This is a genomic window from Butyrivibrio hungatei DSM 14810, assembly GCF_900143205.1.
Lineage (GTDB): Bacteria > Bacillota > Clostridia > Lachnospirales > Lachnospiraceae > Butyrivibrio > Butyrivibrio hungatei.
The window spans coordinates 115,344-173,014 of sequence record NZ_FRDH01000003.1; the positions used below are offsets into that span (position 1 = coordinate 115,344).

General features: G+C 39.5%; 56 protein-coding genes (2 of these 56 cut by a window edge). 1 reads left to right on the top strand and 55 read right to left on the bottom strand.

The features are described from left to right. The 22 genes from BUA02_RS00565 to BUA02_RS00675 all read right to left on the bottom strand — a co-directional run. Nucleotides 1–115, bottom strand: the start of a protein-coding gene (locus BUA02_RS00565) for an ATP-binding protein (protein ID WP_072700129.1). The gene continues 1,082 nt to the left of window position 1, outside the view; the window shows 115 of its 1,197 coding nt (coding positions 1–115); the start codon lies at nucleotides 113–115; its stop codon lies beyond the left edge, outside the window. 133 nt (nucleotides 116–248) lie between these two features. Next, nucleotides 249–818, bottom strand: coding sequence for an HD domain-containing protein (locus tag BUA02_RS00570; protein WP_072700131.1), 570 nt, complete (start codon nucleotides 816–818; stop codon nucleotides 249–251). Nucleotides 819–865: 47 nt separating this feature from the next. Further along, the gene (locus tag BUA02_RS15525; protein WP_083572581.1) at nucleotides 866–1,645 is read right to left on the bottom strand and encodes a GNAT family N-acetyltransferase; all 780 of its coding nucleotides are present in this window, start codon (nucleotides 1,643–1,645) and stop codon (nucleotides 866–868) included. Between the two features lie 46 nt (nucleotides 1,646–1,691). Next, nucleotides 1,692–2,489, bottom strand: a complete 798-nt coding sequence (locus tag BUA02_RS00580) for a class I SAM-dependent methyltransferase (RefSeq protein WP_072700133.1) — start codon at nucleotides 2,487–2,489, stop codon at nucleotides 1,692–1,694. Between the two features lie 120 nt (nucleotides 2,490–2,609). Continuing rightward, nucleotides 2,610–3,329 carry an SAM-dependent methyltransferase gene (locus tag BUA02_RS00585; RefSeq protein ID WP_072700135.1) on the bottom strand — a complete coding sequence of 240 codons (720 nt, stop codon included), beginning with the start codon at nucleotides 3,327–3,329 and terminating at the stop codon, nucleotides 2,610–2,612. 51 nt (nucleotides 3,330–3,380) lie between these two features. Beyond that, entirely contained in the window at nucleotides 3,381–4,253 is an 873-nt protein-coding gene (locus BUA02_RS15530) for a GNAT family N-acetyltransferase (protein WP_083572583.1), read from the bottom strand. A gap of 63 nt (nucleotides 4,254–4,316) precedes the next feature. Continuing rightward, nucleotides 4,317–4,769 carry a tRNA (N6-threonylcarbamoyladenosine(37)-N6)-methyltransferase TrmO gene (tsaA, locus tag BUA02_RS00600; RefSeq protein ID WP_071176465.1) on the bottom strand — a complete coding sequence of 151 codons (453 nt, stop codon included), beginning with the start codon at nucleotides 4,767–4,769 and terminating at the stop codon, nucleotides 4,317–4,319. A gap of 55 nt (nucleotides 4,770–4,824) precedes the next feature. Further along, nucleotides 4,825–5,145: a putative quinol monooxygenase gene (locus BUA02_RS00605; RefSeq protein ID WP_072700137.1), complete on the bottom strand. Its 321-nt coding sequence runs from the start codon at nucleotides 5,143–5,145 to the stop codon at nucleotides 4,825–4,827. 82 nt (nucleotides 5,146–5,227) lie between these two features. Then, nucleotides 5,228–6,808 carry a GDSL-type esterase/lipase family protein gene (locus tag BUA02_RS00610; RefSeq protein ID WP_207647698.1) on the bottom strand — a complete coding sequence of 527 codons (1,581 nt, stop codon included), beginning with the start codon at nucleotides 6,806–6,808 and terminating at the stop codon, nucleotides 5,228–5,230. Between the two features lie 22 nt (nucleotides 6,809–6,830). After that, entirely contained in the window at nucleotides 6,831–7,367 is a 537-nt protein-coding gene (locus BUA02_RS00615; protein ID WP_072700142.1) for a GNAT family N-acetyltransferase, read from the bottom strand. A 227-nt stretch (nucleotides 7,368–7,594) separates the two neighbouring features. Continuing rightward, a complete protein-coding gene (locus tag BUA02_RS00620) occupies nucleotides 7,595–8,038 on the bottom strand; it encodes a GNAT family N-acetyltransferase (protein ID WP_071176468.1) in 444 nt (147 codons plus the stop codon). Continuing rightward, nucleotides 8,035–8,448, bottom strand: coding sequence for a GNAT family N-acetyltransferase (locus tag BUA02_RS00625; protein WP_072700144.1), 414 nt, complete (start codon nucleotides 8,446–8,448; stop codon nucleotides 8,035–8,037). Before BUA02_RS00625 ends, BUA02_RS00620 begins: the two co-directional genes overlap by 4 nt. A 274-nt stretch (nucleotides 8,449–8,722) precedes the next feature. After that, nucleotides 8,723–9,913: an ATP-binding protein gene (locus tag BUA02_RS00630; RefSeq protein ID WP_072700146.1), complete on the bottom strand. Its 1,191-nt coding sequence runs from the start codon at nucleotides 9,911–9,913 to the stop codon at nucleotides 8,723–8,725. A gap of 452 nt (nucleotides 9,914–10,365) precedes the next feature. Beyond that, a complete protein-coding gene (locus tag BUA02_RS00635; protein ID WP_072700148.1) occupies nucleotides 10,366–10,581 on the bottom strand; it encodes a hypothetical protein in 216 nt (71 codons plus the stop codon). 42 nt (nucleotides 10,582–10,623) lie between these two features. Next, nucleotides 10,624–11,220: a histidine phosphatase family protein gene (locus tag BUA02_RS00640; RefSeq protein WP_072700150.1), complete on the bottom strand. Its 597-nt coding sequence runs from the start codon at nucleotides 11,218–11,220 to the stop codon at nucleotides 10,624–10,626. Between the two features lie 98 nt (nucleotides 11,221–11,318). Continuing rightward, nucleotides 11,319–11,915 (bottom strand): DUF1349 domain-containing protein, encoded by a 597-nt coding sequence (locus tag BUA02_RS00645; protein ID WP_072700152.1) that lies wholly within the window; start codon nucleotides 11,913–11,915, stop codon nucleotides 11,319–11,321. Nucleotides 11,916–11,963: 48 nt separating this feature from the next. Then, entirely contained in the window at nucleotides 11,964–12,851 is an 888-nt protein-coding gene (locus BUA02_RS00650; RefSeq protein ID WP_072700154.1) for an alpha/beta fold hydrolase, read from the bottom strand. A 44-nt stretch (nucleotides 12,852–12,895) separates the two neighbouring features. Continuing rightward, on the bottom strand, nucleotides 12,896–13,279 hold the full coding sequence (locus tag BUA02_RS00655) for a VOC family protein (protein ID WP_072700156.1): 384 nt from the start codon (nucleotides 13,277–13,279) through the stop codon (nucleotides 12,896–12,898). Between the two features lie 11 nt (nucleotides 13,280–13,290). Further along, nucleotides 13,291–13,827 (bottom strand): histidine phosphatase family protein, encoded by a 537-nt coding sequence (locus tag BUA02_RS00660; RefSeq protein WP_072700158.1) that lies wholly within the window; start codon nucleotides 13,825–13,827, stop codon nucleotides 13,291–13,293. A 95-nt stretch (nucleotides 13,828–13,922) separates the two neighbouring features. Further along, nucleotides 13,923–14,084: a hypothetical protein gene (locus tag BUA02_RS15750; protein ID WP_178297584.1), complete on the bottom strand. Its 162-nt coding sequence runs from the start codon at nucleotides 14,082–14,084 to the stop codon at nucleotides 13,923–13,925. 12 nt (nucleotides 14,085–14,096) lie between these two features. Then, a complete protein-coding gene (locus tag BUA02_RS00670) occupies nucleotides 14,097–14,954 on the bottom strand; it encodes an NAD-dependent epimerase/dehydratase family protein (RefSeq protein ID WP_072700160.1) in 858 nt (285 codons plus the stop codon). 138 nt (nucleotides 14,955–15,092) lie between these two features. After that, on the bottom strand, nucleotides 15,093–15,713 hold the full coding sequence (locus BUA02_RS00675) for a DUF4309 domain-containing protein (RefSeq protein WP_072700162.1): 621 nt from the start codon (nucleotides 15,711–15,713) through the stop codon (nucleotides 15,093–15,095). Between the two features lie 206 nt (nucleotides 15,714–15,919). On the opposite strand from BUA02_RS00675, the gene BUA02_RS00680 reads away from it, so the two are divergent. Continuing rightward, on the top strand, nucleotides 15,920–17,257 hold the full coding sequence (locus tag BUA02_RS00680; protein ID WP_072700164.1) for an IS30 family transposase: 1,338 nt from the start codon (nucleotides 15,920–15,922) through the stop codon (nucleotides 17,255–17,257). A gap of 935 nt (nucleotides 17,258–18,192) precedes the next feature. Here BUA02_RS00680 and BUA02_RS00685 read toward each other — a convergent pair. From BUA02_RS00685 to BUA02_RS00845, 33 genes are all read right to left on the bottom strand, one after another. Beyond that, nucleotides 18,193–18,369, bottom strand: coding sequence for a hypothetical protein (locus tag BUA02_RS00685; RefSeq protein ID WP_330393294.1), 177 nt, complete (start codon nucleotides 18,367–18,369; stop codon nucleotides 18,193–18,195). Nucleotides 18,370–18,426: 57 nt separating this feature from the next. Next, nucleotides 18,427–19,026, bottom strand: coding sequence for a 5' nucleotidase, NT5C type (locus tag BUA02_RS00690; protein WP_072700166.1), 600 nt, complete (start codon nucleotides 19,024–19,026; stop codon nucleotides 18,427–18,429). A gap of 56 nt (nucleotides 19,027–19,082) precedes the next feature. Continuing rightward, the gene (locus BUA02_RS00695; protein WP_072700168.1) at nucleotides 19,083–19,736 is read right to left on the bottom strand and encodes an HAD-IA family hydrolase; all 654 of its coding nucleotides are present in this window, start codon (nucleotides 19,734–19,736) and stop codon (nucleotides 19,083–19,085) included. Between the two features lie 130 nt (nucleotides 19,737–19,866). Continuing rightward, complete coding sequence (locus BUA02_RS00700; RefSeq protein ID WP_072700170.1) at nucleotides 19,867–20,448, bottom strand: histidine phosphatase family protein; 582 nt, start codon at nucleotides 20,446–20,448, stop codon at nucleotides 19,867–19,869. A 22-nt stretch (nucleotides 20,449–20,470) separates the two neighbouring features. Beyond that, nucleotides 20,471–21,388 carry a ribosome small subunit-dependent GTPase A gene (gene rsgA, locus BUA02_RS00705; protein ID WP_072700172.1) on the bottom strand — a complete coding sequence of 306 codons (918 nt, stop codon included), beginning with the start codon at nucleotides 21,386–21,388 and terminating at the stop codon, nucleotides 20,471–20,473. Between the two features lie 7 nt (nucleotides 21,389–21,395). Next, entirely contained in the window at nucleotides 21,396–23,435 is a 2,040-nt protein-coding gene (gene pknB, locus BUA02_RS00710) for a Stk1 family PASTA domain-containing Ser/Thr kinase (protein WP_072700174.1), read from the bottom strand. Continuing rightward, on the bottom strand, nucleotides 23,428–24,189 hold the full coding sequence (locus BUA02_RS00715; RefSeq protein ID WP_071176490.1) for a Stp1/IreP family PP2C-type Ser/Thr phosphatase: 762 nt from the start codon (nucleotides 24,187–24,189) through the stop codon (nucleotides 23,428–23,430). Before BUA02_RS00715 ends, pknB begins: the two co-directional genes overlap by 8 nt. A gap of 46 nt (nucleotides 24,190–24,235) precedes the next feature. Next, nucleotides 24,236–25,276 carry a dual-specificity RNA methyltransferase RlmN gene (gene rlmN, locus BUA02_RS00720; RefSeq protein ID WP_072700176.1) on the bottom strand — a complete coding sequence of 347 codons (1,041 nt, stop codon included), beginning with the start codon at nucleotides 25,274–25,276 and terminating at the stop codon, nucleotides 24,236–24,238. Then, nucleotides 25,273–26,661 carry a 16S rRNA (cytosine(967)-C(5))-methyltransferase RsmB gene (gene rsmB / locus BUA02_RS00725; RefSeq protein ID WP_072700178.1) on the bottom strand — a complete coding sequence of 463 codons (1,389 nt, stop codon included), beginning with the start codon at nucleotides 26,659–26,661 and terminating at the stop codon, nucleotides 25,273–25,275. Before rsmB ends, rlmN begins: the two co-directional genes overlap by 4 nt. Nucleotides 26,662–26,678: 17 nt before the next feature. After that, complete coding sequence (locus BUA02_RS00730) at nucleotides 26,679–28,049, bottom strand: sodium-dependent transporter (protein ID WP_072700180.1); 1,371 nt, start codon at nucleotides 28,047–28,049, stop codon at nucleotides 26,679–26,681. Between the two features lie 7 nt (nucleotides 28,050–28,056). After that, complete coding sequence (locus tag BUA02_RS00735; RefSeq protein ID WP_071176494.1) at nucleotides 28,057–28,764, bottom strand: zinc metallopeptidase; 708 nt, start codon at nucleotides 28,762–28,764, stop codon at nucleotides 28,057–28,059. Nucleotides 28,765–28,796: 32 nt separating this feature from the next. Next, nucleotides 28,797–29,729, bottom strand: coding sequence for a methionyl-tRNA formyltransferase (gene fmt / locus BUA02_RS00740; protein ID WP_072700182.1), 933 nt, complete (start codon nucleotides 29,727–29,729; stop codon nucleotides 28,797–28,799). 107 nt (nucleotides 29,730–29,836) lie between these two features. After that, nucleotides 29,837–30,712, bottom strand: coding sequence for a transporter substrate-binding domain-containing protein (locus tag BUA02_RS00745; RefSeq protein WP_072700184.1), 876 nt, complete (start codon nucleotides 30,710–30,712; stop codon nucleotides 29,837–29,839). Between the two features lie 45 nt (nucleotides 30,713–30,757). Beyond that, complete coding sequence (locus tag BUA02_RS00750) at nucleotides 30,758–31,498, bottom strand: amino acid ABC transporter ATP-binding protein (RefSeq protein WP_072700186.1); 741 nt, start codon at nucleotides 31,496–31,498, stop codon at nucleotides 30,758–30,760. Between the two features lie 12 nt (nucleotides 31,499–31,510). Continuing rightward, complete coding sequence (locus tag BUA02_RS00755) at nucleotides 31,511–32,185, bottom strand: amino acid ABC transporter permease (RefSeq protein ID WP_072700188.1); 675 nt, start codon at nucleotides 32,183–32,185, stop codon at nucleotides 31,511–31,513. A 40-nt stretch (nucleotides 32,186–32,225) separates the two neighbouring features. After that, entirely contained in the window at nucleotides 32,226–32,732 is a 507-nt protein-coding gene (gene def / locus BUA02_RS00760) for a peptide deformylase (protein ID WP_178297585.1), read from the bottom strand. Nucleotides 32,733–32,872: 140 nt separating this feature from the next. Beyond that, nucleotides 32,873–35,119, bottom strand: a complete 2,247-nt coding sequence (gene priA, locus BUA02_RS00765) for a replication restart helicase PriA (protein WP_072700192.1) — start codon at nucleotides 35,117–35,119, stop codon at nucleotides 32,873–32,875. Between the two features lie 19 nt (nucleotides 35,120–35,138). Beyond that, entirely contained in the window at nucleotides 35,139–36,626 is a 1,488-nt protein-coding gene (locus tag BUA02_RS00770; RefSeq protein WP_072700194.1) for a UDP-N-acetylmuramoyl-L-alanyl-D-glutamate--2,6-diaminopimelate ligase, read from the bottom strand. Between the two features lie 157 nt (nucleotides 36,627–36,783). Beyond that, on the bottom strand, nucleotides 36,784–38,580 hold the full coding sequence (gene recJ, locus BUA02_RS00775) for a single-stranded-DNA-specific exonuclease RecJ (protein ID WP_072700196.1): 1,797 nt from the start codon (nucleotides 38,578–38,580) through the stop codon (nucleotides 36,784–36,786). A 1,010-nt stretch (nucleotides 38,581–39,590) separates the two neighbouring features. Then, nucleotides 39,591–41,876, bottom strand: coding sequence for a protein translocase subunit SecDF (locus tag BUA02_RS00780; RefSeq protein ID WP_072700198.1), 2,286 nt, complete (start codon nucleotides 41,874–41,876; stop codon nucleotides 39,591–39,593). A gap of 20 nt (nucleotides 41,877–41,896) precedes the next feature. Further along, nucleotides 41,897–43,333 carry a thioether cross-link-forming SCIFF peptide maturase gene (gene scfB, locus BUA02_RS00785; protein ID WP_072700200.1) on the bottom strand — a complete coding sequence of 479 codons (1,437 nt, stop codon included), beginning with the start codon at nucleotides 43,331–43,333 and terminating at the stop codon, nucleotides 41,897–41,899. 85 nt (nucleotides 43,334–43,418) lie between these two features. Next, nucleotides 43,419–43,565, bottom strand: a complete 147-nt coding sequence (gene scfA, locus BUA02_RS00790; protein WP_013281386.1) for a six-cysteine ranthipeptide SCIFF — start codon at nucleotides 43,563–43,565, stop codon at nucleotides 43,419–43,421. A gap of 85 nt (nucleotides 43,566–43,650) precedes the next feature. Continuing rightward, entirely contained in the window at nucleotides 43,651–44,931 is a 1,281-nt protein-coding gene (locus BUA02_RS00795; protein ID WP_072700202.1) for an HlyC/CorC family transporter, read from the bottom strand. Between the two features lie 23 nt (nucleotides 44,932–44,954). Then, entirely contained in the window at nucleotides 44,955–45,269 is a 315-nt protein-coding gene (rhaM, locus tag BUA02_RS00800; protein WP_071176506.1) for an L-rhamnose mutarotase, read from the bottom strand. 23 nt (nucleotides 45,270–45,292) lie between these two features. Then, complete coding sequence (hisS, locus tag BUA02_RS00805; RefSeq protein WP_071176507.1) at nucleotides 45,293–46,558, bottom strand: histidine--tRNA ligase; 1,266 nt, start codon at nucleotides 46,556–46,558, stop codon at nucleotides 45,293–45,295. A 73-nt stretch (nucleotides 46,559–46,631) separates the two neighbouring features. Further along, entirely contained in the window at nucleotides 46,632–48,584 is a 1,953-nt protein-coding gene (locus BUA02_RS00810) for an EAL domain-containing protein (RefSeq protein WP_072700204.1), read from the bottom strand. A 2-nt stretch (nucleotides 48,585–48,586) separates the two neighbouring features. Continuing rightward, nucleotides 48,587–50,539 (bottom strand): EAL domain-containing protein, encoded by a 1,953-nt coding sequence (locus tag BUA02_RS00815; RefSeq protein WP_083572585.1) that lies wholly within the window; start codon nucleotides 50,537–50,539, stop codon nucleotides 48,587–48,589. 23 nt (nucleotides 50,540–50,562) lie between these two features. Further along, on the bottom strand, nucleotides 50,563–50,808 hold the full coding sequence (locus tag BUA02_RS00820) for a hypothetical protein (RefSeq protein ID WP_242946451.1): 246 nt from the start codon (nucleotides 50,806–50,808) through the stop codon (nucleotides 50,563–50,565). A 106-nt stretch (nucleotides 50,809–50,914) separates the two neighbouring features. Then, a complete protein-coding gene (locus tag BUA02_RS00825) occupies nucleotides 50,915–53,122 on the bottom strand; it encodes a beta-galactosidase (RefSeq protein ID WP_072700210.1) in 2,208 nt (735 codons plus the stop codon). A gap of 24 nt (nucleotides 53,123–53,146) precedes the next feature. After that, complete coding sequence (locus BUA02_RS00830; protein ID WP_083572587.1) at nucleotides 53,147–54,145, bottom strand: LacI family DNA-binding transcriptional regulator; 999 nt, start codon at nucleotides 54,143–54,145, stop codon at nucleotides 53,147–53,149. Between the two features lie 29 nt (nucleotides 54,146–54,174). Next, nucleotides 54,175–55,059 carry a sugar ABC transporter permease gene (locus tag BUA02_RS00835; protein ID WP_083572588.1) on the bottom strand — a complete coding sequence of 295 codons (885 nt, stop codon included), beginning with the start codon at nucleotides 55,057–55,059 and terminating at the stop codon, nucleotides 54,175–54,177. Continuing rightward, nucleotides 55,059–56,459 (bottom strand): carbohydrate ABC transporter permease, encoded by a 1,401-nt coding sequence (locus BUA02_RS00840; RefSeq protein WP_072700213.1) that lies wholly within the window; start codon nucleotides 56,457–56,459, stop codon nucleotides 55,059–55,061. The genes BUA02_RS00835 and BUA02_RS00840 overlap by 1 nt, the downstream gene beginning before the upstream one ends. A gap of 95 nt (nucleotides 56,460–56,554) precedes the next feature. Then, nucleotides 56,555–57,671: the 3' portion of an extracellular solute-binding protein gene (locus tag BUA02_RS00845; RefSeq protein ID WP_072700215.1), read on the bottom strand. Its footprint extends 215 nt past the window's final position; only the last 1,117 of its 1,332 coding nucleotides appear in the window; its start codon lies off the right edge, out of view; its stop codon occupies nucleotides 56,555–56,557.

Below are 57,671 nucleotides of genomic sequence, written 5' to 3' on the forward strand. Positions count from 1 at the left end.
CATCCATCAATTTAGATTTACCGCTTCTTCTTACCCCGGTTATTACTTTTATGTCCGGAACATCCTTTACCGATAAAAGTTTATTTAGATAATAATCTCTTTTTATAAGTTTCATCGTAATTTCACCGCCTTTATTTAATTGTATTTCATTTCGCAATTATAATCAATTTTAAAATTTGCGAAATAAAAAGCTTCCGAATCACAAACTATTAGTTTGAATTCGGAAGCTTCTAAATTCAGTAATATACTCACTCGTGACCTTCTTTTTCAATCTTGTCTAAGGTGTCTTCAAGAATCGCCTTTCTAAGGTCAGTAAGCCATTCTGAAAAGGATACTGTATCAAATGCATAGGTTTTATTGAGTTCATACTCATTTTCAGACCATGTATCAATTGGAGACTCGTTATGTTGAATCAAGGCCTCCAGCTTATCCAATGATTTGTATAACTTAGCCTCCTTAGTTTCTTGGGCATCCATCTCTTTATAAAGATTAGCTATTTCCCCGGATAGTTCCTCTGGAAGAGTTTTAACCCACCGGATCAAAAGAGAATCCTCGACCTCTCTATCGGAATCGGTCTTTATAAACGTCGGAATATCGCCGGTAAAGCATTCACCAAGATCATGAATGAGACACATATCTACAACTTTATTTATATCCACATCTTCAAACTCATGCTTAAGAAGAAATGCCATGAGCGAAATCCGCCAGCTGTGCTCTGCCACGCTCTCCGTTCTTCTTTTCGTTGTAGTGCAATGACGAGGCGTATCTTTAAGCCTCTCAGCAACATGTAAAATCTCTAAGTACTCCCTTGCGTTCATATCTACTCCTCCTCTGTTTTGATAAACAGTAAAACTGAAATATAATCCTATATCTCTATCATCTTTCTTATACCATTAGATATTAATTCAAATCCAAGCTTCTGATAAAACCCTTCTTTTCCCTTAGCAGAAACACCACCTATGGTCGTAAACCTTCCTGTAAAAGAATTATTCACAGCATAGTTTACAAGATGATTAACAATCATAGTTCCTATGCCCATACCTTGATATTCCGGCAAAACCACTATTTCCTGCAGATACCAATACATCGCACCATCACCAACAAGCCTTCCCATTCCTATAAGTTTTCCGTCTTTCAAAGCAGAAACATTTATAAGACCATTCCTAAGAGCCTTTCTTGCATGCTCTATCGGAATATCTGCAAAACCTGTAGTGGCTCTAAGCCTCACAAAATCTTCCGGTTTCAAAACATTCTCAACAAGTTCAATCTTATTGCCCAGATATTCCTTGATCAATGCAATATCTTTTTTGTCCTTATCTCGCCCTATTTCCTGCTTCATCTCGATGAGGCCTTTGATAGAGATTACCGGAACGTTATCAATCGTATCAATTGTATCTTTGATCCAGTTCTCAAACACCTCTATATTTTCTCCAATATCAAACTTCCTATTACCGCTTTCCGTTAGAGAAAATACGTATCCATCTGCCTCAAGCTGATCTGCCATCTTAGACGTACATCCCATATCTATATCATGAGTTTGCTCTCGGATTCCGTATAGAACCATGGCACTTCCAGTTATTATCCAATATTCATCGCGGTCATATGGAAAATCATCTAGTATACTAATGATTTCTTGTTTGTTCATATTCTCCCCATCCTTGTAGTTATTATCTAGAGCTTTATACTGGAATTTATTGTTTATTTCCCTGTAGGATCATTGACAGTGGATACCCCCTATGATCTATTGAGGAAAACCCACCGCTGATATCATGATCAAACTCCTTTAGCCCGGTGATGACAATTCCGTTATTACACATTCCGGATATTATTTCTGACAATGAATGAGTAAAATCGGTAAAAGTCTTAGAATGATAGTTCTTCAGCGTCATATAATACATGCCGCCATTCCCGGTCCATTCATGTTCAAAGTAAGAAAAATGACATTCCATCTTATGCTCAGGATCAAACTCAGCATCGCCTTCCGTAGCTAGCATATTCGTGCAGGGATGCTGTTCATTAAGCACGATCACTGCTCCGGGTTTCATGCATTTTGCCACGATTTCAAAAAAGCGATTCAGATTTTCAAACCAGCATAGTGCTCCGATAGTGATGATTACAATATCAAACTGTTCTCTGAAACGATCATCAATATCATAAACATTCACAGCTTCAAATATACAAGGCAGGTTCAATTCTTTTGCTTTTTCATTTGCAAAAGCCACTTGGTTTTCAGCAATGTCAAATCCAACACCCTTTGAGGCATTTCCGCTTTTTACCAAAGAAAGCAGCTCTCGACCGTTGTTACAACAAAACTGACCGATCGTCTTTCCTTTCGTATCCATGTTTTTCAAAGTATCCGCCATTTCCTTTTCAAAAAACGGATAGTCTTCTTTCTGTATACGTTCCGTTATATCGGCGCCCCATGAAGCATCCCTTTTATCAAAAGCTTCTTCCCAAGCCGCTTTATTTCCTTCAATATACTTTTCCATAAAAATCTCTCTTTCTTCTTTCGGCATTAAAACTGAAAGTTAATCGCTCTACAAATTTGAATTTGTGCGATTAACTTCCGATATAACTCACTATCACATTATCCCGACAAACGGGATTTATCATTTCCCTTTCCTGACATAAATAAGCAAAAAATTCAGAATGTCGTACAAACCTCTATCCAAAAACTCCTTATCTCTTACACCGTATTCATGCCCCGATTCAAACCATTCCTGCCATGCTATGTCATAACACTCTGCTTCTTTGACATCGATCCTGCAACAATCACCGCATTCTTTTATTAACAGGCTCTCCCACCATGTAGCGGTTTTAAAGAGCTCGGAATCGTCACCTTCAGCCCATGTTTCAAATAGCTGCTTTAGCTCACCCTGCGGTTTCTCTTTCAATCCAGGGATGGCAATCATCACATAACCGTTCTCCTTGACAAATGGCAGGATTTTCTCTGCAAATACGCCTTCCTTACATCCAAAATAATGGTAAGAGTCCACGCTGACAATGCTATCAAAATAGTCTTCGGCAAAAGGCATATCCATTGCATCACCATGAATCGGTATAATCTTATCCACCAGCCCATTGGCCGTTATTCTTTTATAGTTTTCAGTTGCAGAAACCCAAAGATCAAACGCATAAACGTGCTTAGCATCTGTTTCATTGGCAATAAATAGCGATGTTAATGCAAATCCGCATCCCAAATCCAAAGTGCGATCAAATTTCACATCTTCAGGGCATCTTCTGATCAATTCCTCAAGTAGCCTGAAAGAATTCGGTCCCATCAAGTATTCCTTTGTAAAGTATTTCTTATACTTTTCTATACTCCCCATACACTTCACCCTCCATAGCGAGTTTTACTGAAATATACTCCTACCGGTCACTCATACTGTCCATTCCGTCCATTCTATGTGGTTGTATTTCATTACTTCATCAGCCTTTTTCATTCCAATCTTCTTATAAAAGCCTACAGCATCTTCATTGGCAATCAGATATACGGCTATGTTCTTTTCTCCACCGGCAATTTCATGTGCAGTCTTCATGAGCCTGCTCGCGATGCCTTGCCTCTCATAATTCCTGTCCACCCCAAGGTCTGTCACGTACAACCAATAGCAGAAATCTGTAAGTCCAAACAAAGTCCCAACAATCAGTCCTTCACAATTACGCGCGATCAGACTGATGGAAACATTCTTAACAAGCTTCCTGACCCGTTCTTCAAAACGCTCTTTTGGATATTGTGACCCCAAATCGGTTCTCTTTAAAAAATCAACATATTCCTCAGCAGTAATGCGCTCTTCCACAATATGAATCTCATCTTTTTTCATCATATACCTGTTGCCGTCATCACGAAAAATCTTATAGCCAAGCCTTTTATATAATCGAAATGCTTCAGTATTAGATTTTTCAACATGAAAAAGAATGTGCTGTATACCTATTTCTTGTGCATAGGCCTCTGCTTCGTGGATCAAAGCACTTCCTATTCCAATATCGCGATATTTTTCTGTGACAGACAAATCATCAAGGTAAACATAATCCGTTTCATCCTCCCGATGAACTTCCACAGCTAAATATGCAACAACATCATTATCTTCAGCTACCAAAAGCTCATCCTCTCCATTTGTCCAGTATCTGTCCAAATATCCGGACTCGTAGCCCTCCACTTCTTCTGTATGATAAATTGTCTGTAGCATCTCTATAAACAGTTCACGAATTCTCTGTTCATCATCCGAAATTGCTTTCCTGATCCTATACCCCATTTCCCCTCCTGCGATAGTAAGCTTTACTGAAATTTAATCGCTCTACAAATTTGAAGTTGTTTATCAAAAATAATGTTCCATCAAACGATCAACCCATTCTGGAACGGATGCTTCTTTCTTATCATATACTGGATAATATGGTTTTATATCTAAAACTGGGGTTCCATCTACAGCATCAAGACCTTCAACAACAATTCTGTCTTCAGAAACGGAAACTATTTTTACAGAGGTTATTCCGATACGGTTAGGTCTATCTTTTCCACGCTGTGAAAAAATCCCAACTAATGGCATGTCATCTCGATTCTGAGGCCTTCTTTGAAGGTGCTTGTCCTTTTCATATTTCGCTTTATCAAGATGATAAATGATATTCACATGAGAAAAATCTTCAAGTCCTTTCAAACCGGAGATATACTCTTCATCCAATATTATAGAAGAAGTATCTTCTCCCCAAGAAACATCTTTTCTGTCCTTTACTTTATTTCTAACATAACCAATTGGTTCCATTTCGATTTTCATAGTTGTATCCTCCCCCCGATTTGCTTATTTCATTATCCTGAAAGTTATTATTTCCTTATTTCCTTAAATACTTCTCATCAGATTCATATTCATCACTCACAAACCGTTCCACTGTCATATGAAGATCATACTTATTGCGAAGTTCGGCAAGCTGCTTCATCATTGGTGATGCATGATGCGCATCTATAGCCTCCTGATCCGACCACGAATCAATGAGCAATACAGTCTCGGGGTCATTGAAAGGTTGAAAGTATTCATACCTCAGATTTCCTTCTTCTGCACGAATAGCATCAGCAATACCTGATGATTCCATTTCATCCGCAAACGCACGTGCATTTCCGTTTATTCCCTTATAGTACAGATTTACAGTTATCATAAAACCTCCTTAGCAGTTATGCTGATATGTTATCTTGCCCAACAACATTCTCCGCCTGACATTCCTCGAAGCTGATAACTACTTAATCCCCATTATTTTCTGTAGTCTGACCGCTGGATCCTTCAGACTGGCTGGTGGGCGCTTCATTTCCGTCCCCTGAACCGTTATCGCCATTTCCTTCAGTATTTTCGGTGGAACCACTATTTGAGGACTCTTCTTGCTTTTTTCTTTCTTCCTCTTCAGCTTTCTGCCTTGCCGCTTCCTCTTCTTCGGCTTTCTGCCTTGCCGCTTCCTCTTCTTCAGCTTTCTGCCTTGCCGCTTCCTCTTCTTCGGCTTTCTGCCTTGCCGCTTCCTCTTCTTCAGCTTTCTTCCTTGCTGCTTCCTCTTCTTCGGCTTTCTCCTTTGCTGCTTTTTCTTCTTCGGCTTTCTTTTTGGCCGCTTCCTCTTCTTCAGCTTTCTTCTTTGCCGCTTCCTCTTCTTCAGCTTTCTGCCTTGCCGCTTCCTCTTCTTCCTCTTCCTGTTTCTTCTTCTCTTCTTCCGCTTTCTTCTTTGCTTCCTCGTCTTCTGTCACAATACTACTCTGAGAAGAAGCATCTGAAGCATTCTGATCTTCTGTGATTCCCATTATGTCCATAAGGTCACCAAAGTTACCTTCGTTAATTCCTGATTCATCACCAGTTGTAACCTTGACCTTGTTTGGATCAGGCTTAACATACTTAACTATATATTCACCCTCATCAGATATTCCAGGCACTGGGTGCTCTACTATGTAATTGAATATGGCTTCGCATCCTTTTCCAGAATAATGAAGTCCGTCACCACCGTTATACTCAGACTTTACCTGCCCATCAGATCCTTTGAGGACTTCCGCGATATCAAGATAGAAAATGTGTTTCTCCTTTGCTATCTCCAAAAGGAAATCATTGTATTTGTCTATCAATGCGTTCTGCACATAGTCTTTGTACCTTCCGTTATCATCTACGGGACCTATAGACACAAGTACAATATTGGAATTAGGCGCCAGCTCGGCTACTCTGTCTATAAGAGAAATAAATGTATTCTTGTAATGATCCTCGCTGGAATCATTGATTCCATTTACACCAAGAAGAATATATATAACTTGAGCCTGATGAGACTCCAGGTAAGATTTCATAGTATATTCTTTTCCAGCATTGTTCATGAATTTATTGGATGCAAATGCTGGATGTGATATTCCAATCTGCGCAAGTGCAGAATCATCGTTAAAAAAGCCGTAGTTAACCATGGCTACGGTTCTAGAATCGCCCAGGAATACGCATCTGTTAAGATATCCCTCCTTAGCACCTTCTTTTTTAACAAGTACAGTTGTATCCGGAGTAGATTCAGTCTTGGTTTCTTTGCTTGCCATCTCGACTACAGGCATGTCTCCGTCACCAGATGTTCCCTCGTTTGCAATCTGATTTTCTCCATCTTTCTCACTCAAAGAATTGTTCTTAACACCACTTATGTGCGCCATAATCAAGATGATAGCAAAGGCAATCACCACTATTCCCAATGAGATGGCAATCAGCTCCTTTGTACCAATGTGCTGCATTATATTATCAAGTTTTCTCGCTGTATTTCTCTTTATTTTCCTAAGTTTCTTAAATATATCATTCCACATGTGGATTCTATTTTCCTTCAATGTAATCTTCGGTAATGGATCCTTAAATCTGTTCATTTGCTTCTGTGAGAAAAACAGAATCTGCGATCCTATCTAATTTCTTTTCCATCAAAAGAAATCTACCCTTGCGCCAATCCGCATATCCGCGTTTAATATATCCATTTTTATCATAAAGCCTTAGTGCATACGGATTCTTAGTAAACACATCAAGTCTTACCGAATCATATCCAGATTCGATAAGCTGCTTTTCAATATGATTTAGTACAGTAGCTCCTATCCCTTTATTCTGAAAGAAAGGAGAAACACAGAACCTGTGAATGATACAGGGCTTTTTATTTTCCCACTCACACTTAAGATACTCATCATCGCATTCTTCGCTGATGACGTATATAGCAGCAAGCTGAGCATCATCCATAACCACAAACATGGTTTTCTTATTTATATCTTCTTCAAAATCTTCACAGACGGGATATATATCGTCCCACTGTTCTATACCCTGTTCTGACATAAGCTGTTTTGCAGCTTCTATCATATTACATATTTCTGTCAAATCATCCATTGTAGCTAATCTATAGTGCATCTATCTTAACCTCCTCAGACACTCCTTCGTACGTAAAATTGGAAGTTGTGCGATTAACTTCCGATTTAAAGAAATTTTTCCTACTTCACTATAAAAACTCGACATTATTTATCTGAAAACACTTCGAAAAAGTAATGGTTGAACAGTAAGCATCATTATCGCCGTTCCAATCCAATAACCTATCAATTCAGCGTCCCCATTCTTCCCCGATATTCTAAATACTCCAATTATCTGCTTTGGTATTCGTACCATTCTTCATCTATCTTTTTGAATCCAACAGCCTCAAACATTCGCCTACTCTGCCCATTAAAGGAATAGATATTTGCCTTAACAGTATCCATACCCTTTTCTTTAGCAAGTTTAAGCATATCTTCAACGCATCGTCTTCCAATGTGCTGATTTTGGTATTCTTTGCACACTACAATAGCGACTTCTGCATTGTCTCTTAACGAAACATCCCCTACCAATGTCCCCTTATATTCTATGTAGTAGCAATCCCCATGAGAGCTTAGATAATCATACATAGCATGTAAAAGATCTAAATCATATGGTTCATCTCTGTTATCTACCTGCTTACATACATCCAAATCCTGATACCAAGGAAGTGAAGCCTCGTCATTCCTGTAATATGGAATCAGTTTTAATTCTTCATCAATGATTCGCTCTGTCATTCTCTCCACATATCCATTCCTGGGCCATCATTGCCATTTGGGCGGGCCTTGAAGCCAAGCTTCTCGTAAAACGCCTCTTTTCCCTTTGATGCCACAATAACTATCTTTATACGCCAGCCTTCCTTGAGCTGGTTATCAATATACTTGATACATTCCTGCACCATTTTCTTGCCGATACCCTGCCCCTGATATTCCGGATTTACAATTACATCCGCAAGGTAAGCTATATAACCCTTATCCCAAAATATCCTTGCGCAGCCAACAATTTTCCCTTCATCCACACAGGAAATAATAAAATCTGAGTTGTCCAATCCAGACTGCGCCTGATCATCGCTGATGAACGGCCAGCCAACAGATGTCCGAAGATCACAGTAATCCTTTACCGATAGATTATTACAATATGTTAGCATTCCAATTCTCCCAACTGATCATTTAATGTTTTGTATTTATTTTGTCACAATTAAAAAGGCTGGTACTTACCTTAAGTAAGCATCATGCCTTCATGATATCATAGCCACAATGGCTATTCTACTGCTTTTTAACTCTATTTATTATCCAGTACATGGATTTCTACAAACTTATCCCACAGATTTTTCATCTGCGAAAAGTGGCTGATCAAAAATCCCCGATAAATTTGAAGTTATCGAGTTCTTTCTCTAGCAAAAGAGCCCTGCAAACTCCGATTTATCTCATTAACCAATTAGTTAAATCTAGTACTTTTATTCCTTCTATGTCATAGTCATCATGCTTTGTATTCGCTATCAAAATCTTAGGATATGCATCTTTTATCGCTCTTAGTGGAGACAGCTCTCTTTCCAATGTATTTGAATCAGAAATATTATCTGATACTTGGATATACAGCTTCTCATTTTGTTTCATAGCTACAAAATCTATCTCCTTCTGATACAACTTACCAACATAAATCTCGTAGCCCCTCCTGAGTAATTCTAAGGCAACTATATTTTCATATGCTCGTCCATAATCCATATTTCTTGTTCCAAGCATTGCATATCTAAATCCTAAATCGCTAAGATAGTATTTATCTGATGTTTCTAAATACTTTTTTCCACGAATGTCGTATCGTTTTACTTTGTAGAACATAAATGCACTGCAGAGATACTTCATATAATTTCCTATTGTTATATGATTCGTCTCAACCTTATTTTGCTTAAAAACATTACTAATCTTACTAGCAGATGTCAGATTGGAAATATTATCCATCATATAATCTGTTAAAGAATCCAAAAGTGCCTCTTCCTTAATACCATACTTATCTACAAGATCACGTTTTATAATTGTAGTGTAAATATCCTTTATATATGATGCCTGATCCTCTTTTTCGCTGTATACGTATGCCCCAGATAAACCACCACTCATAACATATAAATCCAATACATTTGCTGTATTAGAATCATATCCATAGTACTCACAATATTCAGCAAAACTAAATGGATAAACAGGAATTTCTATAAATCTCCCAGTAAATAACGTCGATAAATCTGAGCTTAGCAAAAATGCATTGGAACCTGTAATATAGATATCATATTTTCGGCTGTTATATAAACTATTGATAGCAAGCTCAAATTTTTCACACATTTGAACTTCATCTACAACAATGACATTTGTTTTACCATCAATGTATTGTCCTTCGCAAAAATTATAGAGTTCCTTATATGTTTTTAAATCATCGAATTTTAAATCTGCAAAATCAACGTATATTATATTTGTATCTTCGTTTGTGCGTATTAGTTCCATATATGCTCGCACCAACTCAGACTTTCCAGAACGTCTCAATCCTGTTATTATCTTTATATCAGGAGTATCCTTTAATCGAATGAGTCTATTCAAATAATTTTTTCTTTCAATAATCTTCATATAAATCCTGCTTTCAAAACTTCAATTTCTTTTCACTTTTGAAAACATTGTATCATCCACTTTCAAAACTTACAATATTTTTCTTTTTCGAAAATACAAAAAGAGCAGCTACCTCGATTTTGAGATAACTGCTATATAATGTTCAATATTCAATTAGATCGACAAACCTGAATTTATGCGATTAACTTCCGATTTAACTGACTACTGCCTTGTCACGATAAGCCGGGATTTACCTGATATATGCCTAATATCATTTGTTATTATTGTTTTAGGCATACTTTTTCTCATTATCAGCGCTTCAGCTTGCGATTTGTATGCCTAATGAAGTCAATTTTGCGCCTTTTAGGTATACATCGGCATTCAAAAATCCGAAATGTTCTAAAAATGTATGCCTAAATCGTATAAAACTTATGGATATAGGTATACTTTGTCTTAAACAATAAAACTGGAATTTAAATATCTTTAGCTAAATAAAGTAAAAGATCATCATCATTGATGCAGGGGGCATACTGTTCTAATTGTTTCCCTTTATACCAAACTCCGCTGCCATCAAAATTGTAACCTCTTTTTACATACATCCTCTGGGCTGGTCCATATCCAGAATAAACCCCAACTGCCAAGTAAACTTTATCGGAAACTTTTGACACCTCTTTTTCAACAGCATCCAAAAGCCTATTTCCAATACCTTTATCATAATCCTAGTCATACCATTAAAGCCGTGTTCTTATATCTTTCAGTTCCTCGATACTGAATTCTATAGGCGATGCATTATCAACCTCTATCGTATGCGACTCCTCAAATGGTATATTTCTTTTCATAGCAAGAAGCGTCATAATGACGGCACCGTGCGATATTATAAGCAGGTTTTTGTCTGAAGAAGCATCATGTTGCCCAAGAATATAATCCAGCGCATTGAATAATCTCTCCATTACCATTTGGTATGATTCACCACCAGGACTACGATTGTACCTTTTATTTGATAGCCACAGCTTATGCTCTTCATCATATAAAGAAAGAATCTCATCCCAGGTATGCCCTTCAAACAATCCCAGATTCATTTCTTCCAAGCCTCTAACTATTTCATATCCTGTATGGAAATGCTCATCTACTATCTGCGCAGTTTTTACAGCTCTAGCCTGATAGCTGGTGTATATCTTTTCAAAAGAAATATCTCTATCTTCAAGATTCTTGCAAAGAAGTTGCGCCTGCGCTATTCCATTCTCATTCAAAGGAATATCAGTCGTACCTTGAACTTTTCCTAATATATTCCAATCTGTTTGTCCATGTCTCGCAAAATATATCTTCACAATACTTCCTCACCCTTAGTACACTTATTGTCTATCACACAGAATGGCGTTTGATGTCCAATTTTCTTCAGTTCCATTCAGGTTTATCATCCTTCCCGTCAGTCCGGTTGCTGACCGTCATGCGCCTTCCAGGCACACTCCGTAATCTTCAAATCAGTAAACACCGCCTTAAAAGATGAATTCTCCGGGCTACAGGCATAAATACCAAAGCGGATTTTTCCTGCACCCTTCCACACATGGCAAACACGCATTTGTGAGAAAAACACGCCATCCTCGGAGCACTCGATGCAATAATCATCTTCCCTGCGACTAAACCGATACCACATGTTCTTCACATCAGCTGGAATCGCAGTTGTTGCCCAATCTGAATATCCGTGATTGGTCACAACAGATCCCAGATGCTGAAACTTATCATTTTCATATTCCACGGATGCTTTCAGCCAATTCTCGGAGTCAAGATACATAACTATCCCGCACTGGTCGAAGCGATGATGGCTCTCTGAAAAATCAGTCTTCACAACGAATGAAAAAAACTTCTCTTCCGTCTCCATCTGTAACACAGGTGCATTATCATTTTGGAAATGATAGTATGTCCTTTGCCAGAGATCCGTATGCGGTTCTGTTGTAATTTCTATTCTGTCCTCGTTAAGAACAAACACTCTCGGAGCTCTTGTCCATTTCATCTTTTCAATCATCGCGTACTCCTCCTTCTTCTTAGTATGTTATGCTGTAAGTTATTTCCGTTACGCATTCTTAAAGAATTCCTTCGTCCGTTTACATACATCGATCATCGTTTCTTCTGATGGTAAGTGTTTACTGTCTATCTCAACTGTAGTAACGGGTCCTGCAAAGATTTCTCTTGCTTTACAGAATACTCTGCTAGCCGGAAAGAATATGTCATTTTCCGATGCGATTATCAGAAGCGGAGATGTAAACGATATCATTTCTTTCTTTTTATATTCCCTAGGTGGCCTCATCTCCATCTTATAAGATGACATCATAATATCAAAGAATTCTCTCCATACCGGATCACCTTTTCCGCCCATAGATTCAATCACCGCATCAAGTGTTTTCCCAGAAGGGTAAAAAAAGTATTTCATAAACGGAACGGCCATCTTGCCCATCATAGGCAGTATCGGGCCATGGGCTATTCCTGACGGGACCAGAAGTAAGGCACTTTGAACCATCTCCGGATACCTCTTAGCAAAAGAAAGGAACATGGCAGAACTATAGGAAGACACGACAAATGATATTCGTTCTTCCTTATAGTGATCCAGCACTTCCTTGATCCACAGTCCGTACTCATCCTTCTTGCTGCTTATATTCCTGTATGGATCACTTTTCCCGGGCATCCCGATCACATCCGGAGCAATGATACTGTATTCTTGAAGCAACGGAAGAAACAGTTTCAGATTCAGTGTTGTGATTCCATTTCCCCCATGTATTGTGCATATCCTTGGCTTTTCAGTATCTCCAACGAGAAGACAATGTGTTTGACCGAAAGATGTATCAAAACGCTCCTCCGAATATGGTACATCAAGGGATACAAGAGTCTTATCGTAAAACTCATGCATCTTCTTCATGCTTTCTTCATTTTTATAAACAAACTTTCCGTTTTTCACATTGCTCATGATGAATTATCCTGAAATTAAATATCCTTGCTAAACTCAATTTTTCAGACAGTAATCTCTATCTGATTGCCTTCGATCACAACTACGCAGCTCTCGTAGTACCCATCTCCTGTGGTACGAGGTCCACTAACAACCTGATATCCAGCAGATTCCAAGGTTTTAGTCAGCTCATCAACACGCTCTTTGCTCCCCACAGAGAAGGCAATATGGATAAGTCCAGTACGATTCAGCTCTTTTTCTGGATCTGCCAGCTCAGGCTTATTCATTATCTCAAGTCTTGCTCCGTCATCAAAAGAGATAAAGTAGGACCTGAAGCCTGTTTTTACATTGTGATAACCATCGTTTGATCTGCCTCCAAGAAAGCTCACAAAGAAGTCTCTGGCTTTTTCTAAATCCTTAACGTACATTGCAATGTGTTCAATTCGCATATGACCCCCAATTAGTCGAAACTATATCTTTTGATCTCGCAGTTCTTTATACCACATGAAGAAAACTCTTCATTAGTCATTTCCCTAAAGTAGGACTCCACCATTCTAGTGATACCGTTATGTGCCACTAGGATTACTTCTCTATCTCCAACCTTTATATCATCTAGAAGATTGTATATCCTCTGAGCCAGATGCAGCATAGATTCACCTGTTCCAAATCTGCTTGCCATATCTTTTTTGGCTTCATGGAACTCTGCGCCATCTCTTGGAGTAGACTCATATATGCCAAAATTCTGCTCAGTAAGTCTTGGCTCTACTTCCATTGGGATTCCTGTTATCTCAGAGATATGTCTTGCTGTTTCTTTTGCCCTTACAAGTGGTGACGTCAAGATAACATCAGCAGTAATTCCCTGCTCCAATATCTTTTTTCCTGTCTCTATTGCCTGTTCGTGGCCTTTCTGAGTAAGCTCTATATCTGTTGCACCACAGATCTTATTTTCAACATTCCAGACAGTTTCGCCATGTCTGATAAAATAAAAATGATCCATATAATCTCCTTTTAAACTACATACTTTCAATCTCAAATACTACTGCTTCGTTGCAATCCACACATTGATATGGACCTTTCTTTAAGTCTCCACCTCTACGAAAAGCATAGATAAATGGATAGATTGCATTCATAGCTACCATACATACGTTGTCTATCAAGCATACTTCCTTCAAAACAGATAACGTCACCCTCTTTGTATTTGGGGCACTTGCTCTCTATTACTGTAACTTTAACTTTCTTGTCTGTGTAACTCATTTTCATCTCCATTTATAAGTATGATTTGATCAGGTCAAATATCCACTCATTACTATCAGAAAATCTAAAGCCCGTCTGTCTAGCCTTGGTTGTATCATAGGATAGATTTGAAGTCGTTCCATTATATGGCGCTTCATCGCCATTCGCATCTAGTACAGCTTTTTTACCAGTAATCTTTTCTATGTATTCGATAATATCTCTTGAACTGATCATTCCCTTAGCGCAGCCATTCACTGCCCCGTGAACATCCTGGTCTACTAAATGAGCTATGAAAAGACCTGCCTCTTTCTCGTGAATAAACTCCATACCACAGTCAAGGTCATCTACATACATTGGCTTTTTTTCCTTGATGTGGTCAGCATAGAATCTCAACCTGTTAGTATAATCATTAGGTCCCATAACTACAGGATATCTAACAAAAATGCAGTTAGACTCATCTATGTATTCATATACAGCTCTTTCAGCCTGACGTTTACCTTCAGCGTAGTCCTTTATTCTGTCTATCCATGCTAATGGATACTTACGTGAGTCAAAGTCCTCTTCTCTAATATTTTCTTTATCCTCTAAGTAAACAGAACATGAAGACATCTGAATATACTTTTTGCAACTGACATTTTCCAAAAGATTTTTTACATCATTTGAGCTATAAGCAATCTTATCGATAATGACATCATAAGATTTCCCAGCCAATGCCTCTTTTACACTATCATAGTTAGTTCGTTCCATGACTAGCTGCTTTGTAGATTCTCCAAAGGAATTTTGTGATTTTCCACGAGTAGCAATTGTCACATCATGACCATCCGCTATGAGCTTTTCTACCATCGGAATTCCAAAAAATCTTGTTCCACCAACAACTAGTATATTCATCATGTCTTCCCCCATATACCTTGGTTATCTACATATTCAAGATGATAACACATCAAGATATAGTAAAAAAAGAGACTTTCCAAAGAATTACCTTGATAAAGTCTCTTTCTATGCGATTATTTTTTATTGTTTAGCGTTTTATCAGCCGCGTCCAAGAACCATAACGAAGTAAGTCACTTCGTTGTTATCGTTAAGTGTGAAGGAAATGCTAAAGCCATCCTCATAGAAATAGTTCAGGCAATGCTCTCCCTCTTTGGATTCAGTTGATGGCTCGCCATAAGCATTTACGATCTCATCATATGTAGATCCTATTGTAATACCTTTGCTTGTCTTCCATGCGTCGCTGTAGCTCTTGAACTCAATGATTTCTACCTTATCGCCGTCTTTGCTGTAAGTTACTTCTGCAGAGCTGTAATAAGTGTTTGTAAAGAAGTCACCGCTTTCTGTCTTGCTTGCAGGATCTCCAAGCTTTTCAAGAACAGTCTTGCCATCATCTAAGATTGAAAAGCTGATTCCTTCATTTGGATACTCAACAGTAGTCTCTAACATGTTGTCGTCTGCATCGATAACTCTAGCGCCACCTTCTTCATTGCCTTCTGTTTCATTAGATCCGTTATCCTCTGAAATAGTCTCAAAAGACTCAGCCTCTGAAAATACCTCAGAATCATTGTTATTGCTACCAGTACTTTCTGTCTTAGCACAAGCTACAACAGATAAGCCCATTGTCATTGTTAAAATAAGTGTTAAAAGTTTCTTTTTCATTTCTGTCTTTCCTTGCTGTATCAATTAGTGTACTACACGTAGTAATACAGTTGTAACACTATATTTATATAATGTCAACACACTTTCGTAATGTGAAAATTTAAATTCCGTTTTATATCATCAAAAAACAGAAAAAGTGGAATTTACTCATGCACATAGTTTCTGATACTATTTCATAGGTTATCTGTCTGTTAGAAAGGATAACGATGAACACTCAAAAACATTTAACCTTATCTAACAGAACTTTTATTGAACAAGAATTATTGCAAGGTTCATCATTCAAAAGCATAGGAACTGCTCTTGGAAAGGATCCAACAACAATATCAAAAGAAGTAAAAAAACACAGAAAGTTTATAAGCAAACGTCATAACGCGTTTTACCACTGTTTGAGTTGCACCAATTGGAGTATTTGTTCCATTAAGGGTGGCGACAGAGCTACCTCAAGATGCATAAGGACACGCACTTGTAATCGATTATGTAAACATTGTTATAGGTCTTATTCCTCTTGGGCATGCGACCTATATAAACCTCATAACTGTGATCGCCCTCATCGCGCTCCTTATGTATGCAATGATTGTGAAAAAGCAACAAAATGCAACATTGACCATTTTCTCTATGATGCTAAGCACGCTCAAGCAGAATATGAAAAAGTTCTAGTAAGTTCTCGTCAAGGCATTAACATGACACCTGAGGAGTTAAGGCAGCTTAACGACCTTATCTCTCCATTAGTGTTGCAGGGTCAGCCATTAAGTCATATCTTTGCCGTACATGCAAATGAGATTCCTGTATGTAGACGAACACTATATAACTACTTTGATCAATGCGTATTCAAAGCTCGTAACATAGACCTCCCTAGACGTGTCCGCTATAAGAAACGAAAAAAGCGTTCTGAACCTAGAGTCAAAAACATAAAACAAGTCTACAGAAATAAACGTACTTACGTAGACTTCGAACGTTTTATGGCTGCGCATCCTGACTATGATGTAGTGGAAATGGATACCGTTAAAGGAAGTCGTACTGCAGGCAAATGTTTATTAACACTTCTTTTTAGAAGTTGCAGTTTTATGATTATAATTCTCCTTCCTGACTGCACTCAGATGAGCGTCGTTAATGCAATCAATTCGTTATGTGACACCATCGGAATAAGGACGTTTAAAAAATACTTTCCTGTCATCCTTACTGACAACGGCTCTGAATTCAAAAATCCATGGGATATAGAAAAAGCTGAAACCGGAACACAACGGACATATGTATTTTACTGCGATCCATATGTTTCTAATCAAAAGGGACGCATAGAAAAGAATCACGAATACATAAGATATGTGATACCGAAAGGTCGTAGCATGTTCAAATACACACAAGAAGACATAAATCTTATGGCAAGTCATATAAACTCAACAGCCAGGGATAGTCTGAATGGCGCCACGCCTTTTAATCTAGCAGAACTGTTATTAGACAAAAAGATACCGATCTTAACAGGACAGCATAAAGTCTCCCCAGACGAAGTCTTGTTAAAACCGGCACTCATTGAACATCGCGACTGATTAGTCACTAAACAAATTTAGAGCAGACAGATAACCATCCATATCATTTTTATACTATTGATGGGTGGAATTTATTTTTTCTCAAGCTGCTCCAGCCATCTGTTTGCTATGCAAACAAACAGAATTGGTACACCGATTTTAGCACGTTTTTAGAGGGTATCAAAGTACCTTTTCACCCAAAAAAGTCCTAAAATCGAAAAATATGAAGAATTATAAAACAAAAGTGGAATTTACTTTTTCATTTGACCCAACACACTTTTCAAGAATGAGCCATAGGAACGGAGATTATGGCTCATAAGTCCTAAGAATGAGAGGGATGGCTCATTTTTTCACTTGCGCTATGATGCAGTCCCTTTGCATATATTACCTGCTTCATTGCCTTATGTTTGACAATCCTTATTCTGTGTTTTTTATGGGGATATTACTGCGAGCTATGTGGTAATACCATTTTCATGTTTTTTATTTGTTTTGTATCACCATGGTCTATTCGGATAATACCATTTTCAATTTTTTCCGATCTGTGGTATCATCACAACCTATTCCACTAATACCATTTTCAAGCTTTTTATTTGCTTGGTATTACTGCGCTCTATTCGGATAATACCATTTCCAAATTTTAAATATCTTTGGTATCACCGCAATCTACTCCAGTAATACCATTTTCATGTTTTTCCGTTCTTTAGTATCATCACAGTCTATCCCACTAATACCATTTTCAAATTATATACTTGTTTGGTATCATCGCGGTCCACTCCAGTAATACCATCTTCAAATTATAAATTTCTTTGGTATCACCACGCTCCTATCCCTACAATCCAATAAAATAAAGGGTGGCATCTTCATGCCACCCTCATCAATCCTCTTGTTCCCTGCTAATCCCTGCAGTCCAAGAAAGGCTTTCATCATATTTCTCTGCCATGAAAGCAAACCAAGAATTACTTCTCTTTCTTAGCAACAATAAGGTATCTGTGAATAGTTCCCTCTACAACTCCGTTCTTATCTATTTCTTCCTGCATCTTAAGAAGGTTATCAAAGCACTTATCTACTGAAAAACCTGGGAATTCCCATTCAATGATATGTGCAAACCATACGTTTATTCTATCAGCGTTCATGTCTAATCTCTTAGTAGTCTTGTATCGAAAATGAGCCCTAATCTCCGTCCCTAGGGCTCATTTTCGGACCTGTTCTTGTATGTATTTCCAGTCTACGCAGCGAGTGAAGTTATCCCCTGGAAGTTCTGCATCCCTATTCCAAGGCCTGTCAAAGACCATGACCTTCAGGTCAGGAAGATGATCAAAGAACTTGAAAGCCATTGGAGAATCCTCTACTGCATAGTCAAATTTCATCTTGTAGTAATCATCTAACGTCAGGTTAAACTTACTATTCTTGATAAAAGAGTCTCTTCCGTATTTATCAAGAGAATACAGAGTCACTCTCTTTAGATTGTGCTCATCAAGCCACTGTCTAGAAGCATCATAGGCACTAAATGGACGCCCGGTTATGATATAAACTTCATGTCCAGCATCTATCCACTCATTTATTGTTTCAGAAGCCCCTGGCGTCTCTTTATAGGATAAAAGAACTTCTGGCTTATGACCTTCAAGCATTAACTTTTCATATTCTTCGTCATTAAGGTCAAAAGACTTCTGAAGGTTAAAGAACCTAACCTTTTCATATGGAACATCCCTATTAAACAGTTCTTTTGCTATTACTGTAAATGATTTAGCTGTCTCGCAAAGACAGTCATCAAAATCAACGTAAAATTTCATTTCTATCCCCTTTTTCTTATGCTATAAGTACCTTGACACCTTCTGTCCACTTTTCCCTATACTATAAGTGCCTTAACATCTTCTGGCTTCTTAGCAAGATATACAGCTCCCGCATTAGTCAGCTCTTTTTCATCGCCATAACCATAGAGAACACCTATAGAATCAATTCCCAGCTCCTTTGCCGCCAAAATATCATTTTCTCTATCACCGACCATTACTACGGTTGAAAGATCAGTAACGCTGCACTCTTTGAGGGCGTATCTGATGACATCGATCTTTTCAGGTATAAGTTCATCGTCAGAAGTTGCCACAAAGTCAAAGTACTTCTTAAGTCCAAAGTGCTCTAACACCTTATTCGTTCCAAAGGCATTCTTGGAAGTTGCAACAACGAGCTTCTTGCCTTCTTTCTTTAGATCTGCAAGAAGCTTTTCAATACCGGGATAAACCGTGTTTTCAAGTAAGCCGCCCTTGTTGTGGTAATAGTCTCTATATATTTTTATTGCTTTATCTGTATCTTCAGGGGAATATCCAAGGATCGCGCCAAAAGAGTGCTTAAGTGGTGGTCCTACAAATCTTTTAAGTAACTCTCTATCAGGGGCCTCACCGCCCATCTCCTTTATGGCATAGGCAAAGCCGTTTAATATACCAGGTCCTGAATCTGTAAGTGTTCCATCCAGATCAAAAAAGACATAGTCATAGATTTTTTTCATACACTCCCTCCGAGTTAGCCAATTTATAACAGTATAACACACTAAAGTTAAAAAGCAGGTCCTAAATTCAATTAGGACCTGCTTCTACATTCATTAGCTTACAATGAGCCACAAACCCCGTCCCTATGGCTCACTTTATGTCTTCAATCAGTTTGTGCTTGCCATCAACTGACTCATACACAAATACTTCGCAGTTTTTGGGTCTTGGACGCCATATAAAACCTTTTTTAGAATCCTCCAGATAACCGCGGATCACTCTTATGATTCCTCCGTGGCACACCAGAAGCACATTTTCATACTTTTGCTTTTCAAGCTCAGAGAGAAATGAACCAATCCTGGCAACCATAGAAGGAATATCTTCTACGCCATTTTTCTTTGGGCATGGAAAGATTTCTGGAAATCCCCAATAAAGAAACATCGGTATGCTTACTTTAAAGTAACCAACACCCTCAAAATCACCGAAGGCTGCCTCGATTATTCTTTCATCCTTAACAACTTCATCTTCTGGAACTCCAGAAATAAGTGAAGCTGTAGTAACTGCTCTTCCAAGTGTTGAAGCAAATACCTTATCAAACTTAACACCTGCTAATTTTTCTCCTACGGCTCTAGCCTGGCTCTTTCCTTTTTCATTAAGAGGAATATCTATTTGGCCCTGCATGAGCTTTGCCGCATTATAATCTGTCTGTCCATGTCTGGTTACATATATCTTCATAGGATTACTCCGTCACTTCAGTTTATCTTTTAGGCTTCTTGGTATAAACAGGTCTCATGTTCCTAAGTTCTTCGTATAAAAGCTTGTAGTTATCGTAACGTACTTTAGAAATAAGACCTTTTTCAAGAGCATTCTTAATGCCGCAGTCTGGCTCTGCAATATGAGAACAGCCGCCAAATCTACACTCCGGTTCATAATCTTCAAATTCTGGATAATACTGCATAAGAGTATCAACTGATACATCCCTAAGCTCAAGAGATGTAAAACCAGGAGTATCGATGATAAAGGTATCAAAGCCTTCATCCGATAGCTCTTTTACGAAAAAGAGCTCTGAATGCCTTGTGGTATTCTTGCCCCTTTCTATCTTGCGGCTAAGCTCTCCTATCTGCATATCTGCATCAGGAACAAGCTTATTTAAAAGAGATGACTTGCCAACACCGCTTGGACCTGCAAGAGTTGTAGTCTTACCCTTTAATAGTGCCTTAAGCTCATCAAGACCTTTATCCTCTTTGACGCTTATGAAAAGAACCTTGTATCCACAATTCTCATAACTCTCTGTGAGTTTCTGCTTCTCTTCCTCGGATGCTATGTCCTGTTTATTAAAGCAGATGATAACAGGAAGATTCTGCTGCCTCATCATGATAAGGAACCTGTCCAAAAGATTGTAATTTGGATCTGGCTTGACAATGGCAAACAAAATAACCGCCTGATCCACATTGGCAACAGGCGGTCTTAGTAACTGAGCTCTTCTAGGTAGGATCCTGATGATATTACCTATCTGTTTTTCTTCATCAATGATGTCTATTTCAACATCATCTCCTACCATAGGTTTAATATTATCTTTTCTAAAGATGCCTTTTGCCTTACATTCATAGATTTTCTCATCGGAGGTTTCTATGTAGTAAAACCCGGCAATTCCCTTTAATATCTTTCCCTGCATTAAATGATCAGTTCTCCTGATTAAATGTTACTGCTCTTGTAACTGTATACTCTACAGCCTGTCCTCCAGAAGTCTCACCAGTCTCAGGATTGGTGGTTGTAGGAGTTGTTGCAGTATAAACAAATGTTAATGTTCCTGTAGGAGAAGTAATTCCCTTGTATGTAGCCTGAACCGGGAAATCTGATGTTGTTGTGCTAAGAAGTGTTGTTCCATCAGATGTTACCAGGGTTACCTTAACAGGGATTCCAAAGGTGAAGTTTTCTCCTTCTGTTGGAGCTGTAATATCTGCTGAATAGCTATAAGTTACGCTGGCAGGTCCAATAGAAAGCTCCATATTGATAACAGTTCCCTCTGAAACAGACGTGCCAACGGCAATACTCTGTGCACAGATAAGACCTGTAAGATTCGAATCCTCATTGTTGGTCTCAACAATTGTTCCAGCCACAAGGCCAGACTCTACAAGAGTGATAACAGCATCCTCTGAAGTCATACCAATTATATTTGGAACAGTTACCTGTCCGTCTGCCTTAGCATTTGAAACCTCAGCAGAAGCTGAAGCTGTATAGTTAGATCCGTTACTGATGTAAACTGTGATCTTTGAACCACTAGCAGCTCTACTTCCTGCAGCAGGATTAGTAGATACTACTGTATCCTTAGCTGCTGTATTAGATGTATCATCAGCTTTTTCTACTGCAAAACCTTTTTCGCTAAGAAGTGACTTAGCTTCTGCATATGTCTTACCAGTTACATTTGGAATCTCGATTCCATCTGCTGATTCCTCAGTAGTTAATGAAGAAGCTGCACTGGAAGCGTCTGCACTTGCATCAGAGGAACCAAATAATCCCATGCCTTTAGCAATAAGGATGATAACGATAAATCCAATAAGTACAGCAGAAACAATAGCCATGACTATTGTCATCTTCTCGATCTTGGATGGTTCCTGTTTATTATCTTTAGATGATGAGCCTCTCCTTCTATTCTGCTCATAGTAGAAATCGTCATCATCGTCATATTCGTCGTAATCTCGTCTAGGTCTCTTATGATCTCTGTCATAATCATCATGTCTCTTGCCCTTATCGTAATCTCTTGAGAAATCACGATTAAGACGCATCTGCTCAGTATCAGACATCTTGCCTGTACCGCCCTTAACTGAGCTAAGTTCCTCATCAGAAGCTACTCTTGTAGCACCCTCTTCATCAGGATCAACAAGAGAAACGAAATCCTTATCAGGGGTGATAAGTGACTTCTTGAGGTCTGTGATAAGCTCGGCAGCACTCTGATATCTCCTGTCAGGACTCTTCTGACAGCACTTAAGCACGATCTTCTCAACACTGATAGGAATATCCTCGTTGTAATCCGAAGGAGTTGGAAGTTCTTCCTGAATATGCTTGATAGCAATAGCTACTGTTGTATCACCATTAAATGGCACTCTTCCAGTAAGCATCTCGAAAAGCGTAATACCAAGTGAATAGATATCACTCTTGGCATCACTGTATCCACCTCTTGCCTGCTCTGGAGAAGTGTAATGCACAGATCCCATTACATTGGATGTGATAGTATTGCTGGTTGCAGCCTTGGCAATACCAAAGTCTGTTACCTTAACCTTACCATCCTTAGAGATCATAATATTCTGTGGCTTGATATCTCTGTGAATGATGTTGTTGTTATGAGCTGCCTCAAGTCCCATAGCTACCTGAATAGCTATGCTGACTGCCTCCTTAACAGAAAGACGTACCTTCTTCTCAATATATTTCTTGAGAGTGATACCATCAACAAGCTCCATAACGATGTAGTTAACACCGTCTTCATCTCCTACATCATATACATTAACAATGTTTGGATGCATAAGTCCAGCTGTAGACTGGGCCTCAACTCGGAACTTAGAAACAAAATTCTCGTTCTCTGAGAATTCCTGTTTGAGTACCTTCACAGCAACAAGTCTATTAAGTTTATGATCTTTTGCTTTATATACATCGGACATTCCGCCAGTGCCGATCTTCTCAAGCACTTCATAGCGATCGCCGATCACCATTCCTATCTTAATCATTCAGTCCTCCATCGTGTGTCAGTTCTTCTGCAAAGGGCTCTATCAGGATAACAGCTATATTATCCTTGCCTCCGTTGTTATTAGCTGCCACAACAAGTTTTTGGGCCTTCTCTATAATATCTTTCTGACCGCTTACTATCTCTCTGATCTCTTCATCTTCAAGCATATTGGTAAGTCCGTCAGAGCACATGAGAACAATGTCCCCACGTTTTAATTCCACGTTAAAAAAGTCGATGTCTACCGTATCTGTGGCACCGATTGCCCTGGTAATAATGTTCTTGTCAAGATGAGTTCTTGCAGTCTCTCTATCAATGCCGCCCATCCTGACCATCTCCTCTACCAAAGAGTGATCTCTGGTAATCTGTGTTATCTTGTCATTTATGACATAGAGCCTGGAATCTCCGACATTTGCAACCTGCAAAAATCTTCCAAGCACTGTACATGCTACAACAGTGGTTCCCATTCCGAATAGGCTAGGGTTCTCTGAAGCCTTTTCTCTGAGTTTGCGGTTAGCGATCTTGATAGAATTCTCAAGGATCTTAACAGGGCTTTGCTCAAAAGACTTTTCGATTTCCTCAACCATAGTATCTACTGTAAAGCGTGAAGCATAATCGCCGGCATTATGACCGCCCATGCCATCAGCAACAATAAATACATTTGAAAGATTACCTATCTTTCTATCGGATGAAAAAACGTAATCTTGATTCAGTTTTCGTTTTTTACCTATATCCGTTATAGAAAACGTTTTTAACAAATCTTGCCTCCCGAGCAAACTCTTTTCATGCAAAAATAAGCAGGTATCACATTTCTTGCTGTAAATGGCGCCTTCTAAGCTGTCCGCAAGCACCATCTATATCCCTGCCCATTTCCCTTCTAATAGTAACATTTATTCGACTTTTTTCAAGTTTATTTTTGAAAGCTAAGGCCCCAGAACGATCTGTGGGTTTAAAGTCTCTTTCCTTGATAGGATTGACGGGAATAAGGTTAACTACGGCATTTATGCCCTCTAATAATTTGGACAGTTCGGCAGCATCCTCATCAGTGTCATTTACTCCGCTTACAAGGGAATATTCAAAGGTCAGCTGCCTTCCGGTCTTGTCAAAATATGCTCTGCATGCATCAAGTACTTCATCAATGCTGTACTTTTCAGCTATAGGCATGAGTTTTTTACGCTTTTCGTTATTGGATGCGTGAAGAGACAATGCCAGGTTGATAGACAGCTCTTCATCAGCCAGTCTGTAAATATTTGGAACGATTCCACAAGTAGAAACTGTAAGATTTCTCTGTCCCATGTTCATTCCGTTTTCATCAGTCAAAAGCTTGATAAACTTAAGGAGATTGTCATAGTTATCAAGAGGCTCTCCACTTCCCATAACTACTACTCGTGAAATCTTTTCACCAGTCTCCCTTGAAATAGCATATATCTGATCCAGCATCTCTGATGGACCAAGGTTTCTGACTACACCATCTATAGTTGATGCACAGAATCTGCATCCCATACGGCATCCAACCTGAGATGAGATGCACACGCTATTTCCGAATTTGTACCTCATAAATACGCTCTCGATAACGTTGCCATCAGAAAGTCCAAAAAGGAATTTCTGTGTGCCATCGATCTTGGATTTCTGAACATCCACAACCTGAAGCGCTGTATAATCGTAATGCTCAATGCACTTTTCTTTTAAGCTCTTGGATATATTGGTCATTTCATCATAACTTCTGGCCTTCTTGACGTGCATCCATTCATAGAGCTGCTTTGCTCTAAACTTTGGCTCGCCAAGTTCTTTGATACTATCCTCAAGCTCTGAAAGTGAAAGAGACTTAATATCTATCTTTGTCACTTCTCTTTTCTCCTTAGAAGCTTTGCTATAAAAAATCCATCTGTTCCAAACTCTCCGGGAAGAAGCTGAATATAGCCTTCCTTAGAGCTCTTTTTATCTATCCTTACTGGAAGAGCATCTGTAATATCCACTCTGTCAAAAGGAAGTTCTTTGCAGATCCTATCGATCATAGCCTCATTTTCTGCCTTGTTGACAGTACAGGTTGAATACATGAGTATTCCGCCTGGCCTTACATAGTCATAGGCTGCCTTTACAATCTCCCACTGAAGATCAGCCAGCTCTTTTAGGCCTTTTTTGGTGGTGTTCAGCTTTATATCGCTCTTTCTGCCTATAATGCCAAGTCCTGAGCAAGGTACATCAAGATATAGGATATCTGCCATATCCTCAAGGTTTCCGTCATGGATCCTGGCATCAAAGGCCTCAACTTCAATATTGGAAAGTCCAAGTCTCTCGGCGTTTTCTCTGATGATGTCACACTTTCTATCAGAAAGGTCTCTGGATATGACTCTTCCTTCTACTCCAACTCTCTCAGCTGCGTGAAGAGTCTTGCCTCCAGGAGCTGCGCAGACATCTATAACAGTCTGGCCTTCCTTTGGATCTGCAACTTCAGTGACAAGCATTGAGCTTACATCCTGAACTGTAAACAGTCCCTCATCAAATCCTGGAAGGAATCTGATATTATCTGTTTTCTCTAGATCTACCGCATATTTAAGGACAGGATTTCTCTTAGCTACAGCTCCTGCCTCATTTAGCTCTTTTACATAAGCATCCACCAATGCATCAAGGTCTGAAGCCTTATTCATCTCCATGAGCTTAGGTACATTGAGCCTTATGGTTGTAGGTCTAGCCTGTAAAAAGAACTCCAAAATGCTCTCAGTCCTGTCGTAGCCATACTCAGATACCCACATTTCGCAGAGCCACTTTGGTGTTGAATAAAACACTGATAAATACTCGCATCCATTATCTATAGCTTTGTCAGGGTATTTGATATTTTCTTTATTTCTGGAAATATTTCTCAGGACTCCATTTACAAAACCTTTGAGTCCGGAGAACTTGTGCTTGTCAGCAAGCTTAACTGCCTCATTACAGGCTGCTGAATCTGGAACCTGGTCCATAAACATGATCTGGTAGGTTCCCATTCTCATAAGGCTTCTGATAAGAGGTTGCATCTTCTGAACCTTAACCTTTGAGAACTGATCCAAACAATAGTCTATCTGGGTCTGTCTCTCAAGGCACCCATCAACTACTCTTTTTATAAACGCCTTATCTCTTGTTTCAAGATAGTCGTACTTTTCCAAAGAATCTTTTAACAAGGACATCTTACCAGCCTTGTCCTTGTCATATTCAATTAGGATATTTAAAACAATCTCACGAATATTAGCCAATTACTTACCCTCATAAATCATTTAAAATACGTTACTATTCCATATATCATCAAGAATGTGATGAGCGCTGGAAGAACATATTTAAAGTACCAGCTAAGTTTGCGGCTTACCTTGATTCCAAGACCGCTGTTTACTTCTTCTAAATATTTATCAAAGCCCCATCCATACTTTGTTGTACAGAACAGGCAGCAAATTAGTGATCCTATAGGCAGGATAACGTTACTAACAATGAAATCCTCAAGGTCCATGATGTTTGTGCCTGGCTTTAATGGTTCAAAGCCTTTGAGTACGTTAAAGCCAAGGGTACAAGGAATAGAACCAAGTGTGATGATGATTCCTGCAATAAGAGCTGCCTTTTTGCGCTCACTGCCAAATATATCGATAGAGAAGCTTACTACGTTCTCAAACACACCAACCATGGTAGAAAGAGCTGCAAAATACATAAACAGGAAGAATAAGCTTCCCCAGACTCTTCCAAGAGGAAGTGCGGTAAATACATTAGGAAGTGTAAGGAATATGAGACTTGGTCCACTGTCAGGAGATACGCCGTAAGCAAAGCAAGCAGGAATTGTAATAAGTCCTGCGACAATAGCTACGAAAGTATCAAGTCCTGCAACAAGTATTGCCTCTCCTGCAAGGCTTCTCTCTTTTTTGATATAGCTTCCAAATATTTCCATGCTGCCCATACCAAGACTAAGGGTAAAAAAGCTCTGGTTTAAGGCTGCATACATAACATTTCCAATACCAACTTTTCTGATATTGTCTACATTTGGCATCAGGTAAAAAGCAACGCCCTCAGATGCACCCTGAAGTGTAAGGGATCTGATTCCTAAAACAATCATGATGCAGATAAGAGCTATCATCATGATCTTGGTGATCTTCTCAACACCGTTCTGAAGCCCCATGGAGCAGATGACCATAGTTATCAGCATTGTGATGACCATGTATGCTATGAGTATCTCAGGACTATCCATCATAGTAGCAAATGCCTCTTCTATACCAGCTGTAGTCTTTCCTTCAAAAGAGCCAGTGAGCATCAGCACAAAATATCTAAGTATCCATCCTGAAACTACTGAATAGAACATAAGAAGCAGGTAATTACCAAACATTGCCATAAATCCTGACAAATGCCACTTTGTCCCCTCTTTTTCCAATTTCTTATAAGCCGGATAAATACTCATCCTGCTGGCTCTACCTATGGAATATTCCATAGTCATAACAGGGACACCTAATATAAGTAAAAATAGCAGGTAAATAACTACAAAAATGCCTCCGCCATACTGACCTACCATATATGGAAATCGCCATACGTTTCCAATGCCGATCGCACAACCTGCTGACAGCAAAATAAAGCCTAATCGGCTACCGAGTTTTTCTCTTTCTTTCATTAACTGATTACCGCCTACGATTATTTAACATAACTAGTCTAAGAAGCTGAACTACAGCTGAAGCTGCACTTGCCACATATGTCATAGCGGCTGCAGTTAAGACTTTTCTGGAGTCAGCAACTTCCTCGTGTCCGAGAATACCGTATTCTTCAAGCATCACGAGAGCTCTGTGAGAAGCATCAAACTCAACCGGAAGTGTAACAAGCTGGAACAATACTGCCAGCGAAAATACAACGATTCCAATGCTTATAAGTGGTGAAAAACCAAGAAGCATTCCAAGGATCAAAAGAGGTATTCCAGCCTTTGATCCGATATTTGCAGCTGGAAGAAGTGCTGTTCTAAAGGACAGTGGTGCATATCCAAAGTGATGCTGCATGACATGTCCGCACTCATGAGCTGCAACGCCAATGGCTGCTACGCTTGTTGAATCATACGTTGCATCAGAAAGGTTAACTACCTTGTTTCTGGGATCATAGTGATCTGTAAGTTCTCCTCTGACATGGCAAACTGACACATCAGTAATACCATTTCTGCGGAGGATCTCCATTGCAGCCTGTGCTCCAGTCATACCGCACATGCTACGAATCCTTGCGTATTTTTTGTAAACAGATGAAACTCTGTAACTGGCTACCATACAAAGAATAGCCATGAGAATAACTAAAAAGTACATAGGATCCATTCCGTATCCAAATGCTCTACCATAACCGTAATACATATGTATCGCCTCTTTTCTTATTGTTCACTTTATTATCCAAGTTTTGTTCCAGCTTCAAGCTTATATCCAAGAAGGAAGTCTTTGACTGCCATTCTCTTTTTGCCTTCAAGCTGAACCTCTGTAATTTCTAATAGACCGTCACCTGTTGCCACGGTAAAAGAATCTTTGGAAACAGATACTATGCTTCCTGGTTCTTTTCCCTTTGATGACTCGGATAATGCCTTGGCTTTCCAGATCTTAAAGCTCTTGCCATCTAAACTTGTAAAGGCTGATGGCCATGGATTAAGACCTCTTACAAGATTTCCGATTGTCTTTGCATCTTTACAAAAATCAATCTTACCCATGTTCTTGGAAAGTTTGCCACACTTAGTAGCCTTTTCTTCATCCTGAGGAACAGGAATAAGCTCGCCTTTTTCTATCAAAGGAAGGGCATCTACAATGAGCTCGCCACCCAGGATCGACAGCTTATCAAAAAGTCCGCCTCCAGTCTCATCCTCATCGATTGGAATCTCTCTCTGGATCAGAATATCGCCAGTATCCATTCCAGCTGCCATCTGCATGATAGTAACGCCTGTAACCTTCTCGCCATCAAGGATTGCCTGCTGGATAGGAGCAGCTCCCCTATATTTTGGAAGGAGGGATGCGTGAATATTAACACATCCAAACTTAGGAATATCAAGGATTTCCTGTGAAAGTATCTGTCCAAATGCAGCTACTACGTAAATGTCTGCTTCGATACTCTTTAAATATGCTACATGCTCAGCCTCTTTTATCCTGACTGGCTGAAATACCGGAATATCATGCTCTAAGGCACATGCCTTAACATCAGATATCTGAAGCTCTCCACTTCTTCCCTTTGGCTTATCTGGCTGAGTTACAACCAGAACTACTTCGTGACCTGCTTCTATGATCTTTTCAAGGGCTGTCCTGGCAAAATCAGGAGTTCCCATAAAAACTATCTTCATTTAAATATTTCCTTTCATATAGGCGTAAATTATTCAATAAAATAAGTCCTAAAAGGACACTCTTAAGTGTACCATTTTAGGACTTATTTGTACAATTTAAGGCGATATCATTCAGCAGTGATATCTGCGCCAAAATATTTAACTGAGATCTCTGAAAGTGTACCATCAGCGCGAAGTTCTGCGATAGCCTGATTGATCGCAGCTCTAAGGCTGTCATTGTCAGAACCCTTTGCAAGAGGAACCGCATACATAGTAACTTCTGAATCTACAGCTGCAACCTTAAGATCAGTTGTTCCTGTAGTATTGAAGTAGTCCTGCGCTGATGTATTGGCGTTGATAGTAGCATCAACAGTTCCGTTTAATACAAGCGTCATGGTCTCGCCAAGCGTATCTACGTTAGATACTACAGCGCCGTACTTGATACCCATTGCTTCATATGTTGATCCAGCAGAGTTAGCTGTTGTCTTGCCATTTAAATCTTCAAAAGAACTGATTGAATCATTTGAAGCAAGAGTTACAACTACTGCATGGTCGTAAGCGTAAGGATCTGTAAAGTCGTAAGTCTCTGATCTGTCAGGTGTAACGTCTACACCGTTAGCCATCATATCAAAAGTTCCGGTAGATACACCAGTAAGTCCGCCATCAAAAGCAACTTCCTTGAACTCAGGCTCTACACCAAGCTTTTTAGCTATTGCTGTTGCAACTTCAACATCAAAGCCAACAAGCTCGTCTGTCTCTGGATCATGATAAGTAAATGGTGACCAGACACCTTCTGTTGCAATAGTGATCTTGCCTGCTGCCTTAATACGTGCAAGGTGATCTTCTGTAGCGCTCTCATTTTCTGCATCTGTAGCGTCAGCCTGTGCTGTTTCTACTGCTGGAGCTTCATCTGCATTCTCTGTTGCTCCGCCCTGTGAACCACAGGCAACAATAGAAGCACTTACAAGAACTGTTGTTAGTAGCATAGATAGTTTTCTTTTCATAATATTCTCCTTGTCTATCTGTAAACTAGTTAGCAGTTTCCAAATTTAGTTTTCTGTGAGCCGCAGGAACTCTTTGGTCCTTGCCTGTTTTGGTGCTGTAAAGAACTCCTTTGCAGGTCCTTCCTCCACGATATTTCCATCTGCCATGAAGATAACATGGGAGGAAACATCCCTGGCAAAGCCCATCTCGTGAGTTACAACTATCATAGTCATACCCTCAGAAGCAAGATTTCTCATTACTTCAAGTACCTCTGCTGTGAGCTGAGGATCAAGAGCTGACGTAGGCTCATCAAAATAAAGTATCTCAGGTTTTGTAGCAAGAGCTCTTGCAATAGCTACTCTCTGCTGCTGTCCACCTGATAACTGGCTTGGATAATAGTCTTTAAACTCTTCCATCCCTACCTTGGTAAGAACGTCCATCGCGATATCAACTGCCTCCTCTGAACGCATCTTCCTTGCAGATGTAAGGCCAAGTGTCACGTTTTGAATGACAGTCTTATTCGCAAACAAGTTGTAATTTTGGAACACGAAGCCAGTTTTTTTTCTGATAGCAGCTATATCCCTTTTGGAAATATCAGAAAGGTCATATTCTCTGCCATCAAATACAAATCTTCCGCCATCAGCTTTTTCCAGAAAATTGATGCATCTAAGAAGAGTGGTCTTGCCTGAGCCAGATGGTCCCAAAACTGATACAACATCGCCTTTATTAACTTCTATACTAACACCCTTAAGGACTTCGTTATCCCCAAAGGTCTTCTTAATGTCTTTTACCTGTAATAGTGCCATAATATGCCCTCTTTACTTGCGCTGGCCATAGTTTCCAAGAATCTTTTCACCCTTCTTCTGAATAAATGTCAGTACAGTACAGAAAATAAGGTAAACAAGCGCTACCTCAATATAAAGAGGCAGATAGTTATATGATTGTCCTGCAAGCTGCTTGGTTCTGGTAAACATCTCAACTACTGTGATACTTGATGCAAGTGATGTGTCTTTTACCATACTGATAAGCGCATTAAAAAGTGATGGAAACGCTGTTCTGAAAGCCTGTGGAAGGATGATATGCCACATGATCTGCATATAGTTCATACCAACGCAGTAGCCAGCCTCCAGCTGACCCGCAGGAACAGCCTCCATGGCGGCCCTCATGGTCTCAGCACTATACGCACCTTCATTTATAGAAAAAACTATAACAGCCATAACAAACGGATTAGAATGGATTCCCAAAAGTGGAAGTCCATAGAAAGCTACCATAAGCTGAACCAAAAGAGGTGTGCCCCTTATGATCCAGATATAGAGCCTGCAGATTTCTTTGATAATAGGTACATCCGCATACTGCACCATTGCCACTAGTACTGCAATCACAGTAGACAAGATGAATGCCAGTGCCGCAAGCGGAAGTGTTACCTTTAAACCATATTCTAGTATTTTAGGAAAAGAGCTCATAAGAAGCTCTAAAGTCTTTTCATTTAACATCTGATATCCTGCTCATATATGGTAGTGAGCAGATCAAAGATCATTCTTTTTCGTGATCCTCTTCTGCTTCTGCCATAAGTTCTTCGTTATCTACAAGGTCGCCTTCAACCTTTTCTACATACATATGTCCATCGAGATGATCAAGCTCATGGCAGATAGCTCTGGCAAGAAGCTCTTCGCCTTCGATGATATATTCTTTGCCTTCAAGATCTACGGCTTTAGCCTTAACGTAATTTGGTCTTGTAACTATACCTGACTTACCTGGAAGGGAAAGACATCCTTCGTAGCCCGTCTGCTCGCCGCTTGTCTCTAAGATCTCCGGGTTGATCATAACGATTGGCTGGTCTCCTTCTGGAGAACAGTCGATAACCACAACTCTCTTAAGGATTCCTACCTGAGGTGCAGCAAGTCCAACACCGTTAGCTTCGTACATAGTCTCAAGCATGTCTGCTACTAATTCCTGTATTCTAGGAGTGATCTCTTTAACGTCCTTACACTTCTTTGCAAGTACATCATCACCATATTCTCTTATTGTTCTAAGCGCCATTTTGGCCTCCTTTATTATAAATAATCTGATTCAATCTATATTATCATATAATAAAGCATTTTTGATATATTGTACTCGCAATTAAGTTTTGTACAATTTTATTATATGATATCTTATTTTTCAAAAAAGTCAACTACTTCTTAAAATCCATTGACTGGATCAAAGTCAAACTGAACTGAAATATACCTGAGTTTCCCTTGGTCTTCAAGGCTTCTGATATATTTTTCCATTAAATCTTTGTAATAAATAAGTCCCTGGTAATCGCTCATCTTAACATAAACAGCCATCCTGTAGATGTCGTTTATCCTGCCTATTGATGCCGCTGCAGGTCCAATAAATACTGATCCTTCAAGTTTTCTTTGTTCCATAAGGGTTCTGAGCTTTGTAGCAAAAGCCATTCCCTCTTCTTCGTCCTTACTCATGATCTGAACTGACATCATGTGCGACACAGGAGGATAGCTCAAAAGATCTCTGTAAGCGATCTCTTCATCATAAAACTCCTTGTAATCCTGCTTGGATGCCGCAATTATGCTGTAGTGGTCAGGCTGATAACTTTGGATTATGACATTGCCTTTTTTGTCTCCTCTGCCTGCTCTTCCTGCTGCCTGAGTAAGTAGCTGGAAGGTTCTCTCACTGGCTCTATAGTCACTAGCGTAAAGAGACATGTCAGCCGCAAGTATTCCAACCAAAGTAACGTCAGGAAAATCGTGACCTTTGACTATCATCTGAGTTCCTACAAGTACATCAGCTTCTTTGTTGGCAAAGGCCGAAAGGATCTTTTCGTAGCTTCCTTTGGCTCTGGTGGTATCAGCATCCATTCTAAGGACCTTGGCCTGTGGCCAGAATTTCTTGACTTCATCTTCTATCTGCTGGGTGCCTGCCCTAAAGGATGAAACATATTTTGAAGAACATTTTGGACAGATCTTTTTCACTGGTTCCTCGTAGCCGCAGTAGTGGCACACAAGCCTTCCGCCTCTGTGCTCAGAAAGAGCCACATCGCAGTGTGGGCACTTAAATACATGTCCACAGGATCTGCAGGATACAAATCCTGCCAGTCCTCTTCTATTGATAAAGAGCATTGTCTGCTCGCCTCTACTTAATCTGTCCTCGATAAGTTCCTGTAGCCTAAGTGAAAAGATGGATCTGTTGCCTTTTCTTAGCTCTTCTCTAAGGTCAGCTATCTCAACTGTTGGTAGCGTTCCGCCTGTGAGTCTTCTGTTTAGCTCAAACAACTTGTACTCCCCTGTCTGAGCTCTGTAATAGGACTCCAGAGAAGGAGTTGCCGATCCCAGCACTACAGCTGCTCCATCCGGAAGAAGCTTCGATAACTCTATAGCTGTTTCCCTTGCGTGGTATTTGGGCATAGTCTCGCTCTTGTAGGCAGACTCATGCTCCTCGTCAATTATTATGATTCCTGTATTTGGAAATGGTGTGAAAAGAGCTGATCTTGGCCCGATAATGATATCTATATCGCCAGTTCTTGCTCTCTCCATCTGGTCAAATTTTTCTCCTGGAGAAAGTGTAGAATTCATTACAGATACTCTGTCTCCAAAGTGTCTGTAGAATCTCATCAAAGTCTGATAGGTAAGGGCTATTTCTGGAATCAGAACAATTGCCTGTTTACCTCTTTTGATAACATCATCAATAAGGGCAATATATACTTCTGTCTTGCCGCTTCCTGTGATTCCGTGGATCAGGTAAGTATTTCTTTGGCCCTGGTCGTAATCTTTTTTGACAGTATCAACGATATGCTGCTGCTCATCACTAAGGACTGCTTTGCCATATCTTGAACTCTCTGCCGCCACTGGCTTTCTATAATATTCTTCGCTTTCAACCTTGATGATTCCCTGGTCAGAAAGAGCTTTGATAGTCTGAGACGCTATATTAAGCTTACCTGTTACAAATTCATAAGGAATCCTGTCTTCAGGGTTTTCTAAAAGTTCCTTTAAAAGCCTTTCTCTGGCCTTTTGCTTTTTTCTAACGCATTCGTTATAAAGATCTCTTGCCTGCCTTAAATCCATTCTAAGAGATATATACTTGTGGACCTGTCTGTTCTGCTTCTTGGCTGCAGGAAGAACTGTCCTAAGGGCAGCTATCATGGTTGAGCCGTAATGTCTTTTCATCCAGGCTGCAAGCTTCATTGATATATCCTGAGCTGAAACCACTTCGTCAGATACATCAATTATCTCTTTTATCTTGGCAGGATCCCAATTAGGCTCATCTGTAAGCTCAATAACAAAGCCCTTTCTGGTAGTATTCCCTCTACCAAAGGGAATAACTACAGGGCTTCCTATGTCGATCTTACCCGCAAGCTTATCGGGTACCTTATATTGAAAAGGCTTGTCCACCTTCTCATGTGAAATATCAATGATTACGTTAGCGTACATATATATAGTTTACAATGATTTACTTTCTCTCGTCGAGAATCTCCTGGATAAGTTCACGTTCATCCATGTGATACTTTACGCCCTTGATCTCCTGATAGTCCTCATGGCCTTTACCTGCAAGCACGATGATATCCCCCTGCTCGCCGTGATCAATGGCGTAAGCTATAGCTTCTTTTCTATCTGTGATCTTGATGTACTTACCATCTGTCTTTTTCATGCCAGTCTCAATATCATTTATGATATCCTCTGGCTCCTCAAAACGAGGATTGTCAGATGTGATGATAGTAACATCAGCATATCTTCCACTTACTTCACCCATCTCAAAACGTCTGAGCTTACTTCTGTTTCCGCCGCAACCAAAGAGACAGATAAGTCTGTTTGGATGATAATCGCGAAGTGTTGTAAGAAGGCTCTTAAGGGCCATTGCATTATGAGCATAATCGATCATAAGTGTGAAATCATCAGACACCTTGACCATCTCAATTCTTCCTTTGACCTTAGCCTCTTTAAGTGCAGGTGCAATCTCTTCTGGTGTGCATCCAAGATTATGTGCAACAGCAATAGCGCAAAGAGCGTTGTATACACTGAATTTTCCTGGTGTCTTGATCTCTGCATGCATGTTAAGGAATCCATCAGTATCGAAGAACACGCCAAGTTCACCGGGCTTGTGGATATATGCAAGGTTTATCGCTCTAAGATCGCAGTCCTCATTAAATCCGTAGGTCTGAACCTTACAGGTGTGTCCTTCTAAGATATCATCAACATGAACATCATCACCGTTTAAGATACCAACCTTACACTGCTTAAATAGAAGGCTCTTGCAATGCATATAGTCTTCAAAATCAGCATGCTCGTTTGGTCCAATGTGATCTGGCTCAATATTTGTGAAGATACCTATATCAAAAGTAAATCCCTGAGTTCTGTGAAGCATGAGTCCCTGAGATGATACTTCCATTACTACGCTATCGCATCCAGCTTCAACCATCTTGGCCATATATTCCTGAAGTGCAAATGACTCAGGTGTTGTATTCTCTGCATGTATGTGCTCATCACCAATGATAACTTCGATAGTTCCAATAAGACCAACCTTGTGTCCCGCATTTTCAAGCATGTTTCTGATAAGGTAAGTTGTTGTTGTCTTACCCTTTGTTCCTGTGATACCTATAGTCTTGAGCTTGCTTGCCGGATTACCGAAATACGCAGCAGAGATAAAAGCCATTGCATATCTGGTATCCTTTACTCTTATTACTGCAATATCAGAGCCTTCTGGAAGCTCCACATCCTGGCTTACAACGATTGCTGCAGCTTTCTTTTCAGCAGCTTCTTTTGCGCAGCTATGTCCATCAAAATTTGCACCCTTGATGCAGATGAAAAGAGATCCTTCAGAAATCTTTCTGTTGTCGTTAACTACGTCCTTTATTTCGACAACTTCTGGATCGATCCTCTCTCCAGAATTCCCTCTAGTAACCTCAAATTCCAGTTTTTCCAGTAAATTACTTAGTTTCATAACAACCTCTCCATTTTTTATTTTTTCGTCACATTTTATTCACAATTTTGCAGTAATATATACGTATAGATGTGAGCAATAGCTCACAATCTCCCCCTCATAAGAAACCGCAGACACACGCTTCGCGTGTGTTTTTGTGGTTTTAGGGGTATTTTTTTTACACAAAATCATTCATTATTATCTGAATGCTATCCCTTCCCTGATAACTATTGATATCTGGATAATATGCTATATTAACCTTCATATTTTCTGCAGTTCCGGCATATAGTTCATCAAGTCCATCCTGACCATATTTCTCAGTAAGGAATCCATGCCATTTATCCATATCACCAAAATACATCATATCAAGGATCTTACCAGTTCCGTCTGACACTTTGTATTTGCCGCAGTTCCTGTTCTTTCCAAGTATCCTTCCGGATAACAGATAAACATCTCTTTGTGCAAAGCTTGGCTTGGAGTTTCCTGTTCCAAAAGGTTCAAGATATTTAAACTCTCTAACAAGATCCATAGTAGCGTATTTAAGAGGCATTACCATATCAAGATGAACTATTTCCTGAAAGTCTTCAGGCTTTAGTTCACATTCATCATTAAGTCTTTTTCTTAATATCTCGATATTTTCCTCAGGAAGCGAAAGTCCGGCAGCCATCTTGTGTCCGCCAAATTTTGTAAAGAGCTCTTTGCACGCAGATAAATGCTCAAACATGTCGTAGCTCTCAATTGATCTTCCTGATCCCTTGGCACCGCCATCTAAAGCCCTGGTTAAGATGATCGTAGGTCTGTAATATTTCTCTTTTACCTTACCAGCAATGATACCTGCTATAGATTCATGAACCTTTGGAAGGTACAAAACGATGACCTTTGGAAGATTTCCTTTCTGGCTCTGTTCCTCAACCATTTCTATGGCTTCGTCAACGCCTTTCTTGGTGAGGTCCTTGCGGTCGTCATTCATAGCCTTAAGATCTCCTGCTATCTTGGCAGCCTCTGCCTCATCCTCGCAGGTAAATAGTGAAAGTGCCCTTGTAGCAAGATCAAGTCTTCCTGTCGCATTAAGGCATGGTCCAATGACAAATCCATAGTGAAAACTAGACATCTCATGAGCATTAAGACCATTTACGTTTATAAGCGCTTTTAAGCCCTTATTTGATGTATAAGGAATTCTTTTTAGGGATTCCTTCACAATGATCCTATTTTCGTCTCTAAGCTCCATTACATCGCATACAGTAGCAATTCCTGCAAAAATGATCTTCTCATCAAAAAAAGCTTTAAATTCATCTTTTTTGTCATCTAAAAGACCTGCCATGACCTGAAGGAATTTGTAAGCTACTACTGCTCCGCAGATCTCTTTAAATGGATAAGTTCCATCCTGTCTCTTTGGATCTATTACTGCGTCTGCAGGAGGAAGGATCTCTTTGTCTCCATCCTTTGGAACCTCATGATGGTCTGTAACAACAATAGTCATGCCATTATCCTTGGCATGCTGAGCCTGATCATAAGCAGCAATTCCATTGTCACATGTAATGATAGTATCAATGCCATCTGCAAGAGCATCATCTACAAGCTTGATACTAAGTCCATAGCCATCCTTGATTCTATCAGGAAGGACACAATCTACTGTTGCTCCCATAAGAGAAAGTCCTGAAACCAAGATATATGACGAACAGATCCCATCGACATCATAGTCTCCTATTACTCTTATCTTGTCACCAGCCTTGATCCTCTCAAGCATGATCCTTGCTCCCTTTTCCATATCCGCCATTCCAGCTGGATCATGGAGCATGGAAACATCTCCGTGAAGATACTCATCAACAGTCTGAGTATTACACTTCTGGTTCTCATTTTCTCTACTATCTATAAGCCTGTTAGCAATAAGCCTTGCTGTAATATTTGTGATCCCAAATTCCTTTGCAATCCCATCAAAATCAGCTTTCTTATTTGCTATCATCCATTTTGCCATAATTACCTAAATCCTTATATAAAAAAAATTGTGTTCTTCTATGTATAATGTGCGAACACTCACTTGATATAATACCATATTTTTCCCGATAGTTCTTGGTACCTGACATATTACAAGAGGAAAGATTCATCCTTCGCTCCGATATTTTTTGCAGTTCATAAGTGTTGAAAACGAACAGATTACGCAATTACTGCAAAAAATAAATCCCTCAGGCTGAATTTTTACTCTTGTCATATTGGCAGTTATTTAGAAAATATAGGAAGTATTGAACGAATCAAACAAGAATAATACCATTCCAACTATTTTGCTAATGTTTAACATGACTCTATTAATTGTCGATGATACTTTTCTATATTTTATCTTCTTTTTGGTATTACTAGGCTATTTTTAGATGATACCATTTTTATATTTTTCTTCTGCTTAGTATTACTTTGCAAATTTTAGATGATACCATTTTCATATTTTTCCTCTACTTAGTACCACTAGACTAAATTCTTGTAATACTATTTTCATATTTTTCTTCTACTTAGTACCACTAGACTTAATTCTTGTAATACCATTTTCATTTTTTCCTTCTACTTGGTACCTCCGAGTGAATATCTTGTAATACCATTTTCATATTTTTCTCCAACTTAGCATTAACGAATCAAATATCAATAATACCAATATATCTTTTATTTAAGATTTGATATCATTTATACTCAGCGCTGTGATACTAACTGCGCAAATATTACTATATTGGTATTATCAATGTCATAGAAAGCTTTTTAGTCTTTCCTAAATAGCAGATAGCATGAACTAGCATTATTTTAATTTGAGCGTTTTATTTTTTGTAGTAGATACATAACATGAAAATAACCCTAGTAGATCTACGTTCTGAACGAATGTGAAATAAATCTACTAGGGTTATTTGAATTTTTAATGTATCCTACAAAAAATACTACTAAGCGAACAATAAAAAATAATGCCGTTCATGCGTCCGGTTTCAGAAACTGTCCGCCATCAGTACTTCAAGCCTTCTTCTTGAACTTTGTCTTAAGGTCGTACCAGATTGGTGATGCGATGAAGATTGATGAATATGTTCCGCAGATAACACCAACCATAAGAGGAAGTGCAAATGCTTTGATATCAGCAACACCAAAGATGAAAAGTGCAAGTACTGTGAAGAATGTTGTAGCAGATGTGAACAAGCTTCGTGTAATTGTCTGTGACACTGATCTGTTAACAAGATCTGCTGTTTCTCTTCTGTTAGTAGCATCATGAAGGTTCTCACGGATACGGTCGAATGTAACGATTGTATCGTTGATTGAGTAACCGATGATTGTAAGTACTACAGCAATGAATGTGCTACCTACTGAAAGGTATCTAATAAGTGCATAAGCTGTGATAACTACAAGTGCATCATGTGCAAGAGCGATGATAGCTGCAGCACCAAACTTGATGTCCTTGAATCTTACCCAGATGTAGATAAGCATAAGTACAAGTGCTACGATAAGAGCTTTGACAGCTGCGCCTCTCATCTCACCTGAAATTGTTGAGCTGATGGTCTCAGCAGCAATGTTTTCAGCTGTTACACCATAGTTATTTTCAAACATTTTTTCTACAGCTTCTCTCTGTGAAATGTTGAGAGTAGTTGTCTTAAATACTACCTGATTTGTTCCTGCAACTTCGTTAAACTGAACTTCGCTTACTTCAGCTGCTTTCTTGATATCAGGAACAATTGTATTTTCAATCTCTTCACGAGTGTAATCTTTGTCAAAAGTAACTGTTGAAGATGTACCACCAATGAAATCAAGGCTGTAATTGAATGCGCCAATACCCTTTGCAGAATTGATTCCCATTGTAGCAATACCAACTACAATTATAAAAACAGAAATCGCATAGAAGATCTTTCTCTTTGAAACAAAATTGATAGTCTCGATCTTCTTAGCCTTTCCATAGAATGCCACATTCTCAAATCCAAGTCCGTAGAGGATAGAAGTAATAACCCTTGTAACTACGAGAGCTGTGAACATTGAAAGGATGATACCAAGGATAAGTGTTTCAGCAAATCCCTTGACAGAACCAGTTCCGCCAATCTTAAGAACAACTGCTACGATAAGAGTTGTGATGTTACCATCAAGGATTGATGAAAGTGCTTTGTTATATCCGTTCTTTCTAGCTTCATCAACAGACTTACCAGCTGCAAGTTCCTCTTTGATTCTGGAGAATACAAGCACATTAGCATCAACCGCCATACCAATTGAAAGGATGATACCTGCAATACCAGGGAGTGTAAGTGTCATCTCAAATGCTGAGAGTAGGAACACTATAAGTCCGCAGTAGAATGCAAGAGCAAGTGTTGCTGAAAAACCAAGTAATCTAAAGAACACGATCATGAAAATTGCGATAAGAACAAATCCTACTGCTGCTGCAATAAGTGAGGTCTTAATAGCATCTGATCCGAGCTGGGCACCAACCACACTAGAACGAAGTTCTGTGAGCTGAAGCTTAAGTCCACCGATTCTTATAAGTGAAGCAAGGTTCTGAGCTTCTTCATATGTGCTCTGACCTGTGATAACAGCCTTACCATCTGTAATCTCTGCCTGAACACGAGGAACACTGATGAAGTGGCCGTCATAGTAGATACCAATTGTCTCACCAGCAGCATATGCCTTAGCTGTTGCATCAGCAAATGCCTTAGCACCTTCTTCTGTAAACTCAAGAGAAACTACTGGCTCCTGAGCACCATAAGAATCCTGCTGTGAAGCAGCCTGTGAACTAGCTACCTGATCACCTGTAAGAACAATTGAACCATCTGCCTGAAGGTCTTCCAAAGATTTATCAAGAACATAACCCATAAGGAGGTTACCGTCCTCGTCTACTTCCATAGTGCCATCAGCATTGACTCCATAGTGATATGAATAGTTCTGATTGCCTTTGCTGTCTGTCTGAGCGATAAAATAAAGGTTACCAGGCTGTCCGAGTTCCTCAAGTATCTTGTTTGCATCTGATACGCCAGGAATCTCGATGTTAATTCTATTTGAACCTTCCTGATATACTAAGGCTTCTGTGCTATACTGCTCTACACGCTGCTGGAGCTTGTAGATTGTATCGCTCATATCCTCTTTATCAGGATTCTCTTCTCCTGATACTTCATAGGTGATACTTACACCACCTGCAAGGTCAAGACCAAGGTTGATACTTGATAAAGATCCTGACTTGTCCGCACCAAGTCCGTAAACTGCTGAATAACCAACTCCCCCAAGCAGTAAAAGGACTACGATGAGAGCTAAAAATGATTTTAGCTTTTTCATTGATATATCCTCCCGTTACATTAAGCTTCTTCGGCCATAGCCGCTTTTATCATAATCGCACATTCGATTCGCTTTCTCTGAAGCTCACATCCGTGCTTATATGTCGTATTGATATCGCCGTTAAAATTATAGGCATTTGCAGCACAACCACCGCTACAATAATATCTGGCAAAGCATTTCTCACACTCAGGTCTTGAGTATACATTACTCTTTTTGAACATCTCCCTGATATCGTTTCTGGTAATACCTTCGTATACATTACCCATAATAAAATCTTCATTACCAACAAACTGATGACAAGGATAAAGGTCTCCCCAAGGTGTAACACCAAGATACTCACATCCTGATCCACATCCAGAAAGCCTCTTGGCTACACAAGGACCACCTTCAAGGTCGATGTTGAAATGGAAGAAGTTAAATCCTCTTCCCTCTTTCTGTCTTTCAAGATATAACTTAGCAAGCTTATCATATTCCTCGCAAAGCTTTGGAATGTCCTCATCCTTAAGAGAGTACCAATCTTCTGGCTTGGCTACTACAGGCTCTACAGAGATCTGCTTGAATCCAAGATCAGCAAGATGCTTGACATCTTCAGAGAAATCAAGGTTATTGTGAGTAAAGGTTCCTCTTACAAAGTATCTGAGCTGATGTCTGCTCTCAGCAACCTTCTGGAACTTGGCAACTATATCATCATAGCTACCCTGTCCGCCACGTCTAGGACGCATGAAATCATGAACTTCCTTACGTCCATCGATGGAAAGAACGATGTTACCCATCTCTTTATTAACATATTCTAGAATCTCATCATTTAAAAGAGTTCCGTTTGTAGTAATTGTGAAACGGAAGTTTTTGTTATGCTCCTTCTCAATTGAACGACCATACTCAACGATCTTCTTGACTACTTCCCAGTTCATAAGTGGCTCGCCGCCAAAGAAGTCAACCTCTAAGTTTCTACGATTTCCCGAATTAGCAACAAGGAAATCAAGAGCTTTCTTACCAACTTCTTCACTCATGAGAGCTCTTCTACCATGGTACTCACCCTCATCAGCAAAACAATATTTACATCTGAGATTACAATCATGTGCGATATTGAGGCAGAGAGCCTTGACTACAGTCTCTCTGTTCTGGAAATCATCAACATAGTTCTCGTATACATCATCTGTATAAAGAACCTGTGCCACACGAAGCTCTAAAAGTTCCTCAACTGCTTCATGGATCTCTTCCTGAGAATATTTATCAGAAACACCATCTAAGGAAAGAGCTTCCTTAGAGAGCCATTCTAAATCTTCTTTTTTAACTTCCTGTTCGTCATCAGCGGCTGCAGCACTGCCATACTTGCCACTGAGCTTGTCCTCAACAAAACTAACTAGATCAAAAACAACATCATCAACTACGTGAACTGACCCGCTGTTAACATCTAGAACAATGTTGTAACCGTTGTTCTTATAAGCGTGAATCATAAAATCTCCTAAACAAGTTTTACACAAAGCAGGCAGCGACCTCGGCCGCTGCCCGAAATAATTACATTTTCCTAAATATCAAGAATTACTTGCTAAGCTGCTCGCAGCTCTGGTTACCTACTGTGCAAGATGTCTTGCAAGCAGACTGGCATGATGTCTGGCACTCACCGCATCCGCCCTTCTTCATTGACTCTTTAAGATTTCTTGTAACTAATGACTTTACGTGCTTCATAATTGCCTCCTACTTGAAAATGATAACTAATTTTCCACTTTCGAGTTTTTTACATCGTCCTAGTATAACATATTTTGTAAAAAGATTAAAGTGTTTCTTTTTCTTCGGTTTCCATAGGCGTGTTGACTGTCATGAGGACTTTAGTGATCCTGTTCCTCTTAACGCCTCTTGCAGTAAGCGTAATACCGTTATCCAGCGTCACTGTCTCACCGTTTCCAGGGAGTCTGTCAAGGTTTTCGATCATAAGTCCGCCTATGGAGTCATAGTCCTCAGAATCAAGATCTGTTCCAAGGGCATTGTTGATATCGTCAAGCTTCATATTGCCCTCAACAAGATATCTCTTTCCACCTACGTTCTTGATGAGCTCAGCTTCATCAAGATCATACTCATCTCTGATCTCGCCAACGATCTCTTCCAAGAGATCTTCCAAGGTGATCATTCCCACAGTAGCGCCATACTCAGATAAAACAAATGCTACGTTCTGGGTCTTTTCTCTCATTTCCATGAGAAGATCAGCTGTCTTTTTAAACTCATAGGTATAATAAGCTTTTCTGATGTAGTCCTTTATCTTGAAGTTTTCTTTATCTTCAACAAGAATAAGGTCTTTTACATTGATAAGGCCTATTATATTGTCCTGTTCATTGCCTTCATACACCGGAATTCTGGTGTACATGTCTTCTTTGAAGACTTTCATGACCTCGTTGTAATCGGCATCTGAGCTAACACAGCTCATATCTATCCTTGGGATCATGATATCTTTGGCAAGAGCATCACTAAAATCAAAGACATTGTAGATGATCTGCTTTTCACCACTTTCGATGACGCCGTCTTCATGGCTTACATCCACGTAGGTCTTGAGTTCTGTCTCAGTCATGGACTGCTTGTTATTAGTATCTACTCTTATGATCTTAAGGATGATAGTAGCAATTCCGTTTATTATAAAGCTAAACGGCATCATGATATACATGATAGCTACGATTAGTGGCGCATACCACAAAGACAAATTCTCAGCATAAGCTGTTGCTATAGTCTTTGGTATGATCTCACCAAAAATAAGAACAACAAGTGTCAGTATTCCTGTACCTACACCAATGAGTTTACTTCCAAAAACATCTGTCACATATACTGTCATAAGTGCAGAAGCACTAAGATTGACAATATTATTGCCAATAAGTATCGCAGAAAGAAGTTTCTGTGTGTCCTCGCATATATTAAGTACTGTACCAGCGCCTTTTTTGCCATCGTCAAGCATAGCTCTCATCTTGACCTTATTGACTGTCATAAAGGCTGTCTCAGCAGATGAAAAGAATGCTGATAAAAATACAAGTACGATCAATATAGCGAGCCGTATCGCGTGTGTGTCCACAATTTCCTCCTATAAGAAAACTCTTAATCCAAGTGAAATACTGGATGAAGATCTACAGCCACAGGGCTGTTATCTGGATTGGTATCCATAATATCTGCCATAAAATCCCACCATTTGCGATTGATAGGAGTATCAGCACTCTTTGCCCAAAGCTCTTCATCTTCTATCTCGATATATCCATACAACACATTAGTCTCTTCGTCTAAATAGATACTGTAATTGTGTCCCCCGTGTTCATGGATCATTTCCTGCATCTCAGGCCAAAGCTCGTTGTGACGCTTCTCATACTCTTTTGCCATTCCTGGATACAATTTCATCTTAAAACCTTTTCTTATCATGTCTATTCCCTCTCTAGTTTATATTAGTTCAAAGGATTAAGATAAAACTCCTTTGTCTCCTCATATCCCTGTTCAGAAAGCTGCTGCTTCTGGAACTTTTTATTTTTATTCATACGTACTACAAGTACCTGCTTGCCTTCCGCTCTTTCTTTCTGAGCTTCTGCAATGATGTCTGACAATCTCTGTCCCTTAACACCCTTCTCGATAAGATATGCCACCTTGTCGCTCTCTCCAGGAATCTTGAAGCCCTCATCCATCATGATCATGATGATACGCTCAAATCCAATTGAGAATCCGCAGGCTGGTGTGTCCTGTCCAAGGAACTTACCGACCATCTTGTCGTAACGTCCACCACCGCCGCAGCTTCCGCCGTACTGTGGCATAGCAACTTCAAAGATAGTTCCTGTATAATATGACATTCCACGTACAAGTGTAGGATCAAATACCATTTCGAACTGAGCTGACTTAGTAGTCTCTACGCTGCTGATGATCTCCTGAAGTCCTTCATTAACTTCTGAAGAAAGGAAATCTCCGAGCTTCTCAGCAATAACCTTAAGTCCATCAACACCACTCTTACCTTCTACTGCTCTGAAAAGATCAAGATACTTGTCGATGCTCTCCTTGGCATATCCGCTCTTTTCAAGTTCCTCCGCAACGCCATCGATACCGATCTTGTCCATCTTATCAAGTGTGATGAATACGTTGTCATAATCATCTTCAGCAAATCCGCTGTATGCAGCCATTGCCTTAAGGATCTGACGATCGTTGATACGGATCTTGAAGTCCTTGAAGCCAAGTCTTCCAAGAGTTGTTGTTGTAGCAAGAATAAGCTCTATCTCAGCAAGGTTGGAAGCTTCGCCTAAAATATCAATATCGCACTGCATGAACTGACGATATCTTCCCTTCTGAGGTCTGTCTGCTCTCCATACATTTCCCATCTGAAGTGCCTTGAATGGTGATGGGAGTTCATTGGCATGGTTAGCATAAAAACGAACAAGAGGAACTGTAAGGTCATAGCGAAGACCTGAATCAGTAAGATCATTTTCCTCTTTAGCAGTCTCTAAATTAAGCTTCTCTCCTCTTTTCATAACCTTGAAGATAAGCTTTTCATTTTCGCCGCCCTGCTTACTATTAAGGTTGGCAAGTGACTCAACACAAGGAGTCTCAATAGAAGTAAATCCAAATTCCGCATAAGTCTTCTTGATAATACCTATGCAGTAATCTCTAAGTTTCATCTCTGAAGGCAAAATATCCTTCATACCGGTAACAGGTTTCTTAATAAGTGCCATAAAATCCCTTTCTATATGCAAAAATAAACATGAAATATTGTACACTTAATACAAGGCCTTTGCAACGTTTTCCCTACTTGTTATGTTCAGCGATAAACTCAACAAACTTATCTGCGGGAAGAGGTCTTGAATAATAGAATCCCTGGATGTAATCACATCCTAATTTCATGATCTGTTTTGCCTGTTCTTCTGTCTCAGCACCTTCAGCCACTATTTCTTTTCCAAGGGACTTTATGATCTTGATCATATTGAGCATGACCATATATGAAGTCTCAGAATCAAAGGCAGATTGAATGATACTCTTATCAAGCTTGAACACATTAACAGGAAGATTTGATATCCTGGCGATATTGGAATATCCTGTTCCAAAATCGTCCATAGAGAACTTAACTCCTGCCTTCAGGAGCTTATCAATATTTTCATCAACTACTGTAGTTATATCTTTTTCCCATGTCTCTGTGAGCTCAAAGTTTATCTTGTCAGTGCCAACTCCATGCTTTTGCAAAATACCAAGAATGTTGTCTGCCATGTTAGTCTGAATGCAGTCCACAATTGAAAGATTAACTTCAATGAAGTCTATTCCCATGTCACAAATGCCAGTTGATGTGATCATCTTGCAGACAGAGTTGATAACAAAATTGTCTATAGCAAGAACCGCTCCATTGCGCTCAGCAACAGGCATAAAAACAGCAGGTGAGATAAAACCAAGCTGCGGATCTTTAAGTCTTACCAGTGCCTCACAGGTTGTATATTTACCTTTTTCAGGGCAATAGATCGGCTGATAATAAACATCAAGGAGCTTATCTTCAAGTGCATGCTTTACGATGTTATCTATCTTTTTGTCATGCTCAACATACTTAAGATTAAGATCTGTAACTCTGATCATATCTCTGCTAAGTCTAGCAAGAGCCTTTCTGATGACGCCTCTTATCTCGTTGTACCTCTCAAGCGAATCGATCTCATTAGGAAAGCTTATTGCACAGGTGCTCACAAAGAGCTTGATCTGGTCATCCTTAAATGCCCAAGTATCTTTAAATCTTTTCTTGACCTGATCAGATATCTTGCCTATAACAGGATCATCCGCGCTCACATCTGGAATAATAAGGGCATAGCTGCCGTCTTCAATATAAAAAACATTTGAGCCATCAATAAATGACTTAAAGTATCTTGTAAGCTGCGTTAAAAGGCCTGATGAAACCTCCAGCTGCTCACTTCCTATTATCACAGCCAGCTTATCAACGTAGACCAACAGGACGGTAAAGGATTTTTTCTGCAAAAGATTCGTAGAAATTGAGAAATCAAGTGCCTTTCTGGTGCCTGTTCCAGAAAATCTGTCCATAAACTCACTTGGATTCTGGAAAGTGTATACACAAAGAAGCATAGCGATAGAAACATTAAATTCAAATATCGAGCTTGATTTAGTCAGGATCCTTACAGGAATGCCAGCAAACATCAGCATATAATATATAAGGATTGCCAAAAGCTTCTCAGTGCTAAGAGTCTTGGCGTATTTAACAAGCAAATATGCTCCAAATATGAAATAGAGCCATATTCCAAGATTGATCGTTCCTGCCTGAGGATAGTGATACTGAAGTTCTCCTCTGCTATCAAAAGAATAGAAAAAATCCGAGAAAAATCCACTAGCGATGACCATTAAGGGATATGCTGCCGGAAGAACTAATATCAGTTTCCTTTTTAAATTAGGTGGTTCAATATGAAAAATAGCCAGTACATAGGCCATACTGTAATATGCCATGATATAAATACAGATTCTCTCTATAATCTGAGCTGCGCAATTTGTGTCATAGGAAACAAGAGCACTTCCTTCACCAAAGGACCATAAATTATGCAATAGTCCCATAACATTCATTACTATTCCATTAAAAATGAGCACACCAAAAATAGCACTTTGTTTTCCGTAGTAATAATCCTCAGCCAAATAGATGATCAGGATTACCACCAGCAAAATAAGTGATGCAACTGAAAAGCACGCAGTATAATGTTGAGGATTGATTATGAATTCCATATTTAGCCCTCGTCAAAATATGCATCAATAAAGTTTACGTAAGAACTATCCTTGATAGGTGCGCACAGATAGTCTCCGATAAGATAATCACATCCAAGACTCTCTGCCATTTCCATGTCATACTTGGTCATAATATCAGTCGCGCATACAAAGATACTGATGTCATGAAAAAGGTTTACTATGCCCTGTGCCACTTTTTTCATATCCTCTGATTCAGCAGCAGCCCTAAGAACTGAAGAGTCGATATTTACCTGCATTACAGGGAGTGACAATATCTTTTCAAGGTCTCCATAACCACTTCCGAATTTATCAACGATTATGTAACATCCAATATCCTTGAGCATCTTGATATTTCTTTCTGCTATAGTATTCATGGTAGTAAGGGTTGTCTCTGTAAGCTTAATACTGACCCAGCTTCCATCAGCCTTTTCTTCTCTAAGGATCCTCTTTACCCTCTTTACGAAGTCCGTTTTGGAGATCTCACCCTGAGACATCGCTACAACTGCTCTATACTTACCATTTTTATCTCCGGCATTCCAGAAAGCCAGAGCTCTGCAGGCACGTCTAAATACATATTCATCCGCATCCATAAGGGTCTGTGTCACAGTTCTCTCAGGAATACGGCCTCTCATATCAATCTCATTTCCAACTTCATCCCGCAAATATCCCACTACATCTGCGTTGTAATTGATCTTATAGATCTTGGACAAAAATGGCTGGAACTTGATGACGATCTTCTTTGCTTCCAGATTGTCTCTTGCGAGATTGTCGTAATCTCTTTCTTTTTTGAGCTGAATAAAATTGATGCTATCAATATCAAATACAGGACTGTGAATCTCGGCAATATCCTCTGTCACAAGATCTACCTTGGTGATGAGTTCTGCTGGGCTAAAATAGTGCCTTGGATAGCTCATAAGGAAGCAATGTCCAGAAACTCTGATAGCCATTCCATCATGTTTCCAGGGTTCATGAAGTCTGTAAGATATCTTGTACATCAAAGCCTTAACCTTTGCTTCATCATCAGAATGAACAGTTATAGCAAAGACATACTCTGAATATCTGTAGGTATAGGTAGTTAGTCCAAATTCCTTGAAGCCAACATTCTTGAGGTATTTAGCAATTCTTTTCAAAACGCCAAGCCCCTTCATGTAGCCAATCTCTGAACTAATTGCTCTGACATTATCTATTGTCACAAAAATGGTGTTATGCTTGCTATTACGCTTAGTCTTGAGATCAAGCCCTTCCATGAAGGCTTTGCGATTTAAGATATTTAAAGTCTCATCAACCATCTCACTTGGATTCTGAAGAGTGATAAAGATAAACGTAATACTGATAGTGTTAAAAAAGTTCTCTATAAGAAATGTAGGGTATAAATACTGCAAAATGATACCTGCATACACAAGAAGAATATATGAAGTAATGATAACCGCAGTCTTGAGCCTCATAAGGTGCTTATATTTAAAGATAAGAACTATACCATAAAAGATATAGTAACTGGCAATAACGTAAAAGATATAAAGAAATCTTCCTCTGTGATAAGCACCATCAGATGAATAATAGAATAATATCGGAGAAAAGAAATTAATAATAATGGCAAAAAAGCCAATAGCATATCCTAATCTAAGCAGTAAAAAACCTTTGAGCGATCTAACAGGATAATAGATGTCAAGAACTGACATAATATAAAAAAGATAAGCAAAAGCAGACCCTAAATGTGCAAGGAAAAACAAAGATCCCATGATCATTTCCAAAGTATTGTACCAGGAAGCATCAATAGGATTGATCTGAAGATAAGTCTCTACACGTTCAAACGCAGTGGAAAGAAATACTGTCATAAACAGCAATGTAAAAACTCTCTGTCTATAGGCAGGAACTCGTCGCCTTGACAAAGAGGTCAATGCTATAGTTATTAAGATGCACAACGCACAAATATCAAAATAAATATTATAATGCATCAATACTCTCCAGCTCGAATCAGTTATAGCCACTTAAGCGGATTACTGATTATTTTAGCTCTGGCAATAATATCGTCAGAATTGTCCATCAAGTATTTCTCCAAGCCTCTCACCTCATCAGGTGAATATCCATTCTGTTTAATTATTCTACCTTCAGGCAAAACACCCTCTGCAACTTCTAAAGTCGTACCATTTTGTCTCTCGAACTGGACTCTGACAATCTTTTTGTCATCCTTGTCCCTCAAAATCGCAGAGTATGTCATTTTCATTTCGCCATCTGACATTTTATTTACCTTGATCTTCAAAATAAAAAAGTGTTGTTAAAACCAATTGTCCTAACAACACTATTTTACCACATATAAAGTACAGGTTAAATCAAGAAATAACTTCTTTGAACTGCGCAAGAGAACTTATTTTGTCAATTTCGCAGATAGCACCATCTTTAAGTTCAGGCCAGTTCTGAAGATATATTGCCATTCCCTCTTTAAGAGGTCTGATATTCATCTCTGCACTAAAGTCATCTTTTGGGCTACCTACAAATCTCTTAAGTCCAATCTCCCACTCCTGTCCGGTGTAGAAATTATCAGCAATTATATCGCCATTTCTATACATCTCTGCGTCACAGCCCTTGTAATCAATGTGAATGAATACTTCGCTCGAGTTTTCAGGCATGTCAGATACTGATATCTCATATTTTGAGCTCTCTTCTGACCTTTCCTTTGCTTCAAAGGCAGCTACAGTAGTATTTGTATACTCATTCTTACCTTCGTAAATTGCAAAAACATCTGATGAAGCAAAGTTTTCCACTTTTCCAGCCTCTTTTAACCTGTTAAAGCTTGAAGGAGTATGCTCAAGAGTTGGAAATGCTCTAAACATAGGCTTCATACTGCACTTATCCACAATCTCAAAGTAAAGTTCCACATTGCCATCAGCAGCTGTAACTGCTTCGCCGTCAGACACGATAAGGTAGTCTCTGCCTCCAATGTTCACCTTGGTTGAGTGAACAGCTTCTTTTCTGGTGATAGTCACGATAATATTGCCATCAAGGTCGCCCTGAACGTCGCTCTTTGTATCTTCATCAGAATCAGTGTAAAAGACGTAAGCACTATGGCCTTTTCCATCATAATTATCCAGCTTGCAAACAGGTGTTGCATCAATTGTTAAAAGAGCTTTATCGCCAATTGGCATGTTAAATGGATAAAAGAAGAAATCGCCATCCTTAAGGTCTCTTTTTGGGAACTTGCAGATAACTTCTCCATTATCTGCATATGCTGTAAGCTCAACATCGCTGTGATCTGCCATCTTATATCTTCTCTGATAATTGTTTACAAAAAGATATCCGGAATAGCACTCTCTTCCGTCTGCGAGATTTCTCTTTTTGCATCTCACTGATGTTCTGATGTCAGTAAGGTTATTTGGCTTAAGTGGATTACCTGGCTGAGCCACATATGGCATGTCACACATATCAGATCCAAAATCATGAACAAAGCTGGAAATAAGCCTTACTTCTCTGTAAGTATCCTCCATCTGTCCGTACTCACGAAGTGGAGCATTAAAATCATAGGAATATGCAGGAAGATCGTTAGGATATCCTGTTTCTTTGGTCTCCTGAAGAGTTGTAAGTTTGCCCTTTGGATTAGTTCCGCCATGGTACATGTAGTAACCAAGAAGATTAGCCCCGGATCCCATCTTGACCATAGTCATAGCTGCTGTATCAAGTCCTGTTGCGATAGGTCTTCTGTGATGTGTTACCTGAAGTCCGCCGCCAAGCTCAGCAGTAAGGAATGGAAACTTAGACATATCAAATGTAATACCAGCTCCAAGTCCATGGTCAGAGCCAATATTATGGTCATTTCTCTCTTTTGTAAAAATGTAATTTCCGCTTGGCTCGATCTCTGTTGTTCTAGGATCCCATGGAGCCTCGCAGTATCCGCCCATAACCGGAAGCATGCCGCCTGTTACAGCGCCGCCCCATCCAGTTGCTGTATAAAGCGGAGCATCAAATCCGATAGAAAGAGCCATGTCTCTAAGAGTTCGCATGTGCTGCTCACCCTCTTCGCCGTTCTTGCCACCAACATGACCATATTCATTTTCTATCTGAATACCAATTACAGGACCGCCATCCTTGATAAAGAAGCCCTTTGCCTGTTCATAGGTCTTTTCATAAAACTTCTTAACATGCTCAAGGTATCTTGGGTCATCAGTTCTCACTTCATAGCCCTTATCCTTGGCATCTAAAAGGAGCCAGTCTGGGAAGCCACCGTTTCTAGCTTCGCCGTGGGCCCATGGGCCAATTCTAAGAATTGAATAAAGCCCGCATTTCTTGACTGTAGCAAGGAAATCTCTAAGGCATCTGTCGCCAGTGAAATCAAACTCGCCCTGAATCTCTTCATGGTGGATCCATATAACATAAAGAGATACGATGTCGATTCCACCAGCCTTCATCTTGCAGAGCTCTTCTTCCCAATATTTCTTTGGGTATCTGCTAAAGTGCATCTCTCCCATCATAGGGAAAACGCGCTTTCCATCAACTATAATACTGACTGGGTCAAAAGAGATTCTGGACTCAGGTGTTATTATCATAAAAAACCTCATTTCATAAGCTTATTATTTGGTGCTCTCTTTAAGGATCACTTCGTAATTCTTGAGAGTTCGGCTTGCAACTTTCTCACCATCGATCATTTCAAGAAGCATTCTTGCAGCCACAGCCCCGAGATTTCTCTCATCAAAATTAAGGCTTGTCACTGAAGGAATGGCATTCTCTAGTATTGAACTATTGTAAAAAGATGCGATCCTTATATCATCAGGAATCTTGACGTGCTCTGTTCTGCACCTTGCCATGACAGCGTTAGCCACATTGTCGTCCATACAGACGACTCCGTCAATGCCTTTTTTTAAAAGTTCCATAAAAGCATTGCCTATCTTTTGAGCTTTTTCGCAGTCAAGGTATATCAGTGATGGATCAACAGTCAGGCCTGCTTCTTCAAATGCTGCCAGAAACGCATTAAGCCTGGTCTTTGTGATGATATGATCTGTTGAGCCACCGATTATTGCAAGTTTCTTGAGCCCTTTTGCTATCAAAACTGATGTAAGTTCCTTGCAGGCTCCATAGTTGTCATTGTCCACAGTGACTATACTCTCATCAGTGGTTGTTCCCACAGCAACAAAGGGTATTCCTGCTTCTTTGAGGTATCTGGAAGGTTTGTCATCAACTAAAGTTCTGGTGAGAACAAAGCCATCAACCTTGTGGTTATCTATTATTCTCTTAAGAGCAGACTGATCATCTGAAGTAATAAGAGAGACCACAATGTCATACCCGTAATTTGCAGTTACCTCGCTCATGCCGATCATGCACTTCTGAAAGAATGGCAGATCAACAGCGTTATAGTCATCAGGCCATACCACGCCTATATTAAAAGTTCTCTGGCCAGCAAGAGCCCTGGCTACAACATTAGGCGTATAGTTATACTTTTCAATGTAATCAAGAACTTTGATCTTGGTGTCATCACCTACTCTGCCTTTTCCTGAAATAGCTCTGGAAACTGTAGTTTTGGAAATGCCAAGTGCTTTAGCAATATCATCAATGGTAATCTTTCCGTTTGGCATAATCGCGTTCTCCATAACCTACCGGGAGGTTAACCCTTAACTGCGCCTCCGGTAACACCCTCAACATAATATTTCTGCAAGAACATGAACAATAAAGTTACAGGAATAGCTACTACTATTCCACCTGCACAGAACCTTGTAAAATACCCCTGATAATCTCCAACTACCATCCATCTTTGCATGGCAACAGCTACGTTATAGCTCTTATCATGACCAAATGCGATATATGAAGCAAATACATAATCACACCATGGTCCCATGAAGGCTACAAGGGCTGTGTAGATGATGATCGGCTTGGACATAGGAATAGTCATTGTAAGGAATACTCTGGCACGTGAAGCTCCGTCAATTCTAGCAGCTTCATCAAGGGCCTTAGGTATTGTATCAAAATATCCTTTACAAACATAGTACCCCATACCAGAACTTGCAACAGATACAAGAATAAGTCCTGGAATAGCACCTGCCTGAGTAAGTCCAACCTGCTTTAAAAGGAAGTACAGACAGATCATTGTAAGGAATCCCGGGAACATTCCAAGTATGAGCCAAAATCTCATAAGAAGTGTTCTGCCCTTAAATCTCATTCGTGAAAGAGCATAACTTACACAAAGAACATTTAATGTATTAAGTACAGCAACACAAAGTGAAATGATAAGTGTATTGAGATACCATCTTGTGTAGTTATTCTGCGTAGTATCAAAAAGGAATCTGTAATTATCAAGTGAAAATGTATGAGGAATAATGTAATCAACCATTCCGCCATACTCTACGCTAGCATCAAAAGATCTGAAGCTGGCCATCAAAAGACCAAAATATGGAAATAGCCAGATCAAACTTATAAGTATAAGGACAATGTAACCAATAACATTTCCTACTGCTCTTTTTCTTTTCATTGAACCTTGATTATTATTAGCCATTATTGGAAGCCCTCCTCATCTTTAACTGATGGTAACAGGTTATATACCACAAGGCTGACACCAGCTGTAACGATAAATACCATGATACCTATTACTGCAGCCATACGATAGTTCGTGTCATTGATAGTCATCTTGTACAGCCACGTGATCAGAAGATCTGTTCTTCCAGCACCTCCTACAAGGTTACCGGTCTTTGGTCCGCCCTGTGAAAGCAAGAAGATAACGTTAAAGTTATTAAGATTTCCTGTGTACTGTGTAAGAAGGAATGGTCCTGTTACAAACAGCATATAAGGCATTGTTATGTGACGGAACATCTGCCATGGAGTAGCTCCATCAATACGAGCACTCTCATAGAGATCTTCCGGAATATTCATAAGAAGTCCAGTTGCAATGAGCATCATATACGGAATACCGATCCAGATGTTTACTACAACAATAGTGATCTTTGCAAGAACTGCATTTTCCCAGAAAGGAATAGCTGAAGTGATGGCACCGATCTTTAAAAGATATCCATTGATAAGTCCATCTCTTGCAAAGAGCTTAGATACATAAAGCAGTGATACAAACTGTGGTACAGCAATAGTCACAACAAGGATTGTTCTCCAAAGCTTCTTAAATCTGATGCCTTTTTTGTTGATAAGCATCGCAACTGCTATACCAAGGAAATAATCGATAAATGTTGCAAGAAGTGCCCATAAAAGTGTCCAAATAAGCACTGTCACGAATGTACTACCAAACCCGGCAGAGCCGAATGAAAAGAGCTGATGAAAATTCTCAAGTCCTACCCATGTAAAGAGATTGGATGGTGGCTGATGGTTCGCATCATAATTGGTAAAGGCCACACATATCATGAATACAATAGGCAAAACAGTAAATACGAATATTCCAATAACTGGAAGTGCAAGAAGTGTCTTGTCAAAATTAGAATCAAACAACGATGCGAAGTCCTCCTTGTTAGTAGGAAGCTTTCTACCATTCTTGAGAATAAGCTGCTCTGTGCGGTTTATTCTAACATTGATCCTCCAAACTGTTATAAATGCAATAACAGCAAATAATGTCAAAAGACCAAAAAGAAGTATCAGGAAAGAGTTATCTCCATATACAGTCTTTCTACCTTTTTTGCTTGTAGCAATTGTTCCAAGCGTGGATAATTTGGACAGATAATTCCATCCAAATCCAAATACAAAATATAAAAGTCCTGCTTCTACAGCTAAAAGAGCTAACCCCCTGAGCCATAATCCCCTAAGTAAAGAACCAAATCCAAAAATTAAAAATGATATTCTTGTCTTAAAGTCGCCTTCTTTAAATGTAACACCGATCTCCTTTAAGTCGCTCACAAGAATACTGAAGAAATTTGCTAATGCATTTTTCTTTTTTGGGCTGCTTTTTTTATTAGCCATACCGCATCCTCCAAGTTTTATATACAGTAAATTCTTCCGGCAAAGTTACATACTTCGCCGGAAGAACCTTTTACAACATAGTTAATTAACAAAGATTATTTTGCATATGACTCAAGATCAGCCTGATATGTCTCAAGAGCCTTTGTAAGATCTTCATCAGAAGCCTTCTGGAAATCACCCTTTACATCACCTGCAAGTGACTCTGAACGTGTCCAGTAGTCTCCAGGATAGTTGCCCTGAGGAATAGTGTATGCAAACTGCTCTGAAAGAGCTGCAAGAGCTTCGTTAGCCTGAACTGCATCTGAAGCCTGTGCATTTAAGTTAGCTGGTCCCCACTGAACTGCTTCGAATCTAGCAAGCTGAACTTTCTCGCTTGTAAGATAGTAAGCAAGGTCATCGCAGATCTGGAGCTTATCTTCATCTTCCTGAGGCTTAACACCAAGAAGCTTGCATCCGTTGAATCCGCTCATCTGATACTCTTTTCCATCAGAACCTGTGAATGTAGGAAGCTTAGCACATGCATAGTTGTCACCAAGGACTTCCTTAACTGTAGCTGCATCCCATGTTCCATCGATGATTGCAGCGTAGTTAACAGCATCACCAGCTGATGAACCAGCCTGGAATGATGATGAAGAAGCAAGTTCAATCATCTCCTTAAGAGCTACAAGGCCCTTATCTGAAGCATAGTCAACATTACACTTTGTGAAGTTACCTGCATCATCTGTATCGTATGTAAGCTGGCATCCTGTTCCAAAGAAGAATGCTACCTGATACCAACCTGTAAGGTCCATGTAGAAGTTCTTGCCTGCAGCTTCGCACTGCTCAACAATACCTTCAAGAGTTGAAGGATCTGTAACAACACTCTTATCATAATATAAGAAGTATCCGTTATCAGCTGTCATAGGATAAGCGTATAATGTACCGCCAACCTTACCAGCTTCTACAACACCTGCTGAGTTAGCTGACTCAACATCTGCAAGAAAATCAGGATTAACTTCCTCAAGAGCGTTAGCTGTAACAAGTCTTGTAAGCTGATCCTGTGCAAATCCGTATACATCAGCACCTGATGTTACGTCTGTGATCATGTTACCAGCAGCATCACCCTCACCTACAGGCTCAACAGTGAATGTAACGCCTGCGTACTGAGGATACTCAGTCTTGAAGTTCTCGATCTGCTGATTTGTGAAATCTACAACGTTCTCAGCCACCCAA

Excerpts from the sequence above, each read along its gene's own strand:
- BUA02_RS00570 (WP_072700131.1), bottom strand. The coding sequence starts at position 818 with ATGAACGCAAGGGAGTACTTAGAGATTTTACATGTTGCTGAGAGGCTT.
- BUA02_RS15525 (WP_083572581.1), bottom strand. The coding sequence starts at position 1,645 with ATGAACAAACAAGAAATCATTAGTATACTAGATGATTTTCCATATGAC.
- BUA02_RS00580 (WP_072700133.1), bottom strand. The coding sequence starts at position 2,489 with ATGGAAAAGTATATTGAAGGAAATAAAGCGGCTTGGGAAGAAGCTTTT.
- BUA02_RS00585 (WP_072700135.1), bottom strand. The coding sequence starts at position 3,329 with ATGGGGAGTATAGAAAAGTATAAGAAATACTTTACAAAGGAATACTTG.
- BUA02_RS15530 (WP_083572583.1), bottom strand. The coding sequence starts at position 4,253 with ATGGGGTATAGGATCAGGAAAGCAATTTCGGATGATGAACAGAGAATT.
- tsaA (WP_071176465.1), bottom strand. The coding sequence starts at position 4,769 with ATGAAAATCGAAATGGAACCAATTGGTTATGTTAGAAATAAAGTAAAG.
- BUA02_RS00605 (WP_072700137.1), bottom strand. The coding sequence starts at position 5,145 with ATGATAACTGTAAATCTGTACTATAAGGGAATAAACGGAAATGCACGT.
- BUA02_RS00615 (WP_072700142.1), bottom strand. The coding sequence starts at position 7,367 with ATGCACTATAGATTAGCTACAATGGATGATTTGACAGAAATATGTAAT.
- BUA02_RS00620 (WP_071176468.1), bottom strand. The coding sequence starts at position 8,038 with ATGACAGAGCGAATCATTGATGAAGAATTAAAACTGATTCCATATTAC.
- BUA02_RS00625 (WP_072700144.1), bottom strand. The coding sequence starts at position 8,448 with ATGCTAACATATTGTAATAATCTATCGGTAAAGGATTACTGTGATCTT.
- BUA02_RS00630 (WP_072700146.1), bottom strand. The coding sequence starts at position 9,913 with ATGAAGATTATTGAAAGAAAAAATTATTTGAATAGACTCATTCGATTA.
- BUA02_RS00645 (WP_072700152.1), bottom strand. The coding sequence starts at position 11,915 with ATGATTGAAAAGATGAAATGGACAAGAGCTCCGAGAGTGTTTGTTCTT.
- BUA02_RS00650 (WP_072700154.1), bottom strand. The coding sequence starts at position 12,851 with ATGAGCAATGTGAAAAACGGAAAGTTTGTTTATAAAAATGAAGAAAGC.
- BUA02_RS00655 (WP_072700156.1), bottom strand. The coding sequence starts at position 13,279 with ATGCGAATTGAACACATTGCAATGTACGTTAAGGATTTAGAAAAAGCC.
- BUA02_RS00660 (WP_072700158.1), bottom strand. The coding sequence starts at position 13,827 with ATGGATCATTTTTATTTTATCAGACATGGCGAAACTGTCTGGAATGTT.
- BUA02_RS15750 (WP_178297584.1), bottom strand. The coding sequence starts at position 14,084 with ATGAGTTACACAGACAAGAAAGTTAAAGTTACAGTAATAGAGAGCAAG.
- BUA02_RS00670 (WP_072700160.1), bottom strand. The coding sequence starts at position 14,954 with ATGATGAATATACTAGTTGTTGGTGGAACAAGATTTTTTGGAATTCCG.
- BUA02_RS00675 (WP_072700162.1), bottom strand. The coding sequence starts at position 15,713 with ATGAAAAAGAAACTTTTAACACTTATTTTAACAATGACAATGGGCTTA.
- BUA02_RS00680 (WP_072700164.1), top strand. The coding sequence starts at position 15,920 with ATGAACACTCAAAAACATTTAACCTTATCTAACAGAACTTTTATTGAA.
- BUA02_RS00685 (WP_330393294.1), bottom strand. The coding sequence starts at position 18,369 with ATGAACGCTGATAGAATAAACGTATGGTTTGCACATATCATTGAATGG.
- BUA02_RS00690 (WP_072700166.1), bottom strand. The coding sequence starts at position 19,026 with ATGAAATTTTACGTTGATTTTGATGACTGTCTTTGCGAGACAGCTAAA.
- BUA02_RS00695 (WP_072700168.1), bottom strand. The coding sequence starts at position 19,736 with ATGAAAAAAATCTATGACTATGTCTTTTTTGATCTGGATGGAACACTT.
- BUA02_RS00700 (WP_072700170.1), bottom strand. The coding sequence starts at position 20,448 with ATGAAGATATATGTAACCAGACATGGACAGACAGATTATAATGCGGCA.
- rsgA (WP_072700172.1), bottom strand. The coding sequence starts at position 21,388 with ATGCAGGGAAAGATATTAAAGGGAATTGCCGGGTTTTACTACATAGAA.
- pknB (WP_072700174.1), bottom strand. The coding sequence starts at position 23,435 with ATGATTAAGATAGGAATGGTGATCGGCGATCGCTATGAAGTGCTTGAG.
- BUA02_RS00730 (WP_072700180.1), bottom strand. The coding sequence starts at position 28,049 with ATGAAAGAAAGAGAAAAACTCGGTAGCCGATTAGGCTTTATTTTGCTG.
- BUA02_RS00735 (WP_071176494.1), bottom strand. The coding sequence starts at position 28,764 with ATGTATTACGGTTATGGTAGAGCATTTGGATACGGAATGGATCCTATG.
- fmt (WP_072700182.1), bottom strand. The coding sequence starts at position 29,729 with ATGAAGATAGTTTTTATGGGAACTCCTGATTTTGCCAGGACAGCCCTT.
- BUA02_RS00745 (WP_072700184.1), bottom strand. The coding sequence starts at position 30,712 with ATGAAAAGAAAACTATCTATGCTACTAACAACAGTTCTTGTAAGTGCT.
- BUA02_RS00750 (WP_072700186.1), bottom strand. The coding sequence starts at position 31,498 with ATGGCACTATTACAGGTAAAAGACATTAAGAAGACCTTTGGGGATAAC.
- BUA02_RS00755 (WP_072700188.1), bottom strand. The coding sequence starts at position 32,185 with ATGTTAAATGAAAAGACTTTAGAGCTTCTTATGAGCTCTTTTCCTAAA.
- def (WP_178297585.1), bottom strand. The coding sequence starts at position 32,732 with ATGGCGCTTAGAACAATAAGAGAATATGGTGATGATGTACTTGCAAAG.
- priA (WP_072700192.1), bottom strand. The coding sequence starts at position 35,119 with ATGTACGCTAACGTAATCATTGATATTTCACATGAGAAGGTGGACAAG.
- BUA02_RS00770 (WP_072700194.1), bottom strand. The coding sequence starts at position 36,626 with ATGAAACTAAGTAATTTACTGGAAAAACTGGAATTTGAGGTTACTAGA.
- recJ (WP_072700196.1), bottom strand. The coding sequence starts at position 38,580 with ATGGCAAAATGGATGATAGCAAATAAGAAAGCTGATTTTGATGGGATT.
- BUA02_RS00780 (WP_072700198.1), bottom strand. The coding sequence starts at position 41,876 with ATGAAAAAGCTAAAATCATTTTTAGCTCTCATCGTAGTCCTTTTACTG.
- scfB (WP_072700200.1), bottom strand. The coding sequence starts at position 43,333 with ATGATTCACGCTTATAAGAACAACGGTTACAACATTGTTCTAGATGTT.
- scfA (WP_013281386.1), bottom strand. The coding sequence starts at position 43,565 with ATGAAGCACGTAAAGTCATTAGTTACAAGAAATCTTAAAGAGTCAATG.
- rhaM (WP_071176506.1), bottom strand. The coding sequence starts at position 45,269 with ATGATAAGAAAAGGTTTTAAGATGAAATTGTATCCAGGAATGGCAAAA.
- hisS (WP_071176507.1), bottom strand. The coding sequence starts at position 46,558 with ATGGCACTTATTAAGAAACCTGTTACCGGTATGAAGGATATTTTGCCT.
- BUA02_RS00810 (WP_072700204.1), bottom strand. The coding sequence starts at position 48,584 with ATGGAATTCATAATCAATCCTCAACATTATACTGCGTGCTTTTCAGTT.
- BUA02_RS00815 (WP_083572585.1), bottom strand. The coding sequence starts at position 50,539 with ATGCATTATAATATTTATTTTGATATTTGTGCGTTGTGCATCTTAATA.
- BUA02_RS00820 (WP_242946451.1), bottom strand. The coding sequence starts at position 50,808 with ATGAAAATGACATACTCTGCGATTTTGAGGGACAAGGATGACAAAAAG.
- BUA02_RS00825 (WP_072700210.1), bottom strand. The coding sequence starts at position 53,122 with ATGATAATAACACCTGAGTCCAGAATCTCTTTTGACCCAGTCAGTATT.
- BUA02_RS00830 (WP_083572587.1), bottom strand. The coding sequence starts at position 54,145 with ATGCCAAACGGAAAGATTACCATTGATGATATTGCTAAAGCACTTGGC.
- BUA02_RS00835 (WP_083572588.1), bottom strand. The coding sequence starts at position 55,059 with ATGGCTAATAATAATCAAGGTTCAATGAAAAGAAAAAGAGCAGTAGGA.
- BUA02_RS00840 (WP_072700213.1), bottom strand. The coding sequence starts at position 56,459 with ATGGCTAATAAAAAAAGCAGCCCAAAAAAGAAAAATGCATTAGCAAAT.